Raw genomic sequence first — 49,943 nt, forward strand, 5'->3', positions numbered from 1 at the left:
TACTTTTGTTACCTCTGTGGAAAAAATCCTGAAAGAATTTGGAGAAAACTATGTAATTAATTTTGTCTAGCTACTTACCCGCCTTAGCAGCAAGCGCGATCGGGTCGGCAACACTTCAGAAGAGACTGTTAAAAAAAATTAAAAACCAGCACAATTAAGAGCAATTAGCATCCTGTAAGGGTTTGGAAATCATCCAGATCTACCAAAAAAAATTGCACTTTAAAAACGCTCAGATCGCCGAGGCTACCCATAAATCTCGTTTCAGCTTCTTCAGCATTCATCCAAATACACCACATAAATTGCAGTTACGCCTACAACAGAGTGAACCGTCTCCTGTAGACTAAAACGGTAGTTAATCTGTTAATTTCTTTGAGGAAAACGAGTTTATGGGAGGAGTATCGGTGATAGAGTCGATTGTAGCGCAACAAACTCCCTTGGGCAGCGAGCCTGCTACAAATAGCCAAACGGCAGGAGTCATTCCTGAATTGGTCATCATCTTGATCATTCTGCTGCTGATTGCAACTGTTGTGGCACTCGTAACTCAACGGTTGCGAATTCCCTATGTAACGGGCTTAGTGTTAGCAGGCTTGCCGATTACGGAGGTTTTGTCGCGTCGAATTGGTTTAGACCCATCTTTAGTATTAAATCTTTTTCTACCCATTCTTATTTTTGAAGCATCTATCAATACGGATATCAGCCGTCTCCGCAGTACCTTTAAGCCGATCGCGCTGCTGGCGGGTCCAGGCTCGATCTTTTCCTCAGCAATTATCGCTATTCTGGTTAAATTTGGGCTAGGACTAGACTGGATTCCGGCGTTGCTGATCGGAGTCATTCTAGCAAACACTGATACCGTCTCGATGATCGCGGTTTTTAAGGAGATCCGTGTGCCTTCTCGATTGTCCACCATTGTTGAGGGAGAAACTCTGTTCAATGATGCGGCTGCTCTAATTTCATTTAATTTGCTTTTGGTAATTTATGCGACAGGCTCTCTTACCCCTATACAAGGCTTGAAGGAACTGCTCGTGGTTGCCTTAGGTGGGGCAGTGGTCGGGGGTGTTTTAGGTTATTTGAGCGTGCCGATATTTGTTCGCTTAAACGATCCGTTGAGTAGCCTTTTGCTAACCGTCGCTCTCGCATTGGGAACCTTCCAAATCGGACAATTTTTAGGCGTATCCGGCGCAGTGGCGGTGGTCATCACCGGACTTGTTTTTGGCAACCTTGGGCTGCCTCGCAGTTCGTCTGCCTCGGATCGGATTACCTTGCTGAGTTTCTGGGAATACGCTGGTTTTGGGGTCAATACGTTTATTTTCCTGCTGATTGGGATTGAAATTAACCCGCTGACGCTGTGGAGAATTTTGCCATCCATTTTATTGGTCATTCTCGCCTATCAACTGGGACGGATTCTGTCGGTGTATTTGTTATTAGCGGGGCTGCGTTGGTTCGATCGCCCCATTCCGCTACGCTGGCAGCACATTTTGGTTTTAGGGAATATTAAAGGGTCTCTCTCAATGGCCTTAGCTGTTGCGATTCCCTTGACCCTACCAGGACGGGATAACATCATTGCCCTGGTTTTCGGTGCAGTTTTATTCTCCTTGGTCGGACAGGGATTAAGTTTACCGTGGATAGTAAAACGACTAAAAATTAGCCGTGTTTCTGATGTAATGCAGGAAGCTGGGCAGTTACAGATTCAGTTGATCGCTTCCAAAGCGGCTCAAGATGAGCTAGATAGTTTGCTGAAATCTGGCGTGTTGCCGAAGGCAGTTTACGAAGAGTTATGGGCATCGTATCAAGCACGAGTAGCACACTCTGAGCGAGTGCTGCGCGATCTCTACAATAAACATCGAGCAGGGCAACTACAGGGCGATCGCAGCGGGCTAGATACGATTCGACGGCGATTGCTTCTAGCAGAAAAAGGAGCAGTTAGCGATGCCCTCCGCAAGCGAATTGTCCCAGAGGATCTGGTTCATCCTTACATCAAAGATTTGGATGAGAAACTTCTAACGTTGGCAGATGACTAGCGCGAATGCCAAGGTAATCAATCATCTGGTGAACTAGCTCTGGACGGGTGACGACCAAGATGGTAGAACCTGCTTCTAGAACAGTATTGCCGTTTGGAATCTCCAGATTGGCGCAGGCATGGCATTGATAACCAATAATCAGCGAACCTGTTGGAAAACCAGGGTCTTGAGCAATTTGAGCAACGGTGCGACCTGCCACATTGCAATCGCCTGGAACGGGCAGCTTTAGCACCTCGACTTGTCCTTGTTCAAAGTGCATCATCGATTCGATTTGAGGGTATTCAATCGCATTTGCCATTGTTGCGACTGCCAAATCAATCGTGCTGATGATGTGACTGGCTCCGGCAAGGCGATAGGCTTCCATGAATTCGCGATCGCGCATTCGCACCACAATATGGGAAATGCCATAGCTTCTGGATAGGGTGATCAGCGCTAAATTCAGTGCATCGTCCCTGAGTGCAGCAACGACGGCGTTTGCTTGTTTAATTCCGGCTTCCAGAAGCACCGTTGTGCTCACCGCACTGCCTTCAAATGCCATCACTCCGATTTTTTCTCGAGCAAAGCGACAGGCCAGCGGGTCGGCATCGATGATGGCAACCGTATGACCGACTTTTAATAACTGCTGGGCTAAACCTAGCCCCATCATTCCTGCTCCACCAATTAATACGTACATGAATATTTGTCACCCCAAAAATTAACTTTACAGAGCGATCGCTATGAGCGATATTGTGTTGGGTTTCTATCAGTTTAATCGGCTTGTGGGGTGGCTTATACCGGGCTTACTTATTACCTGTTCCACAGTTAAATTAATCTACTTTTGGGGTAGGCATTGCTAGCCCGCCCCTCAAGGGATGTTCCTCAGTTAGATGCGTAGGGGGAACCCTACATAATCTTAGGCACTTTAAAAAACTCCCCATCGCGATCGGGAGCTCCCTCCAAAATACTTTCTCCCTTAGCAAAAGGTTGCAAATCGTCCGATCGCATTACATTACTAACATCGATCGCCCGCGTTGTCGGCTGCACCTTACTTGTATCTAGTTCACTCAATTGCTCGAAATAATCCAAAATACCGTTAAGTTGACCAGTAAACTGCTCTTCTTCTTCCGGCGTTAATTCCAATCTCGCTAAATTCGCTACTTTCCGAACTTCTTCTCTGTCTATCATAAAAATTGGGAATGGGGAATTGGGAATGGGGAATGGGGAATTGGGCATAGGGAATTGGTTATTTGTTATTTGTTATTAGAGAAACGACTAACTACCAACTATTAACCACTAACTATGCCCCATGCCCATCCTAGTTAAAAATACACATCAATCTGCGATCGACCTGTCGTCTTCAGCCAATTTTGTACTTCAATATAATTGTTCGGGGCCAAGCGAATAGCCTCCTTCCAATAATCTGCAGCTTTATCAAACAGCCCTTCCGCCCCTTCAATATTGCCAGCTTCCTTTTCCTTTTCCCCTTGATAGTGGTAAATCACAGCAATATTATTCAGTGCTTGTGGCATTCTCGGATTGAGATCCAAAGCCTCGCTGTAATATTCCAAAGCTTTATCGTGTTCGCCGTTGCTAGTATGGATCAGCCCCATATTGTACAAGACATAACTGCGATCGTAAGGATCTTCCTCCAGCTTCAGCGCTTCATGATAATTATCCAGCGCTTCAGCATATTCGCCATCTGCTTGAGCTGACATACCATCCCGGTAATAAGCAAAAGCTTCCTTCGCCTGCTTTTTGGCCGGCATAATCTTGAGGATGATATCAGCCATTACCGTGAAACTTTTGTCAATAAAGTTATCGTTGCGTTGAGTTCTTGGCATATGCGATTCTTTGGTTAGTGGCTAATCCGAAAAATTAGCCTGTAAAGTTTTCCTATTAATAATTGCGCCACTGTTGTAGTGGGCCGTTGTGTTGAGAGCGCTAAAAGGTTTAGTCGATCGCAAGTGCGAACCTTAAAACACGCCCTTGGGTTTAACACCCGCGCAAGCTCTATCTATTTTATATAAGTCTTGCAAGACTGGCAAAAAAACTAGATTTCTTTAACATATCTCTGGCACTCTACACAAAACTTACAAAAACCCGCGCCGAAGGGAAAAGTTCTGCTGGAGGGTGCAGGGGCAATCATCCCCTCTTCGATGGCTTACCTTCGGATTGCTTTGGTAACGCCAACGGGCGATCGCACATTGTACCTTACTAACTGTACCCATAATCCCCCTCCTTGGCCCTTAGAGCAAACAACCAAATACCCTGCCGAGGAGAAATTCCATCACAAAGTTTTATTAAGCTATTCGAGTTTAGCCCATACTTAAAAGCTATTCGGCAAAACACTAGCAATATTTTGCCCCAAAGTCAATCGATTTTAGATTTTAGATTTTAGATTTTAGATTTTAGCATTGACCCCACGGATAAATTCGGGGGGCAAGTTTCTCGGATACAGGTTTTTTATTTCTGGACGAATGAATCCGGGGGCTTGTATCCTGGATGCTTGATTGTCAAGGGCAGCCTCAAAAAAAATCAGAAAGCCGAGCGCCAAAACCAGCTCGAATTCCCGCAATATATAATAAAAATAACCGGGTAATTTTCACAGAGAGAAACCTATGGCTCCGAATCCCACCATTATGCAAGCCGTCGAACAACTTGGCTACCGCGTTACGGTTGGAGACGTGGCGGCAAAAGCTGGATTAGATGTCAATTTTGCCCAGCGAGAACTGTTAACCCTCGCCTCCGAAACAGGCGGCAACCTGCAAGTAGCAGAATCCGGCGACATTGCCTACCTATTTCCCAAGAACTTTCGAGATATTTTGCGAAACAAATTCTTGCGCTTGCAGTTGCAGGAATGGTGGCAAAAAATCTGGCGCATTTTATTTTATCTGATTCGGATATCTTTCGGCATAGTGCTGGTAGCTTCTATCCTCTTAATTTTTGTTGCTATCACGATTTTACTCTCCAGTGGGGATAGCAATAACAGCAGCGGCGGAGGAGGAGACGGTGGTGGAGGGGGCGGCAGAGGCGGCGGCTTTTCCTTTTTTCCCTACTTCTGGAACGACCTAATCTGGATATTTTACTGGAACCATGACCAACCATACTACCAGCAGCGATCGCGCTTAACAGGTCAAAAATCGCAGATGAGTTTTCTGGAAGCAGTTTTCTCCTTTCTATTTGGAGACGACAATCCCAATCACAATCTAGAAGAGCGCAAGTGGAGCGATATTGCGACTGCAATTCGCAACAACCGAGGCGCCGTCGCCGCCGAACAAATTGCTCCATATCTAGATAATCTCGGACAAGGATACGCCCGAGAATACGAAGAATATATGTTACCGGCTCTCGCCCGTTTTGACGGTCGTCCAGAAGTCAGCCCCGAAGGGCAAATAATTTACCATTTTCCGCAATTGCAAACCACAGCCGTCCAGAAAAATCCTCAACCAGTAGCAGCTTATTTACGAGAAATGCTGTGGCGTTTCAGCAAGGCCAGTTCCGGCCAAATCATGCTGGCAGCAGGGTTAGGAGCTGTTAATCTTGTCGGTGCATTAGTTTTGGGTAATTTATTAACTAATAATTTAATTGCCGGTGGATTTATCGGTTTCGTCAGCGCTGTTTATCCCATAATCCTGATTTATGGCGTCGGATTTCTCGCCATTCCTTTAATTCGCTACTTCTGGATTCAGTGGAAAAATAGCCGGATAGAATCCCGCAATCAAAAGCGTCAGCAGCGAGCAATGTTATTAAACGAACCCGATGCCAACTTGCTCAAAAAACTGACTTACGCCCAGGAATTTGCAGCAGAAAACGTTCTGACTGGAGAAGACTTAGCTTATACAACAGAAACTGAATTAACCCAACAAGAACTAGAACAGTCAGCCAAAATAGATGCGGAATGGCAGCGCCGGATTGGTCGCTCGGACAACTTGTAATAATAATTTAAAAAGCAGTTCTTTGTTGTTAAGTTAGGTTGCACTAAAATCTTGCAACCTTTTCAATAATAGGCAGTATGCCTGTTCTACAATAAAATATTTTTGTTGGGGAACAGGCTTTGAGTTCGTTGCTAAGAATTGTGAAAAATATCAATCTTTATGGATGTCCGAAGTTTTTCTAATCCGAGTTTTATTAAATAAGCTTAGGTCGTTTAAAAATCAAACAATTTTGGTCATACTTCGAGTCGTGATCCAGAGCCACAAGTTCCCATCCCTCCTCGCCCAAATGATTGACAAATAGATGAAGCGAGCCTTGTTTCCAATCTCGCTGTTCTTCACCGTTTACATATAAACTAATCAGCTTGTTTCCAAAAGGATACATATTCGCATCCACAAATAAATACTCCCACTTTTGCATAGCAATCCTTAATGTAGTTAGTCATGTAGTCATTAGTCATTAGTCATTAGTCATTCCCAATTCCCAATACTTAGGCTACGGGGTTCCTGGCCTATCACTACGCGGTTCCTGAGCGTAGTCGAAGGGCCGTACAAGTTCCCAATTCCCAATTCCCTGTATTCAGGACACGGAAGTCACGGATACAGGAATAGCTGTTTTTTCCTTCTTCCTTCTTCCTTCTTCCTTCTTTCTTGCCCATTCCCAGCAGTTACTGGACTGCAATTCTAGCCAAAGTAGTACCTCGGTAATAGTGCAGCAAAATCTGCTGGTAGCCGTATCCCTGTCTGGCCAAATTATAGGCACCCCACTGGCTCATTCCTACAGCATGGCCGAAACCTTTGCCAGCAACTTGAAAACCGGTAGGAGCTTGGCCGCTGTTCCTTGGGTTCCCACCGCCGGCATACTGAGGAATCACGGTAAACCGCGTACTCCTCAAATTTAAAACCCGGCGTAAATCTGCGCCAGTCATGACTCTAGAACCGCCATCTCCAACTACTTTCATCCTCAAAACGCTGCCGTGAGCGGTAGTGCGTTCTGGCTTCATCGAGATCACATTGCCCACGCCAGAAATCTTACTGCTGATTTGAGCGCGAGAAAAATTTTCTTTCCATTGGTAAACCGGCGCCCCTTGGTCAAAGTCAGGAACAGCACGCAGGTAAGGCAAGGGTTCCGTCCAAACATCCTCGACGTTTTCAGTATGTCCCCCAGACGCAGAGTGGAAAGCGGCTAAAATAATCTGACCGTTGTAAGCCAGAACTTGACCGGCGGTTGCATCGACTGCGGAATAAGTGCCAGAAGATTCTGTTTGCAGTCCTTTGTAAACCTGCGAAGACTGAGTGCTGTCCACGTCGTAAAGGTCGGTTTCGCTTTTGAGGCGCTGGTGGATAGCGTAGGAACGGGCGGCGACTGCTTGGGCTTTCAAAGCCTCTTGAGGCCAATTGCCACTCATTTCGGCGCCGAGAACGCTGTAGAGATATTGTTCGATATCGACGTAGTTGACGGCAGTCAAGCCTCCTTTTTGGGGAACTAGAAGCGTGCGTCCCCGATACCAACGATCGCCAATCCAAACATAACCGTTCCCCGTGGGTTCGATCCAAACTTGGTTGGCCGCCCAGCGACCAATTGCCACTGTTCCCGATCGAAATTGAGCTGACTGAGAACTGTTTGCCGACAGTTCGCCCAAATTGCGCCCGCTACCATCGCGGATTGCAGCCTTAGTAGAACTGCCGACTTTTACCTGAGTTGCCCCGTCTTGTACCGCCACTCGCAAGATCAGCGCGGCCTGTGCTGGGGCTACCATGGCCAGCCAAAACAACAGTGAAATCCAAAAGTAGCGTTTTTTTAATGTTGAAAAAACGGAACCAAAAAATACTCCTGACTGCATTTGAAAATTTTCCTCCTGTGCTGTATGAGTTTAAGAATTTTTAGGGGAAGGCAAGGGAAAAAGGAAGGGGAACGGAAGAAACAAAACGTTAGAATTGGGTGGATCGCTCTGTACGCTTGTCAAAAATGATTTTAGCGAAGAGATGTTCGCAGGAACAGCGATTTATCCCGGTTCCTGCCTGCGACTATTTCCTATATGTCGGATTTGTCGCACTCTGGATATATGTAACATATTTTTTAAGACTTAATTGAGGTGATTTGACTCTTGCAGATTACATTTCTCGGAACTAGCTCCGGCGTCCCCACGCGATCGCGCAACGTTTCCAGCATCGCCCTCCGCTTGCCCCAGCGAGCCGAACTCTGGCTGTTTGACTGCGGCGAAGGAACTCAGCACCAGTTTCTCCGCAGCGATCTCAAAGTCAGCCAACTAAGCCGCATTTTCATCACTCACCTGCACGGCGACCATATTTTCGGCTTAATGGGTTTGCTGGCTAGCTGCGGTTTGGCGGGGAATGTCAAGCGCATCGATCTTTACGGGCCTCCGGGACTTGAAGAATATTTGCAAGCTGGCGTTCGCTATTCTCAAACTCATTTTTCTTACCCGGTGAAGGTACACAAAATTCACGAGGGAGTCATCTATGAAGATGACGAATATATTGTTAGCTGTGGCCCTTTGAAGCACCGAGTTACTGCTTTTGGTTATCGAGTAACTGAGAAAGATCGTCCGGGACATTTTGATGTAGAAAAAGCGAAGGCGGTGGGTATTCCTTCCGGGCCGCTTTACGGTCAATTAAAACAAGGAAAGACGGTAAAGTTAGAGGATGGGCGACAGTTTAAAGGTACTGATTTTTGTGGCCCTGATCAAATCGGGCGCAAGTTTGTTTATTGTACTGACACCGTTTTTTGTGACGGGGCCGTGGAATTGGCGAAGGATGCTGATTTGTTGGTTCATGAAGCTACTTTTGCTCATCAAGATGCTCAAATGGCATTTGATCGCCTGCATTCAACTTCAACAATGGCGGCTCAAGTTGCTTTGATTGCTGGGGCTAAACAACTAATTATGACGCATTTTAGCCCGCGCTATGCTCCAGGGAATGCGATCGTCCTGGATGATTTGCTCAAGGAAGCGCAGGCAATTTTTCCGAATACGAAAATGGCCTATGACTTTTTGACTTACGAAGTGCCGCGCCCTGTTTAAAGCTAGGGTTAATCTGACCTGAGATGTTAAAGCATTTTCCATAAGGGCGATCGGGCGGGCTTTCCGGCACACCCGACAAAAACATTAATCTCTTGTGGAACAGGCCCGAAAGCCTGTTGCTGAAATTAGCAACAAAAACATTAATCTCTGGTTGAACCAAGAGATTGCCTGTTACGCCCTGCAATTGTCAGTAAGCACATATACCTGGGTTGCGATCGCGACCCACCTTCGCCAACTTCAATCGAAAATCCCAAATCGAAAATCGGTCGATCGACCCCAGCGACGGCCCAGGAGAGCCAATGGTTGCTACAATCGGGGAGGGTATATGTTGTGGCTAACACTACAGCCCGTAACCCTGAAAGCTAATAGCTAAATTATTAAAAATCTGCCTCTCCTGCCATGTTTAAAAATCTGCTAGGCGATCCCAACGCGCGCAAACTGAGAAAATTTCAGCCTTGGGTAGCTGATATCAATATTTTGGAAGAAGACTTCCGCGCACTCTCAGACGACGGCCTCAGAGGCAAAACGGCGGAGTTTCAAGAACGTTTGGCAAAAGCTAAATCTCTTAACGAAGAGAAAGAGATCCTAGACGAAATCTTGCCAGAAGCTTTTGCAGTGGTGCGGGAAGCGGGACAGCGGGTTTTGGGGCTGCGCCACTTTGATGTCCAACTCCTCGGCGGCATTATTCTGCACAAAGGCCAAATTGCCGAAATGAAAACCGGTGAAGGCAAAACTCTCGTGGCGACGCTGCCGGCTTACCTCAACGCCCTCAACGGTAAAGGCGTACACATCATCACCGTCAACGATTATCTCGCAAGACGGGACGCGGAATGGATGGGACAGGTGCACCGCTTCCTGGGATTGACTGTGGGACTGATTCAGCAGGGCATGGATCAGGTGGAACGAAAGAAAAATTATAACTGCGACATTACCTACGCGACTAACAGCGAGGTGGGCTTTGACTATTTGCGCGACAACATGGCTACTGTCATGGAAGATGTAGTGCAGCGTCCTTTTAATTTCTGCGTGATTGACGAGGTTGACTCGGTGCTGATCGATGAAGCACGGACGCCTTTAATTATTTCGGGCCAGGTGGAACGCCCCAGTGAGAAGTATATACGGGCGGCTGAGGTAGCTGCTGCTCTGAGAAAGGAAAATGAAGAACATTACGAGGTTGACGAAAAGGCTCGGAATGTGCTGTTGACCGATGAAGGCTTTGGTGAAGCTGAGCGGTTGTTGGGTGTTACGGATTTGTACGACCCGGCTGACCCTTGGGCGCATTACATTTTTAATGCGATTAAGGCCAAGGAATTGTTTATTAAGGATATTAACTACATCGTCACTCCCGATCGCGAAGTGGTGATTGTGGATGAGTTTACGGGCCGGGTGATGCCGGGAAGGCGCTGGAGTGACGGTTTGCACCAGGCGATCGAAGCGAAGGAACGGGCGGAAATTCAGCCGGAAACTCAGACGCTGGCGACGATTACCTATCAGAATTTCTTTTTGCTTTATCCGAAGCTGTCGGGGATGACAGGGACGGCGAAAACTGAGGAGACGGAGTTTGAGAAGATTTACAATCTGGAAGTGACGCTGATTCCCACTAACCGGATTACGAGCCGCACAGACCTTTCGGATATGGTTTACAAGGCCGAGGCCGGCAAGTGGAATGCGATCGCCCAGGACTGTGCAGAAATGCACGATATCGGTCGGCCGGTGCTGGTGGGTACTACTAGCGTGGAAAAGTCGGAGTTGCTGTCGCGGCTGCTGCAGGAACGGAAAATTCCTCACAATTTGCTTAATGCTAAACCGGAAAATGTGGAGCGGGAATCGGAAATTATTGCTCAAGCCGGACGCAAGGGTGCTGTGACGATCGCCACGAACATGGCCGGGCGCGGTACAGACATCATTTTGGGCGGTAATTCTGAGTACATGGGCCGCCTGAAGTTGCGCGAGTATCTGATGCCCCGGATCGTGCGGCCCGATGATGAGGACGGGTTTTCGCTGGTGCAAGCGCCCGGTATTGGCGGCCGCCCCGCACCTCAAGGTTTTGGTCAAACTGCCAAAAAGGTAAAGTCTTGGAAAGCTTCGGCGCAGATTTTCCCGACGCAGCTATCGAAAGATGCCGAGCAACTGCTTAAGGCGGCGGTGGAATTGGCGGTGAAAGAGTACGGCGAGCGATCGCTCTCGGAATTGCAAGCCGATGATATCGTGGCTATAGCTTCGGAAAAAGCGCCGACAAAAGACCCCGTAATTCAAAAGTTGCGGGAAGCTTACAATTTGACTCGCCGCGAATACGATGCTTTTACCAGCACCGAACACGATGAAGTCGTGCAGTTGGGAGGCTTGCACGTCATCGGTACCGAACGCCACGAATCGCGCCGGATCGACAATCAGTTGCGCGGCCGGGCGGGACGCCAAGGAGACCCTGGTTCTACACGGTTTTTCTTGAGTTTGGAAGACAATTTGCTCAGGATTTTCGGCGGTGAACGGGTGGCCGGTTTGATGAAGGCTTTCGGTGTTGAGGAAGATATGCCGATCGAATCTGGAATGCTGACTCGTTCCCTCGAAGGCGCTCAGAAAAAAGTCGAAACCTACTATTACGACATCCGCAAGCAGGTATTTGAATACGACGAAGTGATGAACAATCAGCGTCGAGCAATCTATGCGGAACGTCGCCGAGTATTAGAAGGTTTGGACTCCAAAGAACAGGTAATTAAGTATGCCGAACAGACGATGGACGACATCGTGGGAGCATACATCAATCCCGATTTACCTTCGGAAGAATGGGAACTCGACAAACTTGTGAGCAAGGTGAAGGAATTTGTTTATCTGCTCGCTGACATGACACCGGATCAGCTAGAAGATTTGTCTGTGGAGGAAATTAAAACATTCCTGCACGAACAAGTCCGCAATGCTTACGACATTAAAGAAGCGGAAGTTAATGCAATCCGAGCTGAATTGATGCGAGATGCGGAACGGTTCTTTATTTTGCAGCAAATTGATACTTTGTGGCGGGAACACTTGCAACAAATGGATGCTTTACGCGAGTCTGTAGGGCTGCGTGGTTACGGGCAGAAAGACCCGCTGATCGAGTACAAAACTGAAGGTTACGAGCTATTTTTGGACATGATGACGGATATCCGTCGCAATGTGGTTTATTCGCTGTTCCAGTTCCAGCCGCAGCCGGCAATGCAAGTTTCGCCAGAGATGGTTTGAAGATAGTTAACTGTTGACTGTTGACTGCAACTTCCAGGCTCTTCCTGGAAGTTGCATATTTGAGATTAAACCCAATCTTCTTGATCGCTTTTTTGCTTTCTATAAACCTCACCTGTAGCGTGAATTTTGCGGGTTTGTTCATAAAGAGTTTCTTCGGTATGATTCCATTTTTGCAGGACTTTTTTTAAGTCTGATTGGATATCTCTAGCGCCGGGAAAGCCTCGGTAGCGAATTATTAATCTTGCTAATTCCGATAAATTGTAGTCGGTTGCTTCTCCTGCTAATAAAGTATTGACACTGGCTCGATCGCGCTTGTATTGCGGATGCTGCTGATCTTGAGTTTTTGCTACTGAATCCATACTATTTTATGTTTCCCAATCATTTGAAAATGTTGCTACAAGCAACCGCCACCCAAAAGCGCGGACATAAATAACTATCATGAATAAAGTCTTAAATCCGCGCTTCATAAACGGTTTGATTCGGGTATCATAACAGTCAACAGTCAACTGTCAACTGTCAACTGTTCAGTCATTCCCAGAAATTTTTGTGTTTGTTCAGTAATACCAAATAGTCGATCGCCGTGACAAAAGATTTCCCAGGCGCGAATTCCCATAACACCAATACCTGCAACCGCCAAGGGCATCGCTGCGGCACCTAAAAGCGCAGCAATGGGGGGAAATATCATGCACAGCGTTAACAGAATGCCAGTAACAACACCCCCAGCAATGCCAGCTTTGGCGGTGGCAGTGGCGACTTGTTCGACTAACTCTGACTGCGTAATTTTGCCTTCCACGCACAGTAGCGAGTTTTCTAATATCGAAAATACTAACTCAATTACTGCGGCGGCGATCGCCCCTTTCATTGCAGCCCCAACGATTTCGGCAACTGCTGCTTTAAACGCTGCATCCGCTAAAACTTGCTTAGCGACTGCTAATTCTGCAGCAGTCATATCTACACCACCGCGAGCACGATTCACCCAAAAATGTTCAAAAATCCCGTTAGCAGCTTCGCTTCCGCCTCCATTGACGTGCGCTTGGATGTGACTCCAATCTTTATCTTGACAGAAGTTGCGAATTGCTTCTGGGCCTTGGGCACGAATTTGGGCGGGTATGGATTCAAATACTTTTGCTGCTTCTTGAACATCTCGCATTCCGTCACGCATCCCAGCCCTAGCAAATTTGGATTGCAGATTTCTGGGCAGGTTCTCAAAACGGATGTTGTGTGCTATTTTAAAAGCTTCTTGAGTGGCGATCGCCCCGGCACTAACCATTGAACTTGGCGCTGATTGTACCCACGCCGTTAATACAGTTGCACTTTCCTCAACTTTAGCAGCGATTTCGTTGGCTAAGTTTTGGGTATCGGCAACAGTTTCTTGTACTTTAGCCGTTAGGAATTCGAGCGGATTCTGGCTAATTTCCATGTTGATCCAGCTTGCATCGTTAATGATTGAATTATTTTGACTATAACATTCCTCTTCAGTAAGTGTTACTTTTTACTAAATTGCTTCTCGCTTCTAACTCCGGCTGTAAGTTGAGAGCTTTTTTTTGATAAAATAAACCTTCATTGATTCGACCTTGCTCTTCCAAACTTTTGCCTAAATTCCAATAAGCGACTGCTAAATCTGGTTGAAGAACGATAGATTTTTGGTAGTAACTTATGGCCTCATCTAGCTGGCCTTGTTTGTAAAACATACTGCCCAAATTAACATAGGCTTCGACAAAATTAGGATCAAATTCGGTCGCCTTCGAGTAGGCGCGAATCGCCGCGTCTATTTTGCCTTGGGCTTGCAGGATATTGCCTAGGGTTTTGTAGGCGGCGGCGAAATTGGGTTGCTGGCGAAGTGCTTGGTAACAGGAGGCGATCGCCTCTACATATTTCTGTTGCGTATAATAAATTTCTGCTATCTTGTTAAGTGCGATCGGACTATCCGGTTGAATGGCTAGTGATTTTTGATATTGAGCGATCGCATCTTCAAGTTTTCCTGATTTCTGAAGGCAATCGCCCGCTGACAAATGCTGTGAGGCTAACTCGGAATTTGCGGTCATATATTTTAGTTTAACAGCCGAAACTACTTTACCACATGTGTTAGTTAGCAACCGCGATTTCTAGGGATATAGTGACTATTTGATATTTTAAATTTGTTTGTGTAGCAACATAGGACTTACGCAATCATTCCAGGTATGGGGGCAACCACGGGGGGTTTGCCCCTACAAAACACTATAGATTGAGGCTGTGCGTAAGTCCTGCAACAGTTCGGACAGTTTTTGATTACCAACAGCTTAGGAACCGGGTTGCTAACACCCATGCGTCAGCTTTGAAAAGGTGCGAAGTGTTGATAGATAAATTAACTCAATGTTCGATCGCCCTAGCTGTTCAAAACTGGATCGAACGGGCGATCGAAAAAATTAAGGAGACAGTCGCCACACCTTAATCGTGTCGTCAAAACTGCCACTGATCAGAGTTTTGTCTTGAGGATTAAAAGCCAAATCCACCCAGGTAGAATGACCCTTCAGCGTGCCCGCGATTTCGCCGGAACTCATGCGCCACAGCTTGATAGTCCCGCTCAAATCCGCGCTGGCGAGTTTGTCTCCGTCGGGACTGAAAGTCAAGGACTTAACCTTGTCGGAATGGCCGATCAAAGTCCGCAGCAAAAAACCGTTGGGCTGCCCGGAGTGATTATTTGCGCTGATATCCCACAGCTTCACCGTCTTGTCCCAACTGCCGCTGGCGAGAGTTTTACCGTCTGGGCTGATGGCCAGAGACCAAACCGCTTCGGAATGACCCCAAAGAGTTTCTTTCAATTCCCCAGTCTGCCAGTTCCACAGGTTGATCTTACCGTCGCTGCTGCCGATCGCCAAAGTTTCTCGATCGGGGCTGAAAGCCACCGACTGCACCTCGTCAAAAACCTGCTTGAGAGTTTCCAACTCGGCCCCGCCTTCGACTTGCCACAACTTCAAAGTTTTGTCCTTACCGACACTGGCCACAGTCCGGCTATCGGGACTGAAAACCACCGAGAACACGCCGTCGGTGTGTCCGTCCAAAGTCCGAATTAACTTGCCCGAATAGAAATTCCACAATTTAATCGTACCGTCAACGCCACCGCTGGCGATCGTCCTGCCGTCGGGACTAACAGCCACCGACCACACCGGCCCCAAATGTCCTGCTAAAACCTTCAGCAGCTTGCCGTGACGCTTGTGCAGCAGGTGAATTGTGCCGTCGTTGTTCCCGCTGACTATCACGCGGCCCTGGGGAGCAACTGCTACCGCCCAAACCGGGTTTTTGTCTTGATCCGCCAGAGTCCGCACTGCGGGCCGGGACGGCGATGCCTCACCCCTGAAGTTCTGCATCGGGGGCGGATTGAACCGAATTTCGGGAATGCTAGAAACAGGCTCAGAAGAAGTGAAAGCCTGCGGTGCAGGAGATGGCAAGCGAGAACCCAGCACTACGGACAGCAGGGCAACCGTACTTGCTCCCCACATGGCTAAACTCCACTTGGGTTTGCTGAGAATCACTTGTGCCGATGCCGGGCCGTAATTCATATCTGTGAGAATTGCCTCGGTCGATCGATAGCGTTTTGATGGTTCTCGCTGCACCATTTTATCCAGAATGCGGCCGAGTCGCCCCGAAACTGGTACTTTCAAATAATGTCTCCAGGCCCAACTTTCGGATTTGATGTCAAACAAATCAAAGGGCGACATTCCCGTTAACAAGTGAATGCAAGTGACGCCCAAACTGTAGATGTCGCTGCTCTGAATCGCTTGGCCTTTAATTTGTTCTGGGGCCGCGTATTCTGCAGAACCTGTCACCGTTTCTGTTTTGATCGGGCCACTATTAGCCCGAATTGCCGCGCCGAAATCGACTAAAACTAGCCCAGAGGAACTTTCTTGGGACAGGGGATGTAGATCCTCTTTCCCTGCCAAAGCTGGGGATGCTTGGGGATTTTTGCGGTGAATAATATTCGACGGTTTGATATCTCCGTGAATCAGTTGATTTTCATGAACAAATTGCAGGACTGGCAACAATTCGCTCAGCAGATACCAAATTTGAATTTCTTTAACAACACCTTTTTCTGAAAGCCGATCGGCTAAATTGCGGCCTTCGATGTATTCTTGCACTAAATACTGGCAGCCTTCGAGTTCAAAAGATGCCAGCAGTTTCGGTATTTGGGGATGTTGGCCCAACTTGTCGATAACTGAGACCGAGCGGCGAAATGCCCAGTTTTCTTGTGTGCAACCTGCAGCAGGCGCGCAGAACTGTTGAATGACGCAGCGGGGTTGCGAAGGTTGGTCTTCATCGACTGCTAAGAAGGTGCGGCAAGTGAGACTTTGACCGAGGGTGTGAAAGACTCGGTAGCGGCCTTTTAGCAGCAAGTTCGACTCGCAACTTTTGCATAATGTCGCGCGATCGAGATTTTGGGGATTCTGGCAATGGGGATTGGTGCAGTAACTCATTTGTCTTTCCGCTGGAGACCCCCGTCCGACATTATTGCTGGTGGGGGAGGAAAGCGGGGCGGTGCGTGCCGCTTCCTGTGGACAAATTAAATAATAGGAATCTTTGCTTGATCATAATTGTTTCCCAGATTTTCGCCACAATTGCTGCGGGCGATCGCACGTAAATTATTGCTGACTTTCCTGCGAGCGAGGTTTAATAGGTCGATCGTACGGGCGGGCTCTCCTGCCCACCCCACAAGAAAATCATTCTTTGTGGAACAGGTGGGAAAGCCTGTTATTGAGAATGGTGCAATATCTCAGTTGTTACCGAATTAAGCTATACTGTCATTGCGAATACTTGCATTGCGATCGCTGCAAAGCAATCGCGAGGCATTGCCAAATATCCGCGATTCTTTGTCCTATGGAGTCAATCTAAAACTACAAATCTCCAATCGACTAACAGATTAAAAATTAGGCAATTTTCTCCCAACTAACTACTAACTTTTAACTATTACTTATGCCATTAATTCGCGTTCCCAAACCTTGGGAAATTCTCGAACCCCAAATTACTCCAGAAACAGCCTTTCTCAACCGCCGCCGCTTCATGACAAATTTAATTGGCGCCGGCGTGACAGCTTCGCTGCTGCCGCTGACCGGCTGCCAAAGCAATCCTAGCTCAAAAACTGCTCTGGATCAAAGCTCAACCCAAGCATATTCGGGCTTGAGCCGGAATCCCGACTTTGCGAAAGTCGATCGAGCGATTACCGACGAAGCCTTAGCTACAAAATACAACAATTTTTACGAATACGGCGGCACAAAATCTATATGGCAAGCCGCTCAAGCTTTGCCAACAGAAAACTGGAAAGTAGAAGTAAGCGGTTTAGTAAAAAATCCCCGCACTTATGATATTGACGACCTCTACAGAAAATTTCCTATCGAAGAACGAGTTTATCGATTTCGCTGCGTAGAAGCCTGGGCGATGGTAGTTCCTTGGGTCGGATTTCCCATGAAATTACTGATGGCTGATGTCGAACCGCAATCGAAAGCTAAATTCGTTCGCTTCACCTCATTTTACGACCCCAAAATTACTCCCGGCCCAGGTTTGATGTCGCAATTTTATCCTTGGCCTTATACCGAAGGTCTGCGAATTGAAGAAATGGCAAACGATTTAGCATTTTTTGCCACAGGCTTGTATGGCCGAAGGCTACCAAAACAAAATGGTGCGCCACTGCGGCAAGTGATTCCTTGGAAATACGGTTTTAAGGGCGCAAAGTCGATCGTCAAAATTGAATTTGTCGAAAAACAGCCCGCCACTTTTTGGAATACAATTGGCCCCAACGAATACGCTTTTGAAGCAAATGTCGAACCCGACAAACCGCACCCCAGATGGTCGCAGGCGAGCGAACGCATAGTCGGCCCCGGTAACAGTTGGTCGTGGGAAACTCGCCCGACTTTGCCCTATAACGGTTACGGCGAATATGTCGCGAGTTTGTACAGTTAATTAAGTACGCGAGATGTAATAAAAGGAACAGGCTTCTCGGCTTATTCCTCTTATTAATTTCTCTTTTTTCTCTTTCTCTGCGCCCTCTGCGTTCTCTGCGGTTAATAAAAAAAATCTTTTTTGTTCGCTCTCTAAAAATGAAATACAGGACACGGCACTGCCGTGTCCCTACTATGTTTGTAACTTTTACCTTAAATTTCAAGTCGATCGACTACAATAAAAATTGATGAAGCTACCAAGGAATTGCTAAATGGTAACAACAACATCAACTCCCGTAGAGCAGCAAACTACCCCAGAAAATCGAGTTATTTTAAAAGGTGTCAGTTGGTCAACTTTTAAGGCATTACTGGCAGATGTTGGAGACAATAGAGCTTGGCGAATTGCTTACGATAGAGGAGTATTGGAAATCAGGATGCCGCTGGAAGAACACGAAGAACCCAAACGACTGATAGAAATCTTTGTGGAAGCCATTGTAGATGAGCTGGAAATTGAACTTAGGAGTCTTGGTTCGCTGACTGTTGAACGAGAAGATTTAACTCGTGCTGTAGAACCTGATTCCTGTTTCTACATTCAAAATGAATCTTTAGTTAGAGGCAGAAATATCAATTTGCCAAATGACCCGCCGCCCGATTTAGCAATAGAGTCAGATTACACGAATTCTTCTGTGAATAAGTTTACAATTTATGCTGCTCTTGGTGTTCCCGAACTGTGGAGGTATCGCCGGGAATCTCTGCAAGTTTATCAACTTGTAGATGGAAAATATGAAATGTGCGATCGCAGTTTAGCTTTTCCATTTTTACCCGTTGCCGAAATTCCCGGTTTCATCGAACAAAGCAGAACAGTCGGACAGCGGGCGGCTGTGCGTTTGTTTCGGCAAAGAATTAGAGAGATTTTGCCGATTCAAAGTTAACGCAAAAATCAGACTGTAGTTTAAAATTTAGCCAATTAACTTAAATTCCATCAGCGTTAATCGGCGGTTTAAAAAAACTTTAATTTCGATATAAAATCAATTGACAAAATCCTGCACTCTCTGCCAAACTCGCTCCAATAAATCTGGCGTGCTAACATCAAACCATTCAATTTCAGGATAAGCTCGAAACCAAGTCCGCTGTCTCTTCGCAAATTGCCGCGTGTGCAAAATTGTTAATTCTTTGGCTTCTTCAAGCTTAATGTCGCCAGCCAAATATTGTTTCATTTCCTGATATCCCAGCGTGTTCAACAGTGGCAAATCGCAGCCGTATTTTTTACACAAATATTCTACTTCAGCTATCCAACCCTGTTCTAGCATTTGTTCGGTGCGCTGTTCGATCCGATCGACCAAAACATCGATCTCGCAATCCAACCCAATTTGTAAAATAGGATAATTAGGTGGATTTTCGCCCTGCTGTTCGGAAATAGAGCGACCCGTGACATAAAATACTTCTAATGCCCTCAAAGTTCTTACTGGGTCATTGAGGTGAATTTTCTCAGCGGCAGAGCGATCGACCTGCTGCAACATGGCGTAACATTGAGATTGTCCGAGTTCCGCAAGTTGCGATCGCAATTCGGGCATCGGTGCTACCCTCGGAATTTTTAAACCCCTGACAATCGATTTAATATATAAGCCCGTCCCTCCAACCAAAAACAGAGGAGGAGACAAGGGAAAATCGACATCAGAAATTAATTTTTGAGCTTGCTGCTGGTACTCTGCTAGCGTCAGAGTTTCTGTGGGATCGCAGATGTCAATTAAGTGATGCGGTACACAAGTGCGATCGACCGCCGTCGGTTTTGCGGTTCCGATGTCAAATTCGCGGTACACTTGACGGGAGTCCGCACTCAGGATCGAGGATTGCAGTCGCCCCGCCAAAGCCAAAGCCACTCCAGACTTCCCCGTCGCCGTCGCTCCGCAAATCGTAATTAATTTAGGCATAAGCTGTCGCACATTTCCCTATAAAAACTCTCAAATCCTCTCCTCTCCAGGCTTTCCCCTCTTTCCTACACTGATTCACCGCGATCGGCCTGGGCAGTCCTCAAGCAATCTCAAAACTATTCCCCTCCCTCCCCCCGATAAATTTCCCTTCAGAAAGCCCTAGCATCGCCTTTAACGGTTTTGTGCTATAATTTTAGGAGTTTTCCCATTTTAGAAGCTTTCGGGGCTTTAGGCCTCATTATTGGAGCTATTTTTGTATGACCAGCAGCTACAGCGCCGACCAGATTCAAGTTCTCGAAGGTCTCGAAGCAGTCCGTAAACGACCGGGGATGTACATCGGTACCACCGGCCCGCGAGGACTCCACCATCTAGTTTACGAGGTTGTGGACAATTCCATAGATGAGGCGCTGGCTGGCCACTGCACTCACATCGAGATTGACATCAACGCCGACGGTTCTGTTACCGTGACAGACGACGGCCGGGGTATTCCGACCGGCATCGTTGCCAAGACTGGCAAATCGGGAATAGAAACAGTAATGACTGTACTCCACGCCGGCGGTAAATTTGGCGGTGGTGGCTACAAGGTTTCTGGAGGATTGCACGGTGTAGGTATTTCTGTTGTTAACGCGCTGTCCGAGTGGGTAGAAGTGACAGTTTGGCGCGACCAAAAAGAACATTTACAGCGCTACGAAAGAGGCAATCCAGTTACTGAACTTAATGCCAAGCCCAACAAAGGCACTCGCACCGGCACTTCTGTTTCTTTCTTGCCAGATACTCAAATATTTAGCACTGGGATTGAATTTGATTACACTATACTCGCTGGGCGCTTGCGAGAATTGGGTTACTTGAATGCGGGCGTGAGAATTACGTTTAGCGACCACCGTTTGGAACTGCTTAAAAGTAGCGAACCTCGCATCGAAACATACTGTTATGAGGGCGGTATCAAGGAATATATCGCCTACATGAACCGCGACAAGCAGCCTCTGCACGAAGAAGTGATCTATGTGCAAGGAGAACGCAACAACGTACAGATAGAAGTGGCTTTGCAGTGGTGCGTTGATGCTTTTAGCGACAACGTTCTAGGTTTTGCTAACAACATTCGGACGATCGACGGTGGCACGCACTTAGAAGGTCTGAAGGCAGTTTTGACGCGGACGATGAATTCGATCGCCCGCAAGCGCAACAAAATCAAAGAAAACGAGCCCAACCTCGCCGGCGAAAACGTTCGCGAAGGTTTGACAGCAGTAATTTCGGTCAAAGTCCCAGACCCGGAATTTGAAGGCCAAACTAAAACTAAGCTAGGAAATACAGAAGTTCGGGGAATTGTCGATTCCTTGGTAGGCGAAGTATTGACAGAATATTTAGAGTTTCGCCCCCAGGTAGCTGACGCTATTTTGGAAAAAGCTATTCAGGCATTTAAGGCCGCTGAAGCCGCCCGCCGTGCCCGCGATTTAGTGCGCCGAAAATCCGTCTTAGAATCGTCTCCTTTGCCTGGAAAATTAGCGGACTGTAGTTCCAGAGACCCTGCCCTGTCAGAGATCTACCTGGTGGAGGGGGATTCGGCAGGCGGATCGGCAAAACAAGGGCGCGATCGCCAATTCCAAGCAATCCTGCCTTTGCGCGGTAAAATTCTCAACATTGAGAAAACCGACGATGCCAAAATCTACAAAAATAACGAAATTCAGTCGTTAATTACAGCCCTGGGTTTGGGTATCAAAGGTGAAGAATTCGACCCGGGACAATTGCGGTATCACCACATCGTAATTATGACTGACGCTGACGTAGATGGTGCTCACATCCGCACGCTGTTGCTGACTTTCTTCTACCGCTATCAGCGCGCACTTGTAGACCAAGGTTACATCTATATTGCCTGTCCTCCTCTTTATAAAGTGGAACGGGGACGCAATCATTACTACTGTTACAGCGATCGCGAAATGAACAATCTCATCCGCAATGAATTTCCGGCGAATGCTAACTACACGATTCAGCGGTTCAAAGGTTTGGGTGAAATGATGCCGACACAGTTGTGGGATACAACGATGAACCCAGAAACTCGGACGCTGAAACGGGTGGAGATTGAAGACGCTGCTGAGGCCGATCGCATCTTTACGATCTTAATGGGCGATCGTGTCGCCCCCCGCCGCGAATTCATCGAAACCTACGGCCCCAAACTCAACCTCCTCGACTTGGACATTTAAATTAGCCATTAGCTAACAGTCGATGACGAACGACTAACGACTAAACTTTTGCAGTAGTTTGAACCCTTGTGCCTTCCGAGGCACAAGGGTTTCTGCTGTTTGAGGTCGGTAGATTTTGTTATAAAAATTAATACAATCTCTCATCAAATCGATCTAAGGTAAATGCTTAGGTAAATTTTAGATTTTTGGCGCATCCATCAACTACCACAAAAATAGAAGGTTGGACAATATAGCATGAGCATCAATTTAGCGACCAAATTGCGTGAGGGAACCAAAAAGTCCCACACAATGGCAGAAAACGTCGGTTTTGTCAAGTGTTTTTTAAAAGGCGTTGTAGAAAAAACTTCTTACCGGAAGTTAGTAGGAAACCTCTACTTTGTCTACTCGGCAATGGAAGAGGAAATGGAACGTCAAAAGCAGCATCCGGTTGTTTCAAAAATTTACTTTTCTGAGTTGAATCGCAAACAAAGCTTAGAGCAAGATTTATTTTACTACTACGGTGCAAATTGGCGCGAACAAGTAGCTCCCTCAGCCGCAGCTAAAGCTTATGTGGAGCGAATTCACGAGATTTCGGCGACAGCACCAGAACTGTTAGTAGCTCACTCTTATACTCGCTACCTTGGCGATTTATCTGGCGGACAAATCCTGAAGGGAATTGCCCAGCGCGGCATGAATCTTACCGAGGGAGAAGGCACTGCTTTCTATGAATTCCAGGATATTCCTGATGAAAAAGAATTCAAAGCTAACTACCGTCAGGCTATGAATGAACTGCCGATTGACGAAGCAACAGCAGAACGAATTGTTGACGAAGCTAATGCAGCTTTTGGCATGAACATGAAGATGTTCATGGAGTTAGAAGGCAATTTGATTAAAGCAGTCGGTCAGATGCTTTTCAATACCCTGACGCGGAAGCGCGGTGGCGCCAGTACCGAATTGGCTACTGCTGATTGAGCCAACACTCATTGGCAATAATTTAAGCCTCGTTTAAGAGGAAAACTTTAAATCCTGGGGGTTTGATGGCTGCTTTTACAGTCACCAAAGCTCCGGGATTTTGCATGGCGGGCGATCGACTTTTTAACTCACAACTCAACAATATCACCTTCCCACGCCGCGATCGGGAGGCTCCTCGTCCGGGACAGGCAAAGAAGTTGGCCTTACTTGCCGCTCCAAATACTTACTCAAAGCGTAAGCGATATCCCAGCGAGTCATCGGCTTCAAAGGATTAATCTTATTAGTTGCGATATCAACATTAACAAACCCTTCATAAAGTGCAGTAGCTATAGACTTTCTAGCCCAATTAGGAATTTCACCGGCATCGGGATACTTAGCTAAAATTTCGGAAATGCTGGCATCAGGAAACTGAAAAACCCCGTAAGCTTGAGCAAAAATAGCTAAAGCTTCCGCGCGAGTCACCCTTTGATTAGGGAAAAACATTCGGTCGCGATATCCACTCATTGTTCCCGTTTTCAAAACAGTTTGAATCGCACTGTAAGCCCAGTAACTCTTCGGTACGTCCGGCAATTCTTTATCCGGTTTCTGAGCGGTTTTCCGCCGTTCCAAACCAAAAGTTTTTACTAAAATCACCGCCAAATCGGCGCGACTGACAAGACCCTCAGCATTAAAATTGCCACTCGCATCTTTATTCATCAACCCTGCACTCACAACCCGGTCGATCGGGTCAATTATTTCTTGAGATTGAACTGCCATAGGCACTCCTTGCAGTAGGGCGATCGCAAAAAAAATACTCACTAACCTTTTCACGATTTTAATCCTTTCTGTCGCTAAAACAATCATGAAAACAGCAGTAATATTTTTTCCGGTTCCCTCGGTATTATTCTGTGGTTTCGGCGGTGCGCTAGATTTGGGGATTATATATTAAAATCCAACATTTGCTTCCGGCAAAGCGCCCTGCATTTTACCCAACCAATCAATCAAATTATCCAATTGCTTTTGAGCCGTTAAAACCGCCATACCTCGAATAGTAACCTTCCCCTTGCTGTAGACAAAACGAGAGCGCAAATGTTCCGGCAAATTAGCTTTGAGCAAATTCCAAGCAGGCTCTTCCATCGTAGTTTCCAAAACTATGTTCTGCTTATTCTCCGGTTTGATACGAGAAAAACCGATTTTTTTAGCAATTTGTTTGAGCTCGACCACACGGATAAGTTGCTGGGCTGGCAGAGGAATTGGTCCATAGCGATCGCACCAATCAGCCTGAATCTGCTGTAATTCTTCAGGGGTATTAGCAGAAGCCACAGACCGGTAAGCGCTCATCTTTTGATCCAAATCTGCGATGTAATCGGCAGGAATAAACGCCGTCAAAGTTAGGTCAATTTGCGCGTCCTCAACTTTCGGAATTTCCTGACCCTTAATTTCCCGAATAGCTTCCTCTAACATTTCAGCATACAAATCAAAACCGATCGCCTCCATTTGACCAGATTGTTCAGTACCCAAAACATCACCCGAACCGCGAATTTCCATATCTCGGACAGCCAACTGATAGCCTGAACCCAACTGGGCAAACTCTTGAATTGCCCGCAGCCGCTGCCTTGCAGCATCAGAAAGTTGGTTCTGCTTGGGATAAAACAGCCAAGCATGAGCTTGAATCCCCGCGCGTCCCACCCGTCCCCGCAACTGGTAAAGCTGACCCAAACCAAACTTCTGCGCGTCTTCAATTAAAATAGTATTGACTCGCGGAATATCCAAACCCGACTCAATAATCGTCGTACACACCAAAATATCGAAATCTGCCGCACTGAAAGTCAGCATGATTGATTCTAGTTCCGACGCCTCCATTTGACCGTGGGCGATCGCAATTCTGGCAGACGGAACCATCTCCTGCAACTGAGTGGCCAACTCATCAATCCCCTCAATCCGTGGCACCACGTAAAAAACCTGGCCACCTCTGTCCAATTCTTGACGAATTGCCGATCGCACCGTTTCTGCGTTATAGGGAGCCAAATGCGTCTGAATCGGGCGCCTGCTGGGAGGCGGAGTCGCAATTAAACTCATCTCGCGAATCCCCGACAGGGACATATACAAAGTCCGGGGAATCGGCGTTGCTGTCAAAGTCAGAACATCTACCTCTGTTTTGAGAGATTTAATTGCTTCCTTTTGTTTAACTCCAAACCGCTGTTCTTCATCCACCACCAACAAGCCCAAATCCCGAAATTTAATCGCTTTGCTCAAAACAGCTTGAGTACCCACAATCACATCTAATTCCCCAGTCGCCAAACGCTTGTGAATCTCCCGGCGCTCGGTTTCAGTCCGAAAGCGATTGAGCAAACCAACTTCGATCGGATAAGGGGAAAAACGCTCCGAGAGCGTGTGATAGTGTTGTTGGGTTAAAATCGTCGTCGGCGCGAGCAAAGCCACCTGTTTGCCCGCCGTAACGGCTTTAAAAATTGCTCTCAGAGCAACTTCTGTCTTGCCAAAACCGACATCCCCGCAGACCAAGCGATCCATCGGTCGATCGCCCTCCATGTCGCGTTTCACATCCTGAGTTGCCTTCAACTGATCCGGGGTTGGCTGGTAAGGAAAAGAATCCTCTAATTCTTGTTGCCAAGGCATATCAGGAGGAAAAGCGTAACCTGTTTGTTTAGCTCTTTTAGCATAAAGATTCAGCAAATCCACTGCCAATTTTTTAACAGCTTTGCGAACCTTTGTTTTAGTTTTTTCCCAAGTTTGGCCTGTCAGCTTGTTGAGATCCGGTACTTTATCGCCTACAGTCCGAAACCTCGACAAAGCGCCCAATTGATCGGCCGCCACTCTCAGAGTACCGTCAGCGTATTGCAGCACCAAATATTCGCGAGTTTCGCGATCGATCGTCAAGCGTTCTAACTTGAGAAATTTACCCACTCCGTGCTGGCGGTGAACCACATAATCACCAGGGCTTAATTTATTCGGGTCTACTTGCTTAGAAGCAGCACGACGGCGCTTGCGGACGTAGCTAAAAGTAGCGAGAGAATGCTGACCGTAAAATTCCCGATCGGTAATTAAAACTATCCGAAAAGTCGGCAGAATAAAACCTTCCAATTCTGCCAGCCCGCTGTACTTCAAAGCAACCGGAACGTGCTGCAATTGCAACTTGTCGATCGCCAAATAATCGCGCGGATTTACCACAAACTGAGCCGGACAGTCGTGTTCCGACAGCAGAGAAACCGATCGACTCGGTTGAGCAGAAACCAGAAAAATGGTAAAACCCCGATCGCGCTCTTCCCTGAGCATTTGAGACAACTTAGCAAATTGGTGAGGCATCACCGGCACAGGCCGAGAAGCCAAATTAATCGCAGACGGTAGCTGGTCGCCCTCGGCAGAGCTTTGAAGTTTTTTAGCCGTAGAATCTTCGGCTAATTCAGAAAGTTCTAGCCGCTCGAAAGCTGCGACATCTGCCATAGATTCAGCAAACGTGCGGTGAATTTTTGGAACTTTCAAATTAGCAATTGGCAATTTTTCTGTAGCCTCACCAGCAACTGCCGATTCCCGATTGCAATTATTCCACTGTTCCTGTGCATTCTCATACCAGCGGTCACTGTGACCTTCGCACCCTTGCAGTTCGTCAATAACAACTAAAGTATTTTCTGTCAAATAATCCAACAAAGATGCAGGTTGCTCGAACGCTAAACCCAACAGCCTGCGGACAAATTTTTCGGCTTCATTTTCTGGGTATACAGAGACTAGTTGGTTAATTTCGTCAATATTTTTTTCAGATAAAACTGCTTTAATAATTGTGTTAAAATTAGTGGGAGTTAAAACTAATCGATCGACCTTATCGAGCGATCGCTGCGAAGATGGATCGAACTCCCGAATTTGCTCCAAATCATCCCCAAACCACTCCAGCCGCACTGGCAACTCCGCCGCTACCGGAAAGACATCGACAATATCGCCCCGGCGACTCCACTGCCCCTCCATTTCCACCAGAGTCACCCGATCGTACCCCATCGACACCAGTTGTCGGTCAAGTATCTTCGAGTCTTGAACCGCACCTCGCTTCAGCGTCAGACAGTAGGGTTCAAAAGCAGCAGGTGGCGGCAAGTGAGACTGGAGAGCTCTTTCGGTAGCTACAATCGCGATCGGCTTAGAATTAGCGTTTGTTTCTCGTTTCTCGACCAAATCCGCCAGCACCTGCATTTGTCCCCAAGTCATTTCGTTCTCGTCAGAGTAAGATAGCTCGTAGGGTGAAGCCTCCGAAGTCGGGTAAAAATGTACGGTTTGCCAGCCCATCGCCTCTAAAGAGGCAACCCAGCGGCCGGCTTCTTCCAGAGTTGCTGTTACTGCCAATAAGTTTCGCCCCTCTTGCTGTGCGAGGGCAGAAGCTACCAAAGCTTTAGGCAAACGGGCGATGCCGGACAGTTGCACGTAGCGATGGCGCTTGAGCTTGTTGAGGAGTTCTGTTGCTAGGGGCGATCGCCCCAGGGTACGAATTATTGAAGAGAAAGTCATGCGCTTTTAATTTTAATCCCTGATCGGCGAAGGCTCTTTCCCTTTGCCTGTTAAGGAGATTGTACGACAAACATCCATGATAGTGCCGCTCTGATGTTGACGCATGGGAACTTAACTAGAGATAGATTTCTGCTTTAATATGTCGATCCTGCGATCGCGATCAAGCCAGTTCCGTTAATATAGGGCCAGGTTTAGAAAAAATTTCGATTTTGCGATCGAGATTCGCAGCTTCCAGACCTCTCCTGTGACTGCACCCAAAGACGGATACAAGCCCCCGACTCAAGTTGTGAAGATCGAAGAATTTTAGACTTTAGGGAAATCCCCCAGATACTGGCGGCGTCGTCAATCTAAAATCTAAAATCTAAAATCGACTAACCGGGCACAGCGCTTTGCCGTTACTACCGAAAATTTTAGAAATGTCCCCAAGTACCGATATTCTGATTGTTCTCCTGCTGGTTTTCCTCAATGGCTTATTTGTGATGTCAGAGATGGCCATCATCTCTGTACGGAAGGTGAGACTGCAACAGATGGCCAACCAAGGTTCGATCAATGCCCGCGTAGCTTTGGATCTGGCTAATGCCCCCAATCAGTTCTTGCCGACAGTTCAAATCGGGATTACGATGCTGGCCATTCTGTCGGGCGCTTTCGGAGAAACGACAATTGCTAAAAGGGTAGAGCCTTTGTTGCGGCTGATTCCTGCCCTAGCGCCCTATTCTCAGACGATCGCCTCAGTAGTAGCAGTTTTAACCATCACTTATCTGACCTTAATTATTGGCGAACTTGTGCCGAAGCGGCTAGCGCTCAACAACCCGGAACCCATCGCCTCAAGCGTAGCAATTCCCATGCGAATGCTCTCAAAAATTGGCGCTCCTGCGGTTTTTCTGTTAAGCTATTCCACTGACTTAGTGATGCGGATCATGGGAATTGTGCCTTCTACAGAACCGCAAGTTACAGAGGAAGAAATTAAAGTTTTGATCGAGCAAGGAACAGAAGCCGGAACCTTTGAAGAAGCCGAACAAGATATGGTGGAAAGAGTGTTTCGTTTGGGCGATCGGCGAGTCAGCGCCTTAATGACTCCGCGTCCCGATCTTACCTGGCTCGACCTCGACGACTCAGTAGAAGAAAACCGCCAAAAAATGCTCGGCAGTGGTCATTCTCGGTTTCCCGTGTGTCAGGGAGGACTCGACAACGTTGTCGGTTTAGTACACGTTACTGATATGCTGTCTCGGACTTTAACTGGTCAACCGCTAGATTTAAGCGCTTCTTTACGACGACCGTTATTTGTACCGGAAAGCACGCGAGGTTTAAAAGTATTAGAACTTTTCAAACAATCTAGCAATCAAATTGCCTTGGTAGTAGACGAATACGGTGTCATTCAAGGATTGGTTACAGTCAACGACATTTTAGTGGAACTCGTTGGCGACTTTCCCTCGATTGAAGATGCTGACGAACCTCAAACCGTGCAGCGCGAAGACGGTTCTTGGCTGTTAGACGGAATGCTAGCAGTCGAAGATTTTTTTGAGCTATTTGGAATCGAAGAGTCAGCAGAACACAAAGGAAGTTACCACACAATGGGCGGTTTTGTGATTACAAATTTGGGCAAAATTCCCACAGCAGCAGAGCATTTTGAGTGGAACGGTTTGCGCGTGGAAGTAGTCGATATGGACGGGAATCGAGTTGATAAAATCTTGGTAATGCCGATCGACTCAACGGGCGATCGACCTAAAACCCAACCAAAAACCTAAAATTTAAACTCAGCGGTAAGGTGCGCTAGGCGCACCCTATATCCACCATTCAGCGGATATTTCAGACCTACTTTTTTTTGCTTCTACCCTCATCTTTCCGCAAAGATTCCAGAATAGAACGGCCCACATAATTGCTAAAAACCACCTCTCCAGCTTGATTGTAGTGGCAGCAGCTATCTACATAAACAGCTTCTTTAGTGTTGTCAAAAACATTAACAGCATTCACTAGAGTGATATTATTTTTTTTCAAATTCGGAAACTTATTGAAAAGAGCCGGATATCCAATTTGTACAGATTTAGCATAAGGAGTATCCTTGTTAAAAGCAATCTGCTTTTCGGCTTCACCAAACACCCTTTTCGTCTGATAATATTGATTAGGCTGAAGAACATGAAAATAAGGCACGTTACTAGCAGACAGAACTTTGTGCATAAAAATTGAACTTTTCACCCAATTCTGTGCCATTTGTTCAAAAGCTAATGAATCTTGTAAAACAGACTTATTAGTATTGATGTAAATAACACTACCACTGTCATCTTTTTTTTGTTGAGTCCGTTCTTTTTCAAACTTAATGACATCGGTTTTATAGTTATTAACTAGATTTTGAACGTAAACCGAAGTCAAAGCATCGCACGCAGCTAAAGAGCAGTTTTGCAAACGTTCCAAGCCCTGATTAATCCTAGCTTTATTTTCTTGGATTCTGATAGTTGCTTTCATTGCTTTGGTAGAAAGGCTATTATTGGCCAAGCTAGTCAGCGGCAAAATATGCTGAATGCTTGGCATCGCCAAATCGATTTGATTTTTATTGTTTAAATTAGAAAGTGCTACTTCATTAAAACCATCTATATTGACGACCATATCCAGTTCTTGTCCTAAAGCCAAAAAATAATTTAAAATTAATAATTGCTGCGGTTGTTTATACCCTCCGGTAGCAAAAGACAAAATTATAAATTCTTTATCTTTCAAACCCGGAAGCTGCTTTATGTATTGAGGTAAAATTTTGTTTTGAACTTCAAATACTCCATAATTAGAAGCCACAGAACCGCCAAAAACTCCGATAATAAATTGATTTTTCTTAGTTTTTTTCAAAGGGTAATCGTAAGGAGAGATAAATCCGTAGTTGTTAACCTTAAAACCAGGGCGAAAATCGGGGCCTGGTTGTTGAATAAATCCCAAAAAAGGATGAAACCTTTCAACAATAGACTGATTCAGCCGCACTCCTTCTAAATTAATTCCTAAAGCCGACTTATCTTGCGTATTTTCCCTAGTATAGAAAAATTGCTTGTGCTTGACAAAATACCATGCCAAAGAGCCAAGTTCCAGGAAAAACAGTAAAAACGCTAAGTTAATTAAAGCAATTTTTAGAAATCCTTGCCCTTTTTTGATAAATTTAAAATCTTTCATAAACCTCTATTTCGACTCTCTTACTACTTTAATAATAGAACTAGAAACATAGTTTGCCAATACTTCGTCTCCGACTGAATTATAGTGGCAGCAGGCATCTTTGTAAACCGTTTCTTTTGTATTGTCTAAAATATTCACTGCGCTAAACACATTAACCCCAGCTTTTTGCAAATCATCGACTTTGGACAACAATACTGGATAACCTTTTTTCACACCTTCAATGTAAGGACTCTTCTGGTCGATCGCGATTTCGTTTTCCTTGGCGGTAAACGCTCTCTTAGTGGGATAATACTGGTTGGGCTGGATAAAGTGAAAATACTTAATCTTTCTACTTGATAAAATTTGATTCATCCCGATCGACGATTGGTACCACATCGATGCCATTTTGTCAAAAGCAGCGGCATCCTGCAAAACAAAGTCAGCTTTGGGAATATATACTATACCGCTATTTGCCGTGTCTGGGTTGGATTGTTTGACTTGTTGATCGTACTTGACAACTGCTTGCTGGTAATTGTTGACTAATTGTTTCACCTGTAGCGAGGTGACAGCGTGACACAAAGCAAGTTGACAAGTTTGCAATTTGTCAATACCTGCTTTCAATTGTTTTTTGTTTTCGTTAATTTTCACGATCGAACTCATAGCTTCCGGTGACAAGTTGTTGTTGGCTAAACCAGTCAGAGGCTGTATGTGCTGAACGCTGGGCATTCCTATTTCTACTTGGGCTTTGTTGTTTAAATTTGACAGTGCTACTTCATTAAAACCGTCAATATTGATGACTAAATCTAATTCTTGACCCAAAGCCAGAAAGTAATTTAAAATTAATAATTGTTGGGGCTGTTTGTAGCCTCCATTCCCAAAATTTAAAACAATAATTTCCTTGTTTGCAAACTCTGGGTAAGTCTTCAATTTGTTAGACAATCTTCGATTTACGTATTCATCAAGTGCAAAATTATTCGCAACTGAACCCCCAAAAACTCCGATAATAACTTGATTTTTATTTGTTTTAACAAACGGATATTGGTATAGTGAAAAAAAGCCGTGTTTGTTGACTTTTAACTTTAATTTTTCATTGGTAAAAGCACCTTGTTTGAGTACATAGCCAAAAAGTGGGTGCAGCCTTTCTACGATAGATTCATCAAGTCTAATGCCGATCCTTTCAATATCTTCTACTACTTTTTCTTTGGCTTTAGTTCTGGTATAAAAAAACTGCTTTTGGTTTATAAAATAAAAAGCTAGCGATAAAGCTTCCAGACAAATAAAGGCGATCGCCAAATTAACCGCGATTATAATTAATATGTTTTGGTTTTTTTTCGGCGTCGTTGAATCTTTCATGAAATTTGACTGATTACGGTTGTTTTTTGGGTACTTGAGACTGCTTCAAATTTTCGCACAAATTTCGGTTGATGAGGATACTAGCCAGTCGGTGTCCGAGTTCATTCCAGTGACCCCCACAGGGTACAGAATTCTCAAAACCGTGGGCGCAGACTTGATATTTTTCAGTGTAACCTTGGATCTGTTCGGATAAATTCAGTACCCGAAAACCCTCGCGCGCGCCCAATTGTTCCAGCCGCCTATCGGGATAAAACAAATCCTGAATGTTGTTCTTTCTCATGAAATTTTTTCGCCTCTCGGTCTCCGGTATAACTTGCATCGGATCGCCGATCGTCACAACCAAGAAATCGGCATTTTTCTGCACGACTTCATTCCGCATCGTCACAATCAAACCCTCTGTCACCCTCCAAGCCTCTTCCCAAGCTGCATTTTGAGGTTCTTTGAGGTTCAGGGTACTTAAAGTGGTAAAGTGTCCCGATAACTCCCGCTTTTTCCGATCTAAGTCTACTTTTTTAATGACCTGCAAAATGCGCGAATTGTTGACGATAAAACTGGGCATTCGGTCTACGAAAGAAACTGCTCTTTCGTTGCGATTGATCGGCGCCAGATTGCGAAAAGACATATCCGGTAATAACTTGCCGCTAGCATCATAAGCAAAAAATGGTCTGTATCGATCGTATTCCAATTGCGGCGAATTATTTATCACATCATTGCCAATAAAAAAAGCAAGAATTACAATATCAGGATTGTAATCCCATACTTTTTTTCGCAGCATTATCAATTCTTGAGCAGTACCGTAGCCCTGCACCCCGAAATTCATTACCTCAACATTTTGGCGTCCCTTAACAGTTTCGCAGTTGCCTAACTTTCGTTCCAATTTTGACCAGAAAGTTTGTTCGACAGGTACGTGAATTGCTTCGGTGAAAGAATCGCCCAAAACCGCAACGCGCAAAGTATTTGGAGGTTTTGCTTTTGTATGTTCACGATCGCGCAAACCCTCGCTATTCACCTGCACAAAACTCGCACCTTCCCCATTCCACTCCCCCGACGCGCCCGGTTTCAGCTTCCAGCCCAAATTTGGATCGGAAGTATGGAAACGAGTTGGCGCCGAGTCTACAAAATCTCCTATTTTTGGATAGCCCTCGACTTTAGCAACTCGCAATCCAATTTCGCCAATTACCACCCCCATCAATAAACCACCGAGTGTCAAGCCCAAATTGACACCCAAATTTTTCAACTTGCTCATTATTTCAAAACAGCGTGTAAATAAATGGAGCAATCACAGAACCCTGACTCAATACAATCAAAGCTCCCAAAAAGACTAAAGTCACAATGAGCGGCAACAGCCAATACTTTTGGCGTTCTTTCATAAACGCCCACAAATCTTTGAGAAAATCTAAAGTTGCTTCAAACACTTAAAAAGGACGCTCCATACTAACTTTGGTTCTTTCTTTACTTGGGACGCGGTAAGTATCCATTTTCGGATTTAGTTTTCGCCGCATTGCATCTTCGCCGAAAATCTTTTTGATTGCTCCCATCGGCCAAATTATAAGGTAAAAAACTATCCCTAAGACGATCGGCGTTTCGATTTTGTTAAGAATAATTCCAAAGCGCATCCACGCGTGATAGATGGGATTCAGCGATTTCGGCGCAACTAATCCTAGCACGATTAGGACTGCGCCGATTGCCCAGGGCCACCAAGGTAGAGAATGCCGCCGCAGTAAAGGTACTGCTAAACCGAACAGCACTGCAATCAAGCCGCCAATTAGCAGCCCGAAATCGCGCAAGCCTTTTTTGTCGAGTTTTTTAATTTCGTCGCTCATTAGAAATGGGGAATGGGGAATGGGGAATGGGGAATTAGTTATTAGTTATTCGTTCCAACTAATAACTAATGACTAATGACTAATGACTAATCTAGTTCAAATTCATTTTTCCAAGCATCATCTTGTTTCCAAGGAATTTGTTCGGACTTGGGAAGCAAGTAATTTTCCAAAACCAGATAGTCCATTTCGGTTCGCATGAAACAGCGGTAAGCATCCTCTGGAGTGCAAACAATGGGTTCCCCTCGGACGTTGAAAGAAGTATTTACCACAATAGAACAGCCCGATCGCTTTTCAAAATGGCTAATTAAGTCATAGTACCGAGGATTAGTTTCTTTGTGAACTGTTTGAATGCGAGCCGAGTAATCGACGTGGGTGACAGCCGGAATCTCGGAACGGGGAATGTTGAGCTTTTCAATGCCAAACAACTGCTCTTGTTCGGGAGTCATCGGAATGCGGAGACTGGATTTGACAGGTGCTACCAATAGCATATAAGGACTAGAATGGTCAATCTCGAAATAATCCGCAACTCGTTCGGCTAAGATTGACGGAGCAAAAGGTCGAAAAGATTCCCGATATTTAATTTTCAGGTTCATCACGGACTGCATTTTAGCACTGCGGGGATCGCCAATAATCGATCGACCGCCCAGAGCCCGCGGCCCAAATTCCATCCGCCCCTGGAACCATCCCACCACATTTCCCTGTTCCAAAATTTCAGCCAACTGCGGCATTAATTCAGCATCGTCCAATCGGTGATAGCTGGCTTTGACAGCATCCAAATATTCGAGAATTTCTGCGTCAGTAAACCTCGGCCCCAAATATGAGCCCCGCATTTGATCGTGACAAGTTAAATGAGTAACCGACTTCGCCACAGTTGCCACCGCTTGGTTGGCAGTGAGAACTTCAGTCCTCTCCTCAACCGCTGCGTTTGTAGTGGCAAGTTCAGTTTTGAGGGATTCTATACTATTTGCTGTCGAGTTGGCGCTCACAGTGCGAGTTTGTTCGCAATACTGATACCAAATCGCCAAAGCCGCGCCCAAAGCACCACCAGCATCTCCCGCTGCCGGCTGAATCCAAATATCTTTGAAAATACCTTCCCGCAAGAGTCTGCCGTTAGCAACACAGTTGAGAGCAACGCCGCCCGCCAGACAAAGATAATCGACATCCAATTCTTTTTTAACTGTTCTGCAAAGCCGCAAAACAACTTCTTCGGTAACAACTTGAATCGAAGCCGCAATGTCCATTTCTCGCTGAGTCAATTTTCCTTCAGCTTGGCGTGGCGGTCCTTCAAACAGTTCGTCAAACTTCTTGTTTGTCATGGTTAAGCCAACAGTATAGTTGAAATAATCCATGTCCAAACGGAAAGTTCCGTCATCTTTGAGGTCGATTAAATAGTTGAGAATCTTGTCTACATACTTGGGTTCGCCATAAGGTGCTAAACCCATGAGTTTGTATTCACCAGAGTTGACTTTGAAGCCAGTGTAATAGGTGAAAGCTGAATAAAGCAAACCCAAGGAGTGGGGAAAATCGATTTCCCACTGAGGTGTAAGTTGGTTCCCGTCTCCCAACCAAACCGAGGTTGTGGCCCACTCGCCCACGCCGTCGAGGCACAAAACTGCTGCTTTTTGAAACGGGCTGGGGAAAAATGCCGATGCTGCGTGGGATTGGTGGTGTTCGGTAAATAGCAGAGATGGCAGTTTATTTGTTTTGCAGTTTGCTATTGCTGCCAGATCTCTTTTGAGCATGGTTTTGAGGTAAAGCTTTTCTTTGAGCCATATTGGCATGGCTTTTAGGAAAGAGCTAAAACCTTGGGGTGCGTAGGCTAAATAAGTTTCGAGAAGGCGCTCGAATTTGACTAAAGGTTTGTCGTAAAAGACTATTCGATCAAGTTCCCGCAAATCTATTTTCGCTTCTTTCAAGCAATAAGCGATCGCATTCTTAGGGAATCTGGCGTCATGCTTTTTGCGGGAAAATCTTTCTTCCTGCGCTGCTGCTATAATTTCTCCGTCGCGAATTAAGGCTGCGGCGCTGTCGTGATAGTACGCCGAGATTCCAAGTATGTTCATCGCTCTCCTCACAAATCGCAATGCGTTTGCTTTTGACTATTTAGAATAGCTAACGATTATAGCTGCTTAAGTGCTGATTGGGAATTGAATTTTGGGATCGCCTCTAATTTTACCTGGATCGATGTCGGTGCAAAGTCCTCGGACGATCGGCTATTAGACAGCATTTAAGTTAGCGCCGGCTTATCCTGCGCCCCCAAGCTCTGAAGTAAGTTACTACCGGGAATTGATAAAATTCACCTACCAACCACAGCACAATGCCTAAATGGGACAAAAAAGCTAAGCCTGTCCAAGCTAGGGGCAGCCACGACAACCGGCTGCCGGGAACCGGGGGAAAATAGTAAGCTGAAAGCCCCAGCAAGGTAGTGGGAAGGAAAATTAGACCAATAGCCGCTGCCCAGTAGGGCCATCCGAATTCTACGCCTTCGAGGTGGGCTCCTATCCACTGTTTGCCGTTCCAGTGCCATGTTACCGGCGGTTGGCGATCGGCCATTTGGAGCGATTGTCTTTCAACGCTTGCGGTATAAATGTGCTGGCAGAAGTTGCAAGCTAGGGCGTCCATCAGCGCTAGGGTGGAAATTTGACCGGTGCGGCACACGGGACAGGGATATGTATCTTGAGGGTTGAAAGGTCGGGTTGATTTTTTGAAAAGCTGCATAGATCAGGCTGTTTGTCAAGATATTGAGCGATCTTAACAAAGTACAAAGATTATGGGTTGGCTGAAGGTGGTTTTTGTATCTAGATTGTTGGTGATTTAACAGGTTTTTTCACGCTTACGGGCCCCACGGGTTAATGCGGGTTGATATTAGACCTCTCCAATCATTATTATGGTGGAACAGGCATCCTGCCTGTTCAAGACTAGCAATTCTTGCGATGTCTATTGAATGATTCGGATTAATTGCGGTGATTGTTGCTGTACCGAATTCGGGCTCCTGCCCAGTGAAGTTTTTCCCTCAAAGTGTTGAAATAAGAATAGTTTTCCCGCAAAATGATAAACTTGGCTTCGCAGTCCGCCCTCCGCACGTCTACGCGCTGTCCTGGCCAAATTGCAGTACCCAAAATGCCGTCTGTCCAGAGTTTGGTACTGAGTTCGTAATCTGCTAAAGGCCAAATGCTGACGACGGAACCGGGGGGGAGGACGATCGCCCGACTAGATAAACTCAAAGGGCAAATCGGAGTAACGGCGATCCCCTCCATTCCCGAGTGCATAATCGGCCCGTTGGCAGATGCGGTATAGCAAGTCGAACCGGTGGGAGTTGCCACAATTAAACCGTCGCCTTGATACTGATCGACTACTTCGCCGTCAACTTCCATTTCTAGAATACAGCTCGGCATTCGATCGGCTGAAGCAGGTTTGACACACATTTCATTTAGTGCCAAAAATCGATCGCTTTGGGGTTCGAGATTGCTTCTGTTTCCCTCAAAAACTGTTGCCTGCAACATCATCCGCTTCTGCACAGCATACCTATCTTCCGAAAGTCTGTCCCAAATCTCCTCAGTATTTTGGAAATCCTCAAAAGACTCGGTTAAAAAACCCAGATGTCCCCCCACATTCGCTGCCAAAATCGGAATGCCGTCAGCCGCCAAATTCCGCGCGGCAGCTAGGGCCGTACCGTCGCCGCCCAGCACTACCGCTAAATCAATTGGGCTGTTACTAGAAGCTAAAAACACAGGATACGGGTTATCTTTCGGGCCACTGGGCCCCATTAAAACGTGACACCCGCGACTTTCTAATTGGCGAGCACACTGTTCTGCCCACCGCTGGCTGAGGGTATCTCTGGCTTTGTGGGCGATAATTACTTGTTTTAGTTGCACAACCTATCGATTTTAGATTTTAGATTTTGGATTGTGAGATTTTAGAGTGAGTGAAAGATCTTAAAATGTTCGATTGTCGATCGGCAAATACGGCAATGACATCAACCCTCTGCTCTATCGACACTGACAACTCCCTCTAATCCTTTCTGATTGTAATTTAAATCGCACTCACTGCGGTTAAATTGATAAATATTCATCATTGGGACGATATTGGGATTGCTATCAAACAACTTGCTGACATTTTTATCTGAATAAACCACAGCCCTGCCGCTCGTGGGGTGGTAACCACTAATAACAAGGAAACCCGGACGGTGGCTGTGATGGTGGTGCTGGAAAGGTTGAGGCTACTCAAAAGGTAGTTTGTTGCAATTTATTCATAATCATATACGCGGATCGTCGTATTGTTTCCAAAGTTTATTTTGAGCAGTATTGATCTACAACTAGCAGAAATAAAGGAGGCGTTAATTATGCCTGATAGCATGACGCAAATTCTCAAAGCTGGTCCTCCAGGAAATAAACGCAACATCGCTGTCCTTGGAGACGGCTTCGCAGAAGCCGACCAGAACGTTTATAACCAAAAAGTCAAAGAGATTCTTCTAGATGGAGTGTTCGGTCATGATTATTTCTATGAAGATGCTCAAGCTTTCAACATTTACCGAGTCAACCTGATCTCTAACGATTCAGGGGTCAGCCAGCGAGTTTATGACGAAAAGGGAACTCCCGCCGACCCCAGCGATGACGTAATTGTCAGTACGACCCTGCGAAATACAGCACTTAGGTACATTTTCAACGGTTCTTGGGCGCACTGTTGGTTGGAAGAGGGTGCTAACACGGCAACCCTCGTTCAAAATGCCCTCAACACCTGGGTCCCCGATTACGACCTTGTTTTGATTATCCTCAATGAATCTGGCTTCGGTGGCTGCGCGTGGGGGAATAAACAACACGTTACCCTTGGCTCAAGTTGGGAAGTGATGGCTCATGAATTTGGACATGGGATTGGCAATTTAGCAGACGAGTACTGCCAACCAGGCACTTATATTGGTGGAGAGCCAGGATCTGTCAATATTACCGTCAATAGTAACCGAGCAACGCTCAAGTGGAGGCGATTTGTCAACCCCGCGACCCCAGTTCCCACGGGAGTCAATGCCTCGCCAAACTCGGGAGCCTGCACTAACCATAATCAGGGAACGAAACCGTTAGGTTGGAGCAGTAGTCAGGATGTGGGTCTATTTGAAGGGGCACAATATCGCGACAAGGGTATTTACCGACCAGTGGAAAATTGTCGCATGCGCGGGAACTCGCCCCCATTTTGCCCGGTATGTTACACTGCGCTCAAAGAAAAACATCACCCGTATACGGGACGAACCTTTTCCAAGTGCTATGCGGGGGACTTTAACGGCGACGGTAAGGACGACCTGCTCGTTCATAACGACAACTCGATCCAAATCTACCGCTCCAATGGCTCTAAACTCGACATGGTTTTTAGTGTAGTGGAAAGAGTTCCAGGTTCCTGGCAATTTAAACCGAATGACCAATTCTATATCGGCGATTTTAATGGGGACGGTAAAGATGAAGTCGTAATTTACAATAGTACTGATTGGGGGATGGAATATCTTGGGTTGCTTGTCGATGATGGCAACAATGGTCTAGAGTTGGTTGCTCGTTACGATGACTCGATGCCCGGTTGGCAATTCCAAAAGAGCGATCGCTTTTATGTGGCTGACTTTGATGGCGATGGCAAGAAAGACCTGTTTGTCTTCAACGGTGTGGAGTGGCCTACCCCCTATCTGGGAATGTTGAGGTCTACAGGGTCAGGATTTTCCCTGGTGAAACGCTACGACGGTAGCCTCCCCAGTTGGCAGATGGGCAAGAACGATCGGCATTACGTGGGTGACTTCGACGGAGATGGAAAAGAAGACTTGTGGGTGTTCAATGGCTCAGACTGGTCCATACCGTATTTAGGCATTCTGCGTTCACAGAGTACCTTCCTATCCATGGTGAAGCGTTATGACAATACTCTACCGGGCTGGCAAATGAAACCCAATGACCAGCACTATGTGGGTGACTTCAACGGAGATGGGAAAGCGGATCTGTATATCTTCAATGGGCAGGACTGGTCGATGGCATACATGGGGATGCTCAGCTCGAATGGTGCTTTCCTGAACATGGTGAAGCGTTATGATGACAGCGTTCCTGGTTGGCAGATGCGTAAAAATGACTCTCACTACATTGCCGATATCAATGGTGATGGCAAAGTCGATCTCTTTGTATACAACTGCAAAGACTGGTCGCGGGAATACCTTGGGACGATGATTTCCAATGGTTCTGCTCTAAGCTCTAATTGGGTTGAGGATTGGGTCGGCGAATGGAATTTAGGAGCAGTTGACCAGTTTATTCCTTGTAATTACGAGGGAGTTGCTGGCAAGCGCGATCTATTTGTTCATAACCAAAACTGGTTTGGCATGATCCGAGCAAATCCCGTCCTCTCACTCCAGAAAATTTACTACCGCTGGATTCACAACTATCACTACGGTCGCAATTGGTAATAAGAAGGAGCCTAACCATGATTGATAAATTGACATCCAAATCTAGGAGGGAAGAGGAACTGCCTTCCTCCAGAGAGAACGTTCAACTTCCTCAAATGAGTGAGGTAGCCCAAATTCAACCGGGAGTCATGCCCAGCCAGCCAGGATCTGGTAGCGAAGGTCTGAGCTTCATGTCAGCCATATCAGAAGAAGAGGGTATGGGATTGATGGCTCCAGTATCGTTGGAAACCCAGGCTAGACCAGACCAAGTAGAGCAATCAGACAAGCTCATGCAGCAGCAGTTGGCTCAAGAGAAATATATTCGTTTGCGTTTGCATATTGAGAACGCAGAACTTTCTGTCATTGGTGTACGTGTAGTGGAAGGTTCCCTGACTATGGAGAAGCACTTACAAGGTGAGGTACTCTATGAAGTCAACTCTGGTCAGACGCTAATAGCGGTTGGCTCGCTCCCCACACTGGGTGAAGTGCGAGGACTACCATATCCTGATGGTCTTCCAGAACAGCAGATGCATCATATCACTGAGCTATCGAGCGATGAATTTACGGTTCGGATTCCGCAGCAGGATATCTCCTTGGCATCTCTACCGGATCTGCAAATCACCGTCTATCGAGCCAAAGGCGGTGCTCCAGGTCAAGAACTCACTGCTGAACCACTCAGCATACAGTTTGGTGAGCAACTACGTAAGGTCGCTCAACTCCAGGGCATTCACTTGGAGACATTGCCAAACACTCTACAAGGGGAACTACAACAGGCACTCCAATAAACTGTTTCTGACGGAAATTTCTTTCCTCAATAGAACCGTGGATCTGCGTTACCGGGCTCTGCCTGGTAACGAGAAAAATTCCCCATTCTTTAATCGAAAATTGTATTACCCTTCCATACCTCGGGATTTCGGGCGGGGCCATGTAATGCTGGAGTCGGCCGCGAGTAGGCTAGAAACTGCGCTCGCCCCAAAGCGGTTGAGGTGGCTGGGGTCAACAAAATAGTCATTGCGGCCCGGCCACCGCTGCGAAAAGTCGCGGAAAGCGAAGCCTTTTTGTCGCGAGAGTTGCTGCATTCGTTGCCGGAACTGCTGTTCTGCCCGCAGGCGAGTTCCGTCTAAGTAGTCGTTGGTGAGGGGTAAATTGACGAAAATTAGGGGAATTTTGCGAGCTTTGGTAAATGCTACAACTGAGTTAAAGGCTACTGCTTGTTTGCCTCCGAGGTTGAAGTTTTTGTAGTCGCCATCGTACTGACCTGAAACGTAAGCGCGTTCTCGATAATAAGTGTTGGGATTGTACTTGCCCGACATCGCCATGAATCCGTTGGAGTCGATCGATTCTGCCAATTGGTTAAGTTGTCTGATGGCTACTGTTGTGCGTCGCGAGACTGGAATCAATTGTGCTTTATGAGTTGCTGCATTCGCTGCGATCGGTTTTAACTCATATCTTGCAGCATTTGAGGCAACGGGCAAGATGCCCGTTCCACTCGACAGGGATTTGATTGGGGGGTGGGTGTCAGCAATGGGCAAGATGCCCGTTCCACTCGACAGGGATTTGATTGTGGGGAATAGGGGTTGGGCATCTTCCCCGCCCCTGAAAGGTCGATCGACAGATGCCAATGCTTTGCGGAAAGTGTTGTTATCGCATGGCTGCGGGAATCTGTAACACTCGGGAATCACATTCGGTTCATCCAACTCTAGTTCGGGGCGAACGCCTGCGGCTAAAAGTTGACTGCCTTCAGAATCGACGATCGAATTAAAAGTGCGATCGTCCCGGCCGCTGTTAAATGCCCGCACACCATCGGCCCAGACAATCATTTGAGGCAAATGACCGGGCTTCAAAAGCCGCCGCAGTTGAAAGTCAACTACTTGTGCAGTTGCGCCATTGACTGAAAAGTTAAATACTTTTAAGCCCGGACGGCCCCTTTGGGCCAAAGATTGTTTTAGCTGTCTGGGATCGACGCCCTGCAATGCGCGGGAACTGCCGACAATCAAAACATCTGGTGGGCCGACCGCAGCAACGTAGGATAGGTAAAGTTGTAGTTGTTCGTTTAGCAAATCGCTGCTGAAGCTGACTGTACTGGCTTGCGATCTGGTTGCGCTCGCTTGCTGCTGAGAATAAACCAGGTTTCTCATGTACTCGATTACTTTTTTCTCCGCAAACGCCCGTCTGGGACTGCCGGGTGGAACGGCTTGCATCCAAGCGACGGCCTGCACCCACAGGGCCGCTACTTCGTCCCAGTCTTGTTTGGAATTGGCTGATTGAGCCAAATTAGAAGCTTGGGTGGCAAAGTTAATTGACTCCGTGAAGGCATCGTTTTGCGGGCAAGAGGGAAGGCTGAGGGATTTTCTGGTTTTGTTGCGGTTTTGAGCTAACAGAGATGTTGGGGACTGCGCTAGGACTGCGGATTCGTCGATCGAACCCGATGGCGCTGCGGTGTTGGGAGGCTTCGTTGACGAACATCCCAAAGTTACGGCTAATACAGCGGCTGCGGCGCAGGTACGTTTGAGGATGCTGGTGCTGATGCTAGCAATGTAGCGGCGAATCATAAAGCTTTCAGCGATCGCGAAACATTACTAGATATTACCGCAAACTGCCCATTCGTCTGCCGCCGCGATCGTGACTTTTGAGTATTTATGTATGGGATTCGATAACTGCTTCGGCTTGCAGGGCGATCGACCTCAATTTATCCAATGTATCCTGGTCCGCACTCTGCCACAACCCCCGCTGACGAGCTTCTAGCAATCTTTCCGCCATATCTCGCAGTGCCCAAGGATTGTTTTCTTGAATAAATGCCTGTACTTTCTCATCAAAAATGTAAGCCTCTGCGATTCCTTCATACATAAAATCCTCTACACAATTTGCCGTAGCATCGTAAGCAAACAAAAAATCTACAGTTGCTGCTATTTCAAAAGCGCCTTTATAACCGTGTCGCATTGCACCTTCTATCCATTTGGGATTCACAGCCCTGCTGCGATAAACCCGCGCAATTTCCTCCTGCAGTGGCCGCACTTTTGGATTTTCAGGAATCGAATTGTCTCCGAAATAGGTTTCAGGATTTTTGCCTTGCAAATTGCGAATTGCGGCCGTCATTCCGCCTTGGAATTGATAATAATCATCCGAGTCGAGGATGTCGTGTTCGCGGTTGTCTTGGTTTTGCAGAACTATTTGCATTTGGCCGAGGCGTTGTTCAAATGCTTCGGGTGCAGAACATCCCCATTCACTCTGTTTAACTCCTGCTACATCTCCCGGCAAATTTGAGGAACTAGAGGAGGTATAGGCGTAACTGCTCCAATTAATGTAAGCTTTTGCTAAATCGCTGTCGTCTGTCCAGTTTTGAGCTTCAATGATGCCTTGAAGTCCTGCGCCGTAAGCACCTGGTTTTGAGCCAAACACTCGAAATTGCGATCGCCCTTGCGCCTCTTCTCGACTTAAACCTGTAGATTCCCAATACAAAATCTCTTCCTTAACTTGTGCGGCTAAAGGATTATTTTCTGCCGATTCCTCTAAATCAGCCACAGCTTTTACCGCACTGTCAAACAAATCAATTAAATTAAAAAAAGCATCGCGGAAAAAGCCAGAAATTCGCAAAGTAACATCAACGCGCGGCCTTCCTAAAACAGAAATAGGCAAGATTTCAAAATCTACAACCCGGCGCGAAGGGCCATCCCAAATTGGTTGAACTCCTATCAGTGCCAAAGCTTCGGCAATGTCATCTCCCCCCGTCCGCATGGTGGATGTTCCCCACACTGACAAACCCAAAGTTTTCGGATATTCGCCATTTTCTTGGGTGTATCTTTCGATTAAAGTTTCAGCAGCAACTCGGCCAACTCTCCAGGCGGTTTCTGTGGGAATGGCGCGGATATCTACTGAGTAAAAATTGCGGCCGGTGGGCAATACATCTGGTCGGCCGCGAGTGGGTGCGCCGGATGCGCCGCTTGGTATGTGCCGCCCATCTAGTCCGCGCAAAAGGTTGGTAATTTCTTGGTTTGTTTGGAGGAGGGAAGGTAAAAGATAGTTAGTTATCCAGTCTAATTCTTGTTGGGTTGATTCTCCTATTTGGATATTTTTAACCGCAGATAAACACGGATTAACGCGGATATTTTCAATTAAATTATCTACTAATTCAGCGGCTTTTTTTTCGAGTTCTTCTACTAAATCGCCCGCTGTGCGGTTCTGAATTTTTGATGTCGGATCGGCCGTTAACGGATCGAAATCGTAGCCTGAGTCTTCTGCTAGGGCGCGGGTTAAGCCCGATCGCCCGTTGGTGGGATGGCGGGCGATCGCAATTATCAAATCTCTCAACTGTCTACCTTCGGGACACTGCCCGAAAATGTGCAATCCGTCACGAATTTGGGATTCTTTGAGTTCGCAAAGATAGCCATCTGTGCGGGTGATAAATTCTGTAAATTCCGATTTATTTAGTTGTATTCCTAAGTCTTTATCTAAGTTTTCTTTGTTGGTGAGGGCGAGAATGCGATCGCGAATCATGGGCAATCTGGACGGATCTAAACTTTGGGCTTCGCAATATTCATCAATTAAGGTTTCCAACTGCTGCAAAGGCCCGTAGAGTTCGGCGCGAGTCATCGGCGGTGTCAGGTGGTCGATAATCACAGCTTGCGATCGTCTTTTTGCTTGGGAACCTTCCCCCGGATCGTTGACAATGAAGGGATAAAAGTTCGGGATCGCGCCTAATGCCACTTCTGGATAACATTTGTTAGACAATGCTATACTTTTACCCGGAAGCCATTCTAAATTGCCGTGTTTTCCGGCATGAATTATAGCGTCAATTCCCAACTTTTCTCGTAGCCAATAATAGTAAGCTAGATAATTGTGAGTTGGTTCTAAGTCTGGTGCATGATAGTTCAAACTCGGGTCAATTTCATATCCCCGCGATGGTTGAATTCCCACAAACACATTCCCAAACAGAATCCCCGGAATCGGAAAAGACCTATTGTTACTTATAAAATCTTGTGCATAGCTTCCCGGAAGCCCCCATCTTTTACAAATCCCATCCTGTACTTGCTGCGGCAAACTAGCAAAATATTCTTCATATTCTGCCAAATCCAAAGATTGATGAACAGGCCGCAATTCGCGTCCTTCCGGGTCATTTGTCACGCCAGAAGTCAGGAGTTCAATTAACTCGTTGCCGCTAGCGGGGATGTTTTCAATTTGATAGCCAGCTTGCTGCATAGATTTGAGGATTTCGACACAGCTAGCGGGCGTATCTAAGCCGACGCCGTTGGCTAAGCGGGCGTTGCGAGTGGGGTAATTTGCGAGAATTATGGCGATGCGTCTGTTGGCGGCGGGGGTTTGTTTCATCTTTACCCAATTCGCGGTTAAATCTGCTACAAATGAAATGCGATTGCCCGCTGCTACATAGCCTACTACATCTGTTTCTAATTCGCTGTTCCAAGTCTGTACCGCTTTAAAAGAAACAGCCCTAGTAATAATTTTTCCGTCTACTTCCGGCAATGCTACATTCATCGCCACATCGCGGGGAGAAAGTCCTTGTAATTCAGTTTCCCACTGTCCCAAACCGCCGCCGCTGAAGATTGCTTGCAATACAGGAACATCTAAGGATTTTAAACTATTTTGTTCCGGTTCTTGGCTGCTAAAACCGGAGACTGCAAAACTTGTAGTGTTTAGCAATAATTGAATTAGTTCTGATTCTTTGGGTTGAAAATATTCCAGCAATTCTATTTGCAAATCTGGTTCCCGCAGAGAAGACACAAAGACGGGAACTGGTACTAAGTTTCGCTCTGCTAGAGCTTGACAAAGTGCATCAATTGGTGCTAAGTTTCCTGATAAGTAATGAGCGCGATAAAATAAAATCCCGACTTTAGATGTAGAAGTAATATCCCCGTGTCCGCAAGTTGGAGACGATTCAATTTGCTTTTTCCAATCATAAATTCCGACGCGGGAAACTGTTTGAGGCAGGGGCGGACTATAAGCAGTTTTTAGGCAAGTATCGGCGGCAAATTGGAGTGCGTTAACAAAGTTTTGGACTCCGCCTTCTGTGAAATAGCGCCAAAGTTGATTGACTGCTGACAGCGATACATTGGAATGGCTGATTAAATCAGGGTCGGGACTGTCTTCTCCCGGCATTACAATCAGTGAGGCGTTAGTTTTTTGCACCGTTTCCCGCAGAATCTCTAACCCGTAAGACCAATAAGAACGCCCTCCTAAAAGTCTTAAGATTATGACCTCGGCGCGTTCTAAAACTTCTTCGGCATAAGTGTCAATTGTTAGTTGTTGCTGCAATTGAAGCAGGTTTACAGCGCGCACTTTGGGGAATGCTGCCGGCATTTTGGATGCCGCCACTGCGAGAGTTTGAATGTCGGTGTCAGCAGCACTAATAAATACTATTGGTGCTGGGGTTTGCTGAATAAAAATTACTCCTTCTGCTTGAGGGTTCCAACCTCCCGGTGTGGCGGCTATTTTGTGCATTAATTTTTCCTCTATATATAACAAGTCGAAATTAAACGAAGTCTCAGAGGCACAGCATCTGGCTTAATTATGCCACGAAAAAAGCGTCCGCAGCCTCGGAATGCAAGTCGTAGGATTTTGGAGAGGACTTGCATTCCGAGGCCGCGAACCAAATTACATAAAATATAAAAAATTTATAATGTTATAAATAAAACTCCTCCCATCATGATAGCTGCTCCTAAAAATCTTTCCTGAATATCTTTTTCCTTGAAAATGAAATGGCCGAACAGTACACCCATTAATACGCTGGTACGCTTAAGTGCTATTACTTGAACGACTAAAGTCATTGTCAAAGCTTGCATCTGAAAAATGACTCCTAAAGCATTGAAAAAGCCCGTTGCCATTAGCATCGGTAAGTATTGGAGAATTTGGCGCTTGGGGTTAGAGGTTTTGTGCAGTAAAACTGGCAGCAATAGGACGCTCATACTCGTCAATAAAGCGAATACCCAAAAAATTGGGGAAGAGTTTTGCACGCCGATTTTGTCAAAATTTGTTGTAATACTCCAGAGAAAAGCTACGAGTAACATCAATTTTGACCCTGGTTGGTGCAGAAGTGCTTTGAAGGGGGCTAAGTAGCCTTGAGATTTTTCTTTGATGTTTAATAGATAAGATCCCATGACAATGAGAAAAACTCCAATACCATCAAAAAAGTTGGGATACTCGCCGACAATTAACGGTGAGGTCAGCAGCATGAATAAGGGCGTCAAAGCTACCAGTGGCACGGCGAGGGATAAATCCGACAGTTTGATGGCTTTAATGTAGAGGAGAGCAATGACTGCGTTCATGCTGGCTCCGATTAACAAAGCTATCCAAAATTGTTGGTTTAATGGAGGTATTTCTATAATAAATAGCAACGGAGTTAAAAAGACTGCTGTAAAAAATGTTAGCGACCAAGTTACGACATATTCGTCGTTTGCTTTCAGGTTGTGTTTGCTAACAACATCTTTTACTGCTTCAAAAAAAGCGCTCAAAATTGCCAAAATTAACCAAGTCATCCTAAATATGCGCTCCTGACTCGCTCGTCGTTTAGCAAATCTGCTCCAATACCTGTGAGAGTAATATTACCCGCTTCTAGCACGTAACCCCGATCGGCAATTTGCAGCGCTAAACTGGCGTTTTGTTCTACTAAAAGGATTGTAACGCCTGTGGAGCGCAGGTTTTGAATAATTACAAAAATTTCTTTGACGATCGCAGGTGCTAAGCCTAAACTAGGCTCGTCTAATAATAGCAGTTTAGGGCGCGACATCAACGCGCGGGCGATCGCCAACATTTGCTGTTCCCCGCCGCTGAGGGTTCCTGCTAGCTGGCGGCGCCTTTCTGCTAAGCGCGGAAATATCTCAAATTGGCGCTCTAAATCGGCTTTTACTGCCGCTGAGTCCGATCGAATATAGGCCCCCAATTCCAAGTTAGTTAACACCGTTTGCTGGGCCAAAACCCGCCGCCCTTCGGGACTGTGGGCGATTCCCAATTTCACAACTTCGTGAGCTTGACGGCGGCTAATATCGCGCCCGCTATAAAGAATTTGTCCCTGCCGCAAATTAACTATTTTAGAAATTGCTCTCAGGGTGGTACTTTTGCCCGCACCGTTGGCACCGATGAGACTGACAACCTCGCCTGCATTAATCGTGAGATCAATATTTTGTATGGCTTGAATTCCGCCATAATTTACAGAAACATTTTTGAGTTCTAAGAGGATGTTTTTGTTTGTTTTAGGTGGGCTATGTTGCATTTTGTTTGACGGGATTTTTGATAACAAAACTGTCTTTTTTCTAGCAGTGGGCCAGGGTTGAAACCTGGCTCATAGCTGAATTACTCTTCAGATGGCTGGAAGATTCATTTCAGGCTAACTATTAATTTTACTCGTTCCCCGTCAGAGCAGGCAAACATTTAGAATTTCTACGTTTCATCTCCCAAATAAGCCTCAATTACCGCCGGGTTATTCCTCACAACAGCAGGTTCTCCCAAAGCAATAAGCTGACCGAAATGCAACACGGCAATCCGATCGCACAATCCCATAACTAGCGGTACATGATGCTCGATCAATATTACAGTTAAATTGAATTGCTGGCGTACTTCTCGGATAAATTCACTTAATTTATGCTTTTCATTGGGATTCATCCCCGCGGCAGGTTCATCTAACAAGAGTATTTGCGGTTCTAAGGCTAAAGCGCGGGCAATTTCTAAGCGCCTCTGGTCGCCGTAGGGCAAGTTTTTGGCTTGTTCGCCCGCGCGATCGCCCAATCCGACTAAATCCAACAATTCTAAGGCTTTTCGCTGGGTTTTGCGTTCCATTGCGTTAGATGCTGGCAAGCCGAAAATCCCCGCCAGCACCGATAAAACAGGATTGCCCGATCGACTGTGGATGTGTCGGGCGATCGCCACATTTTCCACAGCAGAAAGTTCCCCAAACAACCGGATATTTTGAAAAGTTCTGGCAATACCTTTATTCGCAATTTGATAAGGCTTCAATTGGGAAATATTTTCATTTTGATAAATCAGGTTGCCACTAGAAGCAGGTATCAGTCCAGTCATTAGATTAAAGAGAGTTGTCTTGCCCGCGCCGTTAGGGCCGATTAATCCAAAAATTTCGTGTTTTTCAACTGTAAAAGATACGTTGTTTACAGCAATTAAACCACCAAAACGACGAGTTAATCCTTTTGCCGCTAAAACAGGATTGCTTGTTGAGAGGGTAAGGGGTTCGGAAATCATCAAATATGATAAAATAGTGATTATCTAATTATGCCTCAAATTATGGATGCTCAAAAACTCTTAGAACGAATCACAGTAAATCCCAAGATATTTAACGGAAAACCGATTATTCGGGGTCGCCGTCTTGCAGTTGAGCATATTCTAGGAATGTTAGCCGCAGGCGACACTCCTGAAACGATTCTAGAAGGCTATCCCTGGCTAGAAAGAGAAGATATTCAGGCTTGTCTAGTTTATGCTCACCGACTGGTTAGTCACGAGCGTATCGAACCTCTCTTGGCGGAAGCTGGCAAATGAAAATTCGTAATTGCTCAACTAGGGGAAAAAAGGGAGCCATCAATAGAGAGAGCTTTTTGAATGGATTGATAAGCAGTTAAACC

The 49,943-nt window shown here is 46.2% G+C and carries 37 protein-coding genes; 12 read left to right on the forward strand and 25 right to left on the reverse strand.

What is annotated here, in order from left to right; all coding sequences use genetic code 11:
* The first annotated feature begins 386 nt into the window (after positions 1-386).
* The gene (locus QUA24_RS17730) at positions 387-2,018 is read left to right on the forward strand and encodes a sodium:proton antiporter (RefSeq protein ID WP_333230985.1); all 1,632 of its coding nucleotides are present in this window, start codon (positions 387-389) and stop codon (positions 2,016-2,018) included.
* Here the strand turns inward: QUA24_RS17730 and QUA24_RS17735 are convergent.
* From QUA24_RS17735 to QUA24_RS17745, 3 genes are all read right to left on the reverse strand, one after another.
* Positions 1,975-2,691: a TrkA family potassium uptake protein gene (locus QUA24_RS17735; RefSeq protein WP_333163196.1), complete on the reverse strand. Its 717-nt coding sequence runs from the start codon at positions 2,689-2,691 to the stop codon at positions 1,975-1,977. The genes QUA24_RS17730 and QUA24_RS17735 overlap by 44 nt on opposite strands.
* Positions 2,692-2,900: 209 nt before the next feature.
* On the reverse strand, positions 2,901-3,182 hold the full coding sequence (gatC, locus tag QUA24_RS17740) for an Asp-tRNA(Asn)/Glu-tRNA(Gln) amidotransferase subunit GatC (RefSeq protein ID WP_006635952.1): 282 nt from the start codon (positions 3,180-3,182) through the stop codon (positions 2,901-2,903).
* Positions 3,183-3,316: 134 nt separating this feature from the next.
* The gene (locus QUA24_RS17745) at positions 3,317-3,838 is read right to left on the reverse strand and encodes a photosystem I assembly protein Ycf3 (protein WP_333039118.1); all 522 of its coding nucleotides are present in this window, start codon (positions 3,836-3,838) and stop codon (positions 3,317-3,319) included.
* A 777-nt stretch (positions 3,839-4,615) separates the two neighbouring features.
* On the opposite strand from QUA24_RS17745, the gene QUA24_RS17750 reads away from it, so the two are divergent.
* A complete protein-coding gene (locus QUA24_RS17750; protein ID WP_333230986.1) occupies positions 4,616-5,932 on the forward strand; it encodes a hypothetical protein in 1,317 nt (438 codons plus the stop codon).
* A gap of 193 nt (positions 5,933-6,125) precedes the next feature.
* Here QUA24_RS17750 and QUA24_RS17755 read toward each other — a convergent pair whose 3' ends face one another.
* A complete protein-coding gene (locus QUA24_RS17755) occupies positions 6,126-6,350 on the reverse strand; it encodes a hypothetical protein (RefSeq protein WP_015174403.1) in 225 nt (74 codons plus the stop codon).
* A 247-nt stretch (positions 6,351-6,597) separates the two neighbouring features.
* Entirely contained in the window at positions 6,598-7,773 is a 1,176-nt protein-coding gene (locus QUA24_RS17760) for a SpoIID/LytB domain-containing protein (RefSeq protein ID WP_333230987.1), read from the reverse strand.
* 264 nt (positions 7,774-8,037) lie between these two features.
* Between QUA24_RS17760 and QUA24_RS17765 the strand changes: the two genes are divergently transcribed.
* Both QUA24_RS17765 and secA read left to right on the forward strand, forming a co-directional pair.
* Entirely contained in the window at positions 8,038-8,970 is a 933-nt protein-coding gene (locus tag QUA24_RS17765) for a ribonuclease Z (protein WP_333230988.1), read from the forward strand.
* Positions 8,971-9,369: 399 nt separating this feature from the next.
* Positions 9,370-12,186 (forward strand): preprotein translocase subunit SecA, encoded by a 2,817-nt coding sequence (gene secA / locus QUA24_RS17770; protein ID WP_333230989.1) that lies wholly within the window; start codon positions 9,370-9,372, stop codon positions 12,184-12,186.
* A 65-nt stretch (positions 12,187-12,251) separates the two neighbouring features.
* Here secA and QUA24_RS17775 read toward each other — a convergent pair whose 3' ends face one another.
* From QUA24_RS17775 to QUA24_RS17790, 4 genes are all read right to left on the reverse strand, one after another.
* Positions 12,252-12,545: a DUF3288 family protein gene (locus tag QUA24_RS17775; RefSeq protein ID WP_333209145.1), complete on the reverse strand. Its 294-nt coding sequence runs from the start codon at positions 12,543-12,545 to the stop codon at positions 12,252-12,254.
* A 143-nt stretch (positions 12,546-12,688) separates the two neighbouring features.
* Positions 12,689-13,606, reverse strand: coding sequence for a hypothetical protein (locus QUA24_RS17780; protein WP_333230990.1), 918 nt, complete (start codon positions 13,604-13,606; stop codon positions 12,689-12,691).
* A gap of 55 nt (positions 13,607-13,661) precedes the next feature.
* Positions 13,662-14,231: a tetratricopeptide repeat protein gene (locus QUA24_RS17785; protein ID WP_333230991.1), complete on the reverse strand. Its 570-nt coding sequence runs from the start codon at positions 14,229-14,231 to the stop codon at positions 13,662-13,664.
* Positions 14,232-14,591: 360 nt separating this feature from the next.
* A complete protein-coding gene (locus QUA24_RS17790) occupies positions 14,592-16,637 on the reverse strand; it encodes a serine/threonine-protein kinase (RefSeq protein ID WP_333230992.1) in 2,046 nt (681 codons plus the stop codon).
* Between the two features lie 496 nt (positions 16,638-17,133).
* Between QUA24_RS17790 and msrP the strand changes: the two genes are divergently transcribed.
* Both msrP and QUA24_RS17800 read left to right on the forward strand, forming a co-directional pair.
* A complete protein-coding gene (gene msrP, locus QUA24_RS17795; protein WP_333230993.1) occupies positions 17,134-18,117 on the forward strand; it encodes a protein-methionine-sulfoxide reductase catalytic subunit MsrP in 984 nt (327 codons plus the stop codon).
* A 250-nt stretch (positions 18,118-18,367) separates the two neighbouring features.
* Complete coding sequence (locus tag QUA24_RS17800; protein ID WP_333230994.1) at positions 18,368-19,027, forward strand: Uma2 family endonuclease; 660 nt, start codon at positions 18,368-18,370, stop codon at positions 19,025-19,027.
* 96 nt (positions 19,028-19,123) lie between these two features.
* Here QUA24_RS17800 and miaA read toward each other — a convergent pair whose 3' ends face one another.
* The gene (gene miaA, locus QUA24_RS17805) at positions 19,124-20,026 is read right to left on the reverse strand and encodes a tRNA (adenosine(37)-N6)-dimethylallyltransferase MiaA (protein WP_333230995.1); all 903 of its coding nucleotides are present in this window, start codon (positions 20,024-20,026) and stop codon (positions 19,124-19,126) included.
* 257 nt (positions 20,027-20,283) lie between these two features.
* Here miaA and gyrB point away from each other — a divergent pair, with 257 nt between their 5' ends.
* Entirely contained in the window at positions 20,284-22,224 is a 1,941-nt protein-coding gene (gene gyrB / locus QUA24_RS17810) for a DNA topoisomerase (ATP-hydrolyzing) subunit B (protein ID WP_333230996.1), read from the forward strand.
* A 234-nt stretch (positions 22,225-22,458) separates the two neighbouring features.
* Positions 22,459-23,175 (forward strand): heme oxygenase (biliverdin-producing), encoded by a 717-nt coding sequence (locus QUA24_RS17815; protein WP_333230997.1) that lies wholly within the window; start codon positions 22,459-22,461, stop codon positions 23,173-23,175.
* A gap of 144 nt (positions 23,176-23,319) precedes the next feature.
* On the opposite strand, the gene QUA24_RS17820 is transcribed toward QUA24_RS17815, so the two are convergent.
* Positions 23,320-23,973, reverse strand: coding sequence for an S-layer homology domain-containing protein (locus QUA24_RS17820; RefSeq protein ID WP_333230998.1), 654 nt, complete (start codon positions 23,971-23,973; stop codon positions 23,320-23,322).
* Positions 23,974-24,099: 126 nt separating this feature from the next.
* Entirely contained in the window at positions 24,100-27,663 is a 3,564-nt protein-coding gene (gene mfd / locus QUA24_RS17825) for a transcription-repair coupling factor (protein WP_333230999.1), read from the reverse strand.
* A gap of 416 nt (positions 27,664-28,079) precedes the next feature.
* Between mfd and QUA24_RS17830 the strand changes: the two genes are divergently transcribed.
* On the forward strand, positions 28,080-29,408 hold the full coding sequence (locus QUA24_RS17830) for a hemolysin family protein (RefSeq protein WP_333231000.1): 1,329 nt from the start codon (positions 28,080-28,082) through the stop codon (positions 29,406-29,408).
* Positions 29,409-29,475: 67 nt separating this feature from the next.
* Here the strand turns inward: QUA24_RS17830 and QUA24_RS17835 are convergent, their stop codons facing one another.
* From QUA24_RS17835 to QUA24_RS17870, 8 genes are all read right to left on the reverse strand, one after another.
* Complete coding sequence (locus tag QUA24_RS17835; RefSeq protein ID WP_333231001.1) at positions 29,476-30,810, reverse strand: hypothetical protein; 1,335 nt, start codon at positions 30,808-30,810, stop codon at positions 29,476-29,478.
* A 6-nt stretch (positions 30,811-30,816) separates the two neighbouring features.
* Entirely contained in the window at positions 30,817-32,142 is a 1,326-nt protein-coding gene (locus QUA24_RS17840; protein WP_333231002.1) for a hypothetical protein, read from the reverse strand.
* 13 nt (positions 32,143-32,155) lie between these two features.
* Positions 32,156-33,388, reverse strand: a complete 1,233-nt coding sequence (locus QUA24_RS17845; protein ID WP_333231003.1) for an SGNH/GDSL hydrolase family protein — start codon at positions 33,386-33,388, stop codon at positions 32,156-32,158.
* Positions 33,389-33,392: 4 nt separating this feature from the next.
* Complete coding sequence (locus tag QUA24_RS17850) at positions 33,393-33,557, reverse strand: DUF5989 family protein (protein WP_190657062.1); 165 nt, start codon at positions 33,555-33,557, stop codon at positions 33,393-33,395.
* Entirely contained in the window at positions 33,558-33,965 is a 408-nt protein-coding gene (locus QUA24_RS17855) for an SxtJ family membrane protein (RefSeq protein ID WP_333209119.1), read from the reverse strand. It abuts the gene before it with no gap.
* Positions 33,966-34,051: 86 nt separating this feature from the next.
* On the reverse strand, positions 34,052-36,028 hold the full coding sequence (locus QUA24_RS17860) for a carbamoyltransferase (protein WP_333231004.1): 1,977 nt from the start codon (positions 36,026-36,028) through the stop codon (positions 34,052-34,054).
* Between the two features lie 169 nt (positions 36,029-36,197).
* Positions 36,198-36,683, reverse strand: coding sequence for a hypothetical protein (locus QUA24_RS17865; protein ID WP_333231005.1), 486 nt, complete (start codon positions 36,681-36,683; stop codon positions 36,198-36,200).
* A gap of 236 nt (positions 36,684-36,919) precedes the next feature.
* On the reverse strand, positions 36,920-37,840 hold the full coding sequence (locus QUA24_RS17870) for an NAD(+) kinase (RefSeq protein ID WP_333231006.1): 921 nt from the start codon (positions 37,838-37,840) through the stop codon (positions 36,920-36,922).
* A 419-nt stretch (positions 37,841-38,259) separates the two neighbouring features.
* Between QUA24_RS17870 and QUA24_RS17875 the strand changes: the two genes are divergently transcribed.
* Both QUA24_RS17875 and QUA24_RS17880 read left to right on the forward strand, forming a co-directional pair.
* The gene (locus QUA24_RS17875) at positions 38,260-40,386 is read left to right on the forward strand and encodes a M64 family metallopeptidase (RefSeq protein ID WP_333231007.1); all 2,127 of its coding nucleotides are present in this window, start codon (positions 38,260-38,262) and stop codon (positions 40,384-40,386) included.
* Positions 40,387-40,403: 17 nt separating this feature from the next.
* Positions 40,404-41,150 carry a hypothetical protein gene (locus QUA24_RS17880; RefSeq protein ID WP_333231008.1) on the forward strand — a complete coding sequence of 249 codons (747 nt, stop codon included), beginning with the start codon at positions 40,404-40,406 and terminating at the stop codon, positions 41,148-41,150.
* Positions 41,151-41,255: 105 nt separating this feature from the next.
* On the opposite strand, the gene QUA24_RS17885 is transcribed toward QUA24_RS17880, so the two are convergent.
* From QUA24_RS17885 to QUA24_RS17905, 5 genes are all read right to left on the reverse strand, one after another.
* Positions 41,256-42,917 (reverse strand): hypothetical protein, encoded by a 1,662-nt coding sequence (locus QUA24_RS17885; protein ID WP_333231009.1) that lies wholly within the window; start codon positions 42,915-42,917, stop codon positions 41,256-41,258.
* An 85-nt stretch (positions 42,918-43,002) separates the two neighbouring features.
* Positions 43,003-46,818, reverse strand: a complete 3,816-nt coding sequence (gene cobN, locus QUA24_RS17890) for a cobaltochelatase subunit CobN (RefSeq protein ID WP_333231010.1) — start codon at positions 46,816-46,818, stop codon at positions 43,003-43,005.
* Between the two features lie 173 nt (positions 46,819-46,991).
* Complete coding sequence (locus tag QUA24_RS17895; protein WP_333231011.1) at positions 46,992-47,852, reverse strand: DMT family transporter; 861 nt, start codon at positions 47,850-47,852, stop codon at positions 46,992-46,994.
* Entirely contained in the window at positions 47,849-48,586 is a 738-nt protein-coding gene (locus QUA24_RS17900; protein ID WP_333231012.1) for an ABC transporter ATP-binding protein, read from the reverse strand. Before QUA24_RS17900 ends, QUA24_RS17895 begins: the two co-directional genes overlap by 4 nt.
* Before the next feature lie 167 nt (positions 48,587-48,753).
* Positions 48,754-49,566, reverse strand: a complete 813-nt coding sequence (locus QUA24_RS17905; protein WP_333231013.1) for an ABC transporter ATP-binding protein — start codon at positions 49,564-49,566, stop codon at positions 48,754-48,756.
* 30 nt (positions 49,567-49,596) lie between these two features.
* Here QUA24_RS17905 and QUA24_RS17910 point away from each other — a divergent pair, with 30 nt between their 5' ends.
* Positions 49,597-49,860 (forward strand): DUF433 domain-containing protein, encoded by a 264-nt coding sequence (locus QUA24_RS17910; protein WP_333039059.1) that lies wholly within the window; start codon positions 49,597-49,599, stop codon positions 49,858-49,860.
* Positions 49,861-49,943 lie beyond the last annotated feature (83 nt).

This window comes from Microcoleus sp. Pol12B5, assembly GCF_036701335.1.
GTDB lineage: Bacteria > Cyanobacteriota > Cyanobacteriia > Cyanobacteriales > Microcoleaceae > Microcoleus.

Bases quoted from the DNA above. Each gene is read 5' to 3' on its own strand.
- QUA24_RS17780 (WP_333230990.1), bottom strand. From the start codon at position 13,606: ATGGAAATTAGCCAGAATCCGCTCGAATTCCTAACGGCTAAAGTACAA.
- QUA24_RS17790 (WP_333230992.1), bottom strand. From the start codon at position 16,637: ATGAGTTACTGCACCAATCCCCATTGCCAGAATCCCCAAAATCTCGAT.
- miaA (WP_333230995.1), bottom strand. From the start codon at position 20,026: ATGCCTAAATTAATTACGATTTGCGGAGCGACGGCGACGGGGAAGTCT.
- gyrB (WP_333230996.1), top strand. From the start codon at position 20,284: ATGACCAGCAGCTACAGCGCCGACCAGATTCAAGTTCTCGAAGGTCTC.
- QUA24_RS17885 (WP_333231009.1), bottom strand. From the start codon at position 42,917: ATGATTCGCCGCTACATTGCTAGCATCAGCACCAGCATCCTCAAACGT.
- cobN (WP_333231010.1), bottom strand. From the start codon at position 46,818: ATGCACAAAATAGCCGCCACACCGGGAGGTTGGAACCCTCAAGCAGAA.
- QUA24_RS17880 (WP_333231008.1), top strand. From the start codon at position 40,404: ATGATTGATAAATTGACATCCAAATCTAGGAGGGAAGAGGAACTGCCT.
- QUA24_RS17900 (WP_333231012.1), bottom strand. From the start codon at position 48,586: ATGCAACATAGCCCACCTAAAACAAACAAAAACATCCTCTTAGAACTC.
- QUA24_RS17750 (WP_333230986.1), top strand. From the start codon at position 4,616: ATGGCTCCGAATCCCACCATTATGCAAGCCGTCGAACAACTTGGCTAC.
- QUA24_RS17760 (WP_333230987.1), bottom strand. From the start codon at position 7,773: ATGCAGTCAGGAGTATTTTTTGGTTCCGTTTTTTCAACATTAAAAAAA.
- QUA24_RS17865 (WP_333231005.1), bottom strand. From the start codon at position 36,683: ATGCAGCTTTTCAAAAAATCAACCCGACCTTTCAACCCTCAAGATACA.
- QUA24_RS17775 (WP_333209145.1), bottom strand. From the start codon at position 12,545: ATGGATTCAGTAGCAAAAACTCAAGATCAGCAGCATCCGCAATACAAG.
- QUA24_RS17730 (WP_333230985.1), top strand. From the start codon at position 387: ATGGGAGGAGTATCGGTGATAGAGTCGATTGTAGCGCAACAAACTCCC.
- QUA24_RS17745 (WP_333039118.1), bottom strand. From the start codon at position 3,838: ATGCCAAGAACTCAACGCAACGATAACTTTATTGACAAAAGTTTCACG.
- msrP (WP_333230993.1), top strand. From the start codon at position 17,134: ATGCCATTAATTCGCGTTCCCAAACCTTGGGAAATTCTCGAACCCCAA.
- mfd (WP_333230999.1), bottom strand. From the start codon at position 27,663: ATGACTTTCTCTTCAATAATTCGTACCCTGGGGCGATCGCCCCTAGCA.
- secA (WP_333230989.1), top strand. From the start codon at position 9,370: ATGTTTAAAAATCTGCTAGGCGATCCCAACGCGCGCAAACTGAGAAAA.
- QUA24_RS17860 (WP_333231004.1), bottom strand. From the start codon at position 36,028: ATGAACATACTTGGAATCTCGGCGTACTATCACGACAGCGCCGCAGCC.
- QUA24_RS17830 (WP_333231000.1), top strand. From the start codon at position 28,080: ATGTCCCCAAGTACCGATATTCTGATTGTTCTCCTGCTGGTTTTCCTC.
- QUA24_RS17895 (WP_333231011.1), bottom strand. From the start codon at position 47,852: ATGACTTGGTTAATTTTGGCAATTTTGAGCGCTTTTTTTGAAGCAGTA.
- QUA24_RS17785 (WP_333230991.1), bottom strand. From the start codon at position 14,231: ATGACCGCAAATTCCGAGTTAGCCTCACAGCATTTGTCAGCGGGCGAT.
- QUA24_RS17840 (WP_333231002.1), bottom strand. From the start codon at position 32,142: ATGAAAGATTCAACGACGCCGAAAAAAAACCAAAACATATTAATTATA.
- QUA24_RS17800 (WP_333230994.1), top strand. From the start codon at position 18,368: ATGGTAACAACAACATCAACTCCCGTAGAGCAGCAAACTACCCCAGAA.
- QUA24_RS17910 (WP_333039059.1), top strand. From the start codon at position 49,597: ATGCCTCAAATTATGGATGCTCAAAAACTCTTAGAACGAATCACAGTA.
- QUA24_RS17835 (WP_333231001.1), bottom strand. From the start codon at position 30,810: ATGAAAGATTTTAAATTTATCAAAAAAGGGCAAGGATTTCTAAAAATT.
- QUA24_RS17735 (WP_333163196.1), bottom strand. From the start codon at position 2,691: ATGTACGTATTAATTGGTGGAGCAGGAATGATGGGGCTAGGTTTAGCC.
- QUA24_RS17755 (WP_015174403.1), bottom strand. From the start codon at position 6,350: ATGCAAAAGTGGGAGTATTTATTTGTGGATGCGAATATGTATCCTTTT.
- QUA24_RS17855 (WP_333209119.1), bottom strand. From the start codon at position 33,965: ATGAGCGACGAAATTAAAAAACTCGACAAAAAAGGCTTGCGCGATTTC.
- QUA24_RS17845 (WP_333231003.1), bottom strand. From the start codon at position 33,388: ATGAGCAAGTTGAAAAATTTGGGTGTCAATTTGGGCTTGACACTCGGT.
- gatC (WP_006635952.1), bottom strand. From the start codon at position 3,182: ATGATAGACAGAGAAGAAGTTCGGAAAGTAGCGAATTTAGCGAGATTG.
- QUA24_RS17905 (WP_333231013.1), bottom strand. From the start codon at position 49,566: ATGATTTCCGAACCCCTTACCCTCTCAACAAGCAATCCTGTTTTAGCG.
- QUA24_RS17815 (WP_333230997.1), top strand. From the start codon at position 22,459: ATGAGCATCAATTTAGCGACCAAATTGCGTGAGGGAACCAAAAAGTCC.